Source organism: Arthrobacter sp. APC 3897 (assembly GCF_030407495.1).
GTDB lineage: Bacteria > Actinomycetota > Actinomycetes > Actinomycetales > Micrococcaceae > Arthrobacter_B.
Genome location: NZ_JASDDG010000002.1, coordinates 1 through 54,244 on the forward strand (window position 1 = coordinate 1; position 54,244 = coordinate 54,244).

Below are 54,244 nucleotides of genomic sequence, written 5' to 3' on the forward strand. Positions count from 1 at the left end.
CCGCTCCAAGCGGGTCCGAAACATACGCTCCATCCGCCGCGGAGACCATGTGGAAGTACGCAGCGGCGAACAGGTCTACTACCGCGGAGAAGTCCGTGAAACGGCCCCGGGGTTGGGCACCGTCTGGATCCGCGAGGACGACGGAGGAACCCGCACCGCAATCAGCGTTGAAGACTTCACCATTTGGAAGATCACCGCGAAGCACTAGCCGCCGCCCCGAATAGCACAGCCGGTTGTTAGGGTCAGGCATGGACCATCCGGCTGACATCCCCGAGTCTTCCTCCGACTACCGTCCGGGCGAGCCGCTGCGTCCATGGGAGGACACCCGCATTGCCGGATTTGACCTCGCCCTGAGAATCCAGGGAGCCCCTATCGTTCCTGCGGTTAGCGGTCCATGAGCGCCCCGGCGCTGAGATTCAGAGTTGCGGCGGTCATGCTTCCGGCTTTGTCTGAAGCAGCAAAGGCTGCAGCATTCCCGACATCTTCCAGTGTTGCCGCACGCCTCAGCAGAGTGGCGTCCACAATGCTGTTTGCAATGTCTTCTTTTCCGTCCATATCCGGTGGAAGGGACTCGGGAATGCCTCCGCTGCGCAGGGTCACCACGCGGATGCCGTGGGGCCCAAGCTCCACCGCCAGCTGGCGGCGCATGGCCTCCATGGCCTCAAAAGCGGTGATCAGGCCGCCCAGCCAGAGACCCGGCGAAGGGTTGCCCGAACCTCCAAAAGCCAGGATGACGCCGGAACGCTGCTGCATCATGTGCCGGGCAGCCGCACGCGAGGTCAGGAACATGGTTTGCACTGCGGTGGATACCGGCCGCAGATAGTCCTCCACGTACATATCAACCATCGGTTTGCCCTGCACATCACCGTGTTGAATCACGTTCATGGAGATGTCCAGGCTCCCTGCTGCGGCCGTGACATCGTTGGCGTGCTCATCCACAGCCTGTCCGTTGGTGGCGTCGAGCAGCGCAGTTTCCACCAGCCCTCCGCTTGCCCGGATATCCCGGGCCACCTGCTCAAGAGGTTCAGGATGCCGGCCGGCCAGGAAAACGCGTGCACCTTCCCTCGCGAAGGCCCGGGCCACCGCTCCCCCAATCGCTCCTCCTCCACCGTAGATGACGGCATTTTTCTCATTGAGCAGCATGGCGGGACCTCTTCGGGTAGCTGTGGCTGTGGCTGTGGCTGTGGCTGTCCATGATGGCACTGCCCCCACCGGCAAGGACAGGCCCACATGCATGAACAGCCCCACATGTATGAACAGGGGCCCGGAATTCCCCGGGCCCCTGTCCTGCAGTGTTTCTGTACTGCTGTTTCCTACACTGCTGTCTTCCGGTCCTGCTACCAGCGGACCTTCTTTTCCCTCCGCCCCTGTTTCCCGAAACTGTGCGTGGGCTTGTGGTCCTTGCCCAGGCTCTGCCACCCGGGGAGGGCGGACTCCGCGTCCGCACCCGGAACCGGCGGATCTCCGCCGTCGGCGCCGAGCTTTGCTGCTGCTGCCGGGGCGATGTTCACCGTTGCCGTTACCGGCAGCTCGGACGTGTTGGCAGAGACGGACGCAACGGGAGAGACGGGGATGCCAAGCCCGGAAAAGGGCGCGGACGGGTTCTTTTTGGATGATGCCATGGTTGATCTCCGGACTTTTCATAGTACCGGCCGGGAACTGCGCTGATGATGGCCGTCCTGCATAGACAGCATGGACCGCCTACCCGGGCGATACGGGTGAATGGGGGTCAGCGATAAGAGCGGGTGCTCGGAGCCGGCAATCCGGCCCGGAAGGCACCTACTCGTAAATCAGTTCCATGGGCACACCTTAACAAGAAAAGGCGGCACCGGGATAGACCCGTGCCGTCTTTTCTGTTGCCGAATGCGGTCTAGATCAGGGCATCCGAGAGGTGGTTCGGCGTCCCGAAGCGGTGCGCTGTGATGCTCACGGCCTGCTCATGCAGGAACGGCAGCAGCTCAACGCGCCCGGCCTCGGTGACCGGGTTGGCATAGACGGCTACGTCCGGCCGTCCGCCGAGGGCCGTGGCCAGATCCGAGGCGCCGGAGCCGATCAGGCGGATCCGGGTCCCCTGCACAGCCGGGTCAAACGCTGCAGCGGAAGCCAGCCATTCGGCGTCGTTCTCCTCCGTCACGGGGATTCCCTGTTCCGTCAGGACGGCCCGAAGCGCCAGCGGCAGTTCGACGCCGGTGGAGATCCGAAGCGTCGATCCGGCCAGCAGTCCGGCAGCGGCCACGCGAACAAGAGCATCCAGCGGCTCGTTCTCGGACAACCGGATGGTGACCGGCAGCGGCCGGTAGCGGAACACGTTGCGTTCCGCGCTCAGCGCTGACACGTCCTGAGTGGTGCCGAACTCCTCGGCCCACGCCGCGGCATCGCTGCCCAGTGCACGCTGCAGGAATCCGGTATCCGCGGTGAAGCTGTTTGAACCTGCGGCAGCCAGGAGCTTGGCAGCGCCCTGATGACGAACCCGGCTTCCGCTGCCGGTGGCCGTTGCCGGCTCCCATGTGCCCAGGCCCATGAGGTAGTTGGGACCGCCGGCCTTGGTTCCGGCGCCCACCGCTGATTTCTTCCAGCCGCCGAAGGGCTGGCGCTGGACAATGGCACCGGTGATGCCGCGGTTGATGTAGAGGTTGCCGGCCGAAATGTTCTCCAGCCACAGGTCCATCTCCGCCGGATCCAGCGAGTGCAGGCCGGAGGTCAGTCCGTAGTCGATCTGGTTCTGCAGTGCGATGGCTTCTTCCAAGGTGTCTGCGGTCATGACCCCGAGGATGGGACCAAAGTACTCGGTGAGGTGGTATTCGGAACCGGGACGAACCCCGGTGCGCACGCCCGGGCTCCAGAGACGGCCGGAATCATCGAGCTGCTTCGGCTCAATGAGCCAGGACTCGCCTTCGCCCAGCACGGTCAGTCCGCGGAGCAGCTTGCCTTCGGCGGGTTCAATGATCGGACCCATCTGCGTGACGGCGTCCACCGGATAGCCGACCTTGAGCGACTGCACGGCGTCCACCAGCTGGTTCCGGAAGCGGGGAGACTTGGCCACCGAACCCACAAGGATCACCAGGGAGGCTGCCGAGCACTTCTGGCCCGCGTGGCCGAAAGCGGAGGAAACGACGTCGCGCGCGGCCAGGTCAAAGTCGGCGCTGGGCGTGACGATGACGGCGTTCTTTCCCGAGGTTTCCGCCAGCAGGGGCAAATCAGGGCGGAAGGAACGGAACAGCTCTGCCGTTTCATAGCCTCCGGTGAGGATGACGCGGTCCACGGAAGGATCTGAAATGAGCTGGCGGCCGAGTTCACGCTCGCCCAGCTGGACCATCTGCAGGACATCGCGGGGAACGCCGGCTTCCCAGAGTGCTTCCACCATGACGGCTCCGCTGCGCGCGGACTGGCGGGCCGGCTTGATGATCACCGAGGAACCGGCCGCGAGGGCGGCCAGGGTGGAGCCGGCAGGAATGGCTACCGGGAAATTCCAGGGCGGGGTAACCACCGTGAGCCGGGCCGGGACGAAGCGGGCGCCGTCGATGTTTTCCAGGTCCTTGGCCCGCTCAGCGTAGTAATGCGCAAAGTCGACGGCTTCGGAAACCTCGGGATCCGACTGGTCCAGGGTCTTGCCGGTTTCATCGGCCATGACCTCCATCAGGTCTGCACGGTGGTCTTCGAGGATGCTGCCTGCTCGGTGCAGGATCTCGGCACGGTCGGCACCGCTGAGGGCGGCCCAGCCCCTGCTGGCGGAAACAGCTGTCTCGATGACCGCGGAGAGCGCCTCTTCGTCGGCCACCCGGGCATCGGCAACGGCTGCCTTGCCCAGCGGTGAGCCTTCGATCCGGCTCAGGATGGAGCGGCCCCAGGCCTGGTTGGCCGGAAGCGAAGGATCGGTGTCCGGAGTGTTGCTGAAGCCCTGGTTCACGGCGCCGCCGGATACGGCAGGACGCGGCTGGCTGCGGTCCTGGATGCGGTTCGGGGCGGGAACCCGGTCATCCAGGTCTTCCAGCGACGTGAGGAAACGCAGCTTCTCCCGCTCGAAGAGGGCTTCGTTTTCACTGAGCTCAAAGACGGCGGACATAAAGTTCTCGGAGCTGGCGCCCTCTTCGAGGCGGCGGATCAGGTAGGCGATGGCGACGTCGAACTCCGCCGGGTGCACCACGGGCGTGTACAGCAGAAGCGATCCGACGTCACGCTTGACCACCTCGGCCTGGCCGGTGGCCATGCCGAGCAGCATCTCGAATTCAATGCCCGCGGTCACGCCGCGCTGCTTGGCCAGCAGCCAGGCGAAGGCGATGTCGAAGAGGTTGTGGCCGGCAACACCGATCCGCACGTTGTCCACGTGCCCGGGCTGCAGCGCGTAGTTGATGACGCGCTTGTAGTTGGTGTCCGTTTCCGCCTTGGAGCCGCAGGTGGCCAGCGGCCAGTCGTGCAGCGAGGCTTCCACCTGTTCCATGGGCAGGTTGGCGCCCTTGACCACACGGACCTTGATGGAGGCACCGCCGCCGGCGCGGCGGGCGGCGGCAAATTCCTGCAGGCGCATCATGGCGGACAGCGCATCCGGGAGGTAGGCCTGGAGCACAATGCCGGCTTCCAGGTCCTTGAACTCGGGCATGGACAGGAGTTTGGTGAAGACCGCCATGGTCATCTCCAGGTCCTTGTACTCCTCCATGTCCAGGTTGATGAACTTCTTCTGCGCAGAGGAAGCAGCCCGGCGGTAGAGCGGAGTCAGGCTTTCCACCACGTGGTCCACTGCCTCGTCGAAGGCCCAGTGCGAGTGCGGCGAGACAGTGGAGGAAACCTTGATGGAGACGTAGTCGACGTCGTCGCGCGCGAGGAGCTCGTGGGTGCCCTGCAGGCGGCGGGCAGCTTCGTTCTCGCCAAGGACGGCCTCGCCCAGGAGGTTCATATTCAGCCGGATGCCGTCCTTGCGGATGCCGGCAATCGCTTTTCCGAGCCGGGCGTCGGTGGCGTCCACGATGAGGTGGCCAACCATGCGGCGCAGCACCTTGCGGGCCACCGGGATGACAACCTGAGGCAGCGCAGGAGCCATCACCCCGCCGAGGCGGACAGCCGAGCGCATGTACCAGGGCAGGAAGCCGGGAACCCGCGGCGCCAGGGCGGCAAGGTTTCGGCCCGCCACATGCAGGTCCTCGGGGCGGATAACGCCGTCAACGAATCCCACGGTGAAGTCCAGTCCGGCCGGGTCCTTGAGTACTCCGGCAAGCTGGGCAGCGGAGGCGTCCACCGGGACGGACGCTGCTTCGGCGAGCCAGCGGCGGACCAGGGCCACGGCTTCCTCGGCCAGCGCCTGGGGGGTGTCCGATCCCGCGGTGGTTTCGGTGATGGTGTTGCTCATGCGGGCAGCTCATTTCAACGTACAACTAATAGGTATTCCTCTAAGTATCCGCACTATTTCCCGTTAGGCAACGGTACCTTTTCTAAACGATATAGGTTAGATTTACTAATGAATCCAAAGGCAGGAAATTACAGTGCTCGATGTTCGCCGCATGATCCTTCTCCGTGAGGTCAAAGCCCGCGGGACCCTGGCCGCAGTGGCGGAAGCGCTGGACCTCAGCCCCTCTGCGGTGTCCCAGCAGCTCGGTCAGCTGGAGAAATCCGTAGGTGTGGAGCTGCTGCGGAAAACCGGACGCGGCGTGCAGCTGACTCCGCAGGCCGAGATCCTGGTGGCGCATGCCTCCGACATCCTGGAGTCACTGGAACGGGCCGAAGCGGACCTCGCCTCGTCCCTGACATCGGTGACCGGGACAATCCGGGTGGCAGTGTTCCAGTCGGCCGCGCTGGCGCTCCTGCCCGATGCCCTGCGGATCCTGCGGCGCGAGCACCCTGAGCTGCGGGTGCAAATGGTCCAGCGCGAACCCGAAACGGCGCTCTATGAAACATGGGCCCGGGACTTTGATCTGGTGATTGCCGAACAGTACCCCGGCCATGCCGCCGTCCGGCATGCCGAACTGGACCGGGTGCACCTGACATCGGACGCCATCCGCCTGGCCGTACCGCATGAGGGCCTCCCGCCGGTGCGCACCCTGGCGGACACCGCTGATGTGCCCTGGGTGATGGAACCGCGGGGCGCCGCGTCCCGGCACTGGGCAGAACAGATTTGCCGGAGAGCCGGATTCGAGCCGGATGTCCGCTTTGAAACGGCAGATCTGCAGGCCCAGATCCGGCTGATCGAGTCCGGCAACGCCGTGGCCCTGATGCCGGATCTGGTCTGGACCGGGCGTGAACCCAGCGTGCAGCTGCTGGAGCTGGAGGGTAAGCCGCACCGCAGCATTTTCACGTCGGTGCGGCGGGCCGGCGCCAACCGGCCGGCGGTCCTGGCGTGCCGTGAGGTGCTTGAGCGCACCGCGCGGCAGGTTGCTGCACCCTAATACGGGCGTTAAAGGCATGCGGGGTTCCGGCAGCTGCCGGAACCCCGCCCTCAAATGGTGCCTTTCAGTTACCTTCCGCTGCCCGAGCCGCTCTCTCCGGATGTGCCGCCCGACGCGCCGCCGGAGTGGCCGGACCCGCCATGTGAATCCGTGCCGGAGCTTCGACGGACGCTGTCGTCAATCTCCGTTTCAATCTGCTCCTTGCGGACTTCCTCGGACACGCTTTCCGAGTCCGTGACGGTTTCCGTATCCATCCGGACGCGCTCCACCGGCACCGTCTTCTTACTGACGACCGGCTCCTCAGCGTGGAGGGTCACTTCATGCTCCTCTTCGCTGAGCTCCGGCCCGGACATGGCCGAACCTGCAGTGGCATCCGTGACCGGCTCACGCTCAATGCGGACCTCTTCATGGCTGACCGGAACCTCGGTGGTGACGGTCTCCGTGACGACGTACTTCCGCAGGCGCGCCCTGCCTGTCTCGTGGGACCGGGTGCCCACATCCAGCTGCTCTTCCGAGCGGGTCATGGCGTCATCCGTGGTGGGGCCGGAGGTATCCCTGCCCACGGTCGAATCCGCTGACATGCCGGACCGCGTCAGGTCGCTGTCCTCCGTGAAGTCCGACCGTTCGCCGGACCGGGTTCCGACACCCGCCGAATCGGTCATGGTGGAGTCCGTCATGGTGCCTGCATCCATGGTGGCGACGTCATCGCTGCCGTCGTCGTACGTGAACCCGTAGTACCGGTAAAGGGTCACCTCTTCTTCGGGAGAGATGGATCCGTCGGCTTCGACCTGCGGGGAGTTCTTCACCTCGTCCTTGGAGTAGGGAACCAGGACGTCCACACCCTCCACCGTCGCTTCGCTGAGGGGCACGAAGGACTCGTTCGTTCCGAGAATTCCCGTGTTGACCGTAACCCAGGCGGGTTCGTTGGTCTGGTCATCCAGATAGAACGTTCCAACGGCGCCGATCTTGTCACCGTTGGGGCCCAGGACGTTGCCGGAGCCTGCCATGAGACCTTCAACTTGCTGGTTGCTGATCATGCTCTTCTCCTTCAGCTGTGAAAACATCGCCGTTGTGCGGCTTGGTTCACGTTGGCCGGAGCCTGAACAGGCATCGTGAAGATACAGGCAACCGATCAGTCGCCGATCAACCTTCGAGGTAGCGTGCCAAACTCCGGGATGAGCCCTGTGGGGGCTTTTGGTGGGCGGCTGTAGCATCAAGCAGGCCTGAAATCCCAAGCCTGCTTACTATTCCAACCCACCGCCTTCGGAGCGTCAATAGGCAAAGTGGAAGGGGCTTACTCCGCCTCGGTCAGCATTTCGCGCACCTGGCGGCGGAGCACCTTGCCCAGCAGGGATTTGGGCAGCTCATCGATCGCCACAATCCGGCGCGGAACCTTGTACGGCGTGAGCCGCTCGCGGCACCAGGCGCGCAGTCCGGCTTCATCCAGTTCCGCACCTTCGGTCAGGACAACAGCCGCGACAACCTGCTCGCCGCCGTCGGGCCGGGGCAGGCCCACCACGGCGACATCGGCAATAGCCTGGTTGCTGCGCAGCACTTCCTCCACTTCGGTGGGGGAAACGTTGAAGCCGCCGGTGATGATCAGTTCCTTGCGGCGGTCCACCACCTTCACAAAGCCGTCGTCATCCACCGTGACGATGTCGCCGGTGCGCAGCCAGCCGCCGTCGAGCAGCACCTGCTCGGTGTCCTCGGTGTTGTTCCAGTAGCCGGCGAAGACCTGCGGGCCGCGGATGAGCAGTTCACCCGGCACACCGTGCGGCACATCGGAGGAGGGCTGTTCCGGATCGACAACGCGCATTTCGGTGCTGGGGAAAGGAACACCGATGGTGCCGTTGCGGCGGCTCTCCGCGAACGGATTTCCCAGCGCGACCGGCGAAGATTCGGTGAGGCCGTAACCCTCCACCAGCAGGCCGCCGGAAACCTCTTCCCAGAGCTTCACGGTGGACGCCGGCAGGGTCATGGCTCCTGAAATGGCGTAGCGGATGGTGGACAGGTCAATGCCGCGCTTCTTGGATTCCAGCGCGGTCTTTTCATAGATCGGCGGGACGGCGCAGAACACGGTGGGCTTGGATTTCTTGGCAGCATCCATTACCAGGTCCACATCGAACTTGGGGAACAGCACCAGCCGCGACCCGGTCAGGATGGAGAAGGTCAGGTAAAGGGTCAGGCCGAAGGCATGGAACATCGGCAGTACGCCGTAAATGACTTCCTTGCCCTCCTGCGCTCCGTGCATCCAGGCCTGGCCCTGCAGGGCGTTGGAGCGCAGGTTGAAGTGTGTGAGCATGACACCCTTGGGAACTCCCGTGGTGCCGGAGGTGTACTGCAGCGCGGCCACGTCCCGCACCGACGGGCGGGGATGGGCGCTGTCGATCGGAGCCGAGCTGAGCAGCTTTTCCCAGGACATGGTGTTTTCGGTTTTTGTCGTGAGCCCCGCGCGGGTGCGGCGGATCGACGGCAGGGGCAGCCGCAGGCCAATACGCTTGAGCCGCGGCATGGCCTTGGTGATGTCCACGGCGATCACGGTTTTGACGGCAATATCATCGGGGAAGTCCTGGATTTTTTCCACGGCCTTGTCCCAGACGATCGCTACCTGCGCGCCATGGTTTTCAAACTGGTGGCGAAGTTCGCGTTCCGTGTACAGCGGGTTGTGGCCGACGACGACGGCGCCCAGACGGAGCACGGCGTAGAACGCGATGAGGTACTGGGGGCAGTTCGGCAGCACGATGGCAACGCGGTGGCCCCGGCGCACGCCCAGCTTCCGGAGCCCCTCGGCGGCACGGCTGATCTGGTCGCCCAGCTCGGTGTAGGTGGTTTCGGCACCGAAGAATTCCAGCGCCACATTGGACCCGTAGCGGGCAACGGCGTCTTCCACCATGTCCGTCAGTGACTCGGTGGGCAGCTCAATGGTTGCCGGAACGCCGGGCTGATAGTTCTTGACCCACAGTGGTTCCTGGGCAGCAGTCATTGAAGAAGCTCCTTCACTTTGAATAATCCTGACTATAGCGACGCGCCCGGCCCGGAGATAAATTTTTTGTCCTGCACCACGTCTGAGGAGGGCAGAAAAATGCGGGCCTTAGCCGGCAACCTCTTTAAGATACTGAGCCAGCGCCCGGGGTGCCGACCGCGGGGCGGCGGCCTCGACCACGGCGTTGTAGTTGGTGTTGGTGTTTACGTCGTAGGTGAGGATGCGGCCGTCGGCCGTTTCCATGAATTCGATGCCGCAGACCTCCAGTCCCGTCCGCTTGGCGAAGTCCAGGTACTTGCCGATGATCGGGTGGTCAAAATCCTCCCGCAGGCTGAAGAGCTGGGTGTCCTCATCCGGGGCGATCGTGGCGCCGGGCGGCATGATCGGCTTGCCGGTGGACGGGTCAATGGCGCACGCGTCCGCCGGGCAAAGCTGGAATCCGCCGCGGGCGGTGTCTGCGCGGATGGCATAGATGAACTCCCCGCCCACGATCTCCACGCGGGTGATGAAGGGCTCGGCGGCGTTGATGAACTCCTGAATGAGGGTGATGCCGTCAGCGGGTTCCTCAAAGTCGGGTCCCGCCACGTAGTCGGCAAGCTCGCCGTGGGACTCGAACTTCCGGACTCCCAGTCCCTTGCCTCCCTGGTTGTGCTTGGTGATGAAGGGGGCCTGGAATTCCTTGGCTGCGTCCAGAATGGAGTCCCGGCCGACGGCGGCCACTGTGCGCGGAGTATCGATGCCGGCAGCCCGCAGGGCGGTGAGCTGATCCACCTTGCTCATTTCCAGCTCCAGGATCCGCCGTCCGTTGACCGTCCGCCGCCCGTGGGCTTCCAGCCAGGACAGCACCGCCCGGGCATAATCCTTGGACAGGCCGTGGTCCCTGGTGTGGGATGAGGCGCTGATCCGGGACCAGAAGATTCCCTCCGGCGGCACGGAGTCCAGGTCCAGGACGCCGTCGGTCAGCAGCCATTCCTCCACTTCCAGTCCTTCGGCTTCGAAGGCGCGGGCAAACGGCGGAAACCATTCGGGGTTCTCATGCAGGGCGTAGATCTTAGGGCTGGTCGAACTCATGTCGCGTTGCCTTTCGATGTAGTGGTTATCCGGATCCAGCGTTTAGCCGTCGATGTATATTCCATTGCCCGGGCCCATAGGCAGGCCGAAAACAAAGAAGACGGTCAGCACGCCTACCCAGGCGAGCCAGAAAAGCACGGTGAAGGGCAGCATGCGGGCAATGACCGTACCCAGCCCGGCCTGCGGTTCATATTTGCGGAGCATGGTCAGCAGCACAATCATGTAGGGGTTCAGCGGGGTCAGGATCTGGGTGGCGGAGTCCCCCACCCGGAACGCACCCTGGATGAAGGCCGGTTCGAAGCCAAGCAGGGCGAACATCGGCACGAACACCGACGCCATCAGCGTCCACATGGCCGAACCGGAAATGATGAACAGGTTCAGCAGCGACGCCAGGAGGATGAACCCGATGATGGCGGGGTAGCCGGTCAGCCCGATGGACTCCAGGCCCGAAGCGCCGGCGACGGCCAGCCAGTTGCCGATTCCCGACCAGTTGAACAGCGCGATGAACTGGCCGAGGATGAACGCCAGCACCAGGAACCCGCTCATGTCCTTGATCGCGGCCCCCATGACCCGCGGAACATCTTTGCCGGAGGCGATCGTGCCGGTGATCTTTCCATAAATCAGGCCCGGCACGGTGAACATGATGAAGACAATGAAGACGATGGAGCTCAGCAGCGGTGATTTGGGCAGGTAGCCGCCGTCTTCATTCCGCCAGGGCGAGTCCGGCAGGAGGGCCCCCGTGAGGATGGCGGCGGCGACGACGGCACCGGCCGCCACTGCCCGGATAACGCCCCGGCGTTCCACGGCAGTGAGGGTGGACGACAGTGCTGCCGCGGGCAGGCCGGCAGGCTGCGTTCCCGGAACGGAGTCCTCATCGGCGGCAGTTTCCTCGGTGGGCACTTCCTGCCGGCGCAGCCGGGGCTCCAGGATCCTGTCGATGATGAACCCGGTCAGCATGATCAGCACGATCGAGGACGCCGCGTTGAAGAAGTAGTTGGACAGCGGGTTCACCGGGGAACCCGGATTCGGCAGCGTCTCGGTCACCGCCGTCGTAATGCCCGAGAAGAGGGCATCCAGGCTGGTGACGAGCAGGGAGGTGGAGTAGCCCGCGCCGGCGGCGGCAAAGCCGCCCAGGAGACCGGCCACAGGATGGCGGCCGGCGGCCTTGAAGACCAGTGCCGCCAGCGGCGGGATGACCACAAACGCGGCATCGGACATGATCGAGCCGGTGACTCCCACGAAGCCGACCGCGTACGGGAGCGCCCACCGAGGTGCCGACCCGAAGGCCTTGCGGATCAGCGCCGAGAGCAGGCCGGACTTCTCCGCCACCCCCACGGCCAGCAGGATCGGCAGCACCGTAGCCAGCGGGGGAAAGCCCAGATAGTTGGCTCCGAGGGTGGTGGTGAACCAGCTCAGGCCCTCCGCGGTAAAGAAGCCCTTGATGACCGTTTCCTCGGTCGCCCCGGGAACGGTCACCACCACATTGGCCCAGGCCATGGCCGTGGAGACCACCGCGACAATCAGGAAAAGGATCAGGAAGAGCATGAACGGGTCCGGCAGTTTATTGCCCACGCGTTCAATGCCGCCCAAAAGGCGGTCCGGGAAGTTGGAGCGGGTCCTGACGGATGCAGCGGGATTACTGGTCATGCCGGTCTCATTTCCTGTCAGTCGAAATAGCGGGCAACATCAACCGGTCCGCCGGCAGCGGCAAACTCATCGGCCACGGCACGGCGGAGTTCCGGATCACACAGATAATCAAGGGCGGTCAGCGCCAGGCCTGCGGCGCCGTCAATTGCCCCCGATTCTGCAGCGGGGGATGCGGCCGCCTCAGCGAAAGCCCGGGTGTGCAGAGCAACGTCCGCCGGTGCAATGCCGATCAGCGGGTGGATGCCCGGGATACGGTAGCTGACGTTGCCGAAATCCGTGGACGCGGCAATGGTTTCCGACACCACGCCGGCGGGCAGCGGGCTGCGGCCGCGGCGCTGCTGTGCGCTGACCCAGCGCCCGGTCAGGGCGGTGTTGGTGCGCACCGGAAGCGACGGCGGATGTTCGTCCCAGTCGATGCTGACGCCGGTGCCGGTCATCAGGGCGGCGCCGCGGGCAATGTCCTCCAGCCGGGAGCTGAGGTCCTTCAGCGTTTCCGGATATTTGGACCGCGCATAGAGTTTCATCACGGCCTTTTCGGGGATCACACTGGGACGCTGCCCGCCCTCCGTGATGATGGCGTGGACCCTGTCCACGGGCGGCAGCTGCTGCCGGAGCAGGCCGATGGCGCTGTAGGCCAGGGATGCGGCATCCAGGGCGTTGCGTCCCATGAACGGCTGGGCGGAGGCATGGGCGGCGACGCCGGAGAAGGTCACGGTCAGCAGCCGCCGGCCCAGCCAGACCTGCTCGGCCAGGTCCATGGCGTAGGGGTGGACCATAATGGCCGCATCCACGTCATCGAACGCGCCGTTGCGCGCCATGACTTCCTTGCCGGAATGCCCTTCCTCGGCCGGCGTGCCCAGGAAGACCACGCGGCCAGGGAAGGCCTGCGGGTTTTCCTCCAGCGTTTTGGCCAGCGCAATGAAGGCTCCCGCTCCGGTGGCCGCTATGACGTTGTGCCCGCACGCATGACCCACCTCCGGCAGGGCATCATATTCGCTGAGGATGGCGATGGCCGGTTCGCTGTCCGTCCCTGCGTCCAAAGGGGCGGATGCTGAGCCGATTTCGGCCCGGATGGCTGTGGGCAGTCCGTGAACCCCCAGTTCGGCCTTGATGCCGTGGCGCCGCAGCAGCTCCACGAGGAAAGCGGCGCTGCGGTGCTCTTCATAGGCGGTTTCCGGATCCCCGTGCAGCGTATGCACAACGTCGTTGAGATCCGCAGCCAGCGCATCCACCTGCGCTTCCACCGCCGCGGACAGCTTGGCGGCTGCCCCGGCATACGGAGATGCCGGGGCCTGCGCCGTTTCCATCCGGCGCCCGGTTTCGGCGTCGAGCTGGTTGAGGTAAGCGGGACTGGGGTTTGTGGCGCTTGTCATAGCCACCCAGACTAAGGGCCGGGCCCCGGAAGGAACGAGCTGGATTACGGCGTGTTCCGGACCGGCCGGCAGCTACCGGCCGCGGCCGGCGATGCGTGCTACGAGCGGCTGCGGGCCCCGGGCGCCGAACCAGGCCAGTGCCTTGTAGCGCTTGCTGGGAATGGAGATGCCCTTGCCGGCAAACGCATCCGCGAGGCCTTCCCGGACCACGCGTTCGGCATCGAGCCACATCCAGCCCGGGTACACGGTCTTGTCCATGTCCATGCGCTGGTGGAATTCCGTGTGTACAAAGCCGGGACACAGCGCTGTGACGTGCACACCGCGTCCGCCGTAGTTGATGTTCGCCCAGCGGCTGAACGTAATGACCCAGGACTTGGCCGCACTGTAGGTGCCGCGCGGAATGAATCCGGCCACGGAGGCCACGTTAATGATGTGGCCCCGGGGTTCCTCCATCCTGGAGAGCATCGTGTTCAGGGCGGTGTGGCTGAGCTGCAGCGGTGCGGCCACCAGGACGTTGAGGTGGTCCATTTCAGCCGTCAGCCCGTTGCGTTCAAAGCTGTTCTTCAGCCCGTAGCCCGCGTTGTTCACGAGCAGGGCAATATCCGGTTTCTCCAGCCGGCGGCTCACCCGTTCAACGCCTTCGGACTCGGCCAGGTCCGCCGCAATGTACTCCGTCCGGACGGAGTACTCCGCTGCCAGGCGCCCGGCGGATTCCTTCAACCGCTCCTCATTCCGGGCGGTGAGGACCAGGTTGTAGCCGCGGTTCGCGAGCTGGCGGGCAAATTCGGCACCGATGCCGGACGTGGCGCCGGTGATCAAAGCTGTGGGAGTCATGGGTCCACCTTTCCACGCCCACCCTGCTATGCCCGGCAGCCTTTCGCAATCCGCCGCACGGGATGACCGCCGCAGCCTTGCCAGCCGTGCCGGTGCCGCCCTACCGTTTCAAGAAACCGGCCCCGCTAGGAGGAGCCATGGCACCATTACGCCGGTATCGGGACAGGCAGGACTCCGGAGTCCAGCTGGGCGTAACGCTGGCTCCCTACCTCGGCGCGCCAAACCTGCTGGTACTGGGCCTGCCGCGCGGCGGCGTTCCCGTGGCCGCCGAAGTCGCCAAGCTGCTCCACGCGCCGCTCGATGTTGTCGCGGTGCAGAAAGTGGGATTCCCCGGGCAGCCCGAACTGGCCGCCGGAGCTATGGCATGGGTGGCCGGAACAATCACCACCGTGCAAAACGAGGCCGTGCTCGCAGATTGGCAGCACCCCCTGCGTCCCGGCAGCTCCGCCGCCACCGCGGAGCAGGCCTTTGACGCCGCCGCCACCATTGCGCAGCTGGAGCTGATTCGCCGCGACAAGCTTTACCGCATGCGCCGGGACCCGCTGAATGTTCACGGCCGCACGGTGGTGCTGGTGGATGACGGGCTGGCCACCGGCGCGTCCATGCGCGCGGCCCTGCAGGGACTCCGCCGGCAGGATCCCGCCAAGCTGGTGGCGGCGGCGCCAGTGAGCTGCGGTCCGGCGGCCGAAACCGCAGTGGCGCTGGCCGACGACGTCGTTATCCCGTGGCAGGGGATTGGGCTAACCGCCGTTGGGCAGGCCTACGAGAACTTTGATCAGACCACCGACGCCGAAATCCGGCGCCTCCTCAACCTCCCGTAAGGCACCCGTGAAGGGGAACACCCATGAACAGAGCAGCAGCAGACTGGACCGGAGCCAGGTACGTCGCCCTGGGCAGTTCATTCGCCTCAGCACCCGGGCTCGGCAGGCCGGTGCCGGGAAGCCCGCCCGAAGCCGGGCGCACCGACGTCAACTATCCCCACCTGCTGGCCCGGCAGCTGCAGCTTTCCCTCACTGATGTCACCAGTTCCGGAGCCACCACAGCGGACCTGCTGTGGCGCTCCCAATACGGGCAGGCACCGCAGGCGGACGCCCTTGCTGAGGACACGGACCTCGTGACCGTCACCATCGGCGGCAATGACATTGGCTTCGCGGCGTCCATGATGGCGGCAGGCCTGTCTCCGCTTGCCCGCATCAGGCACCTGCCCTCACTCGAAATGCTCAAGGCCCTTGCCCCGGCTGTCCTGAACCGGCGGCTGGCGCTGCTTCCTGCGGCCATGGCCTCCGTGGGACAGCTGATCCGCCGCCGGTCCCCCAACGCCGTCGTCCTGTTCGTGGAATACCTGACCGTGCTGCCGGTGGACCCGCACATCCGGGTGGCAGGCATGAAACCGGCGCAGGCCGCCGCCGGCCGCGAGCTGGCAGTGCACCTGGCCCTGGCAACCGAGGCCGGGGCCAATGCCACCGGATGCTCAGTGGTGCGCGTGGCCAAGGCCAGCGCGGACCACTATGCCGGCTCGGACGATCCGTGGACGGTGGGCGCCTTTGTCCCTGCCGAGGGCGGACCGCTGCCATACCACCCAAACCAGGCAGGGCATGAAGCTGTGGCCCGCATGATCCGGGACCATCTGGCCCGGTCCGCAGCTACGGGCTCCGGCCGGCCGGAGCGGATCGATGACGAACATATGGATTAGATTGGGCGGATGACTGCGCAGACGCCCCTGGATCCCCGGACCGAACCGCCCGAAGCCGCCGGCGAGCGCGAGACTCTGACCGGCTTTGTCGAGTACTTCCGGGGCACCGCGGTGATGAAGGCGGCCGGGCTCAGCGATGCCGACGCCGCCAAACGGCTGCTCCCCTCGCTCACTACGGTGTCCGGGCTCATCAAGCACCTGACCGATGTTGAGCGCTACTGGTTCCGCACCCGGATGGACGGGCAGCGTGACGTTCCCACAGGGTGGTCTGCCGATGATCCCGACGGTGAATTCCGGGTCAATGACACCGACAGCCTGGCGGACCTCGTCAAGGATTATGAGGCCGCCTGCCGGGAATCCCGGGAAGTCCTGGCCCGCTATGGCCTGGAGGACCGCTGCCGCGGCCGAAGCGGCGACGACGGTGCAGGTGACGGTGACGGTGCTGCCGGCGGTCCCACCGTGCGCTGGGTCCTGGTCCACATGATTGAAGAGACCGGCAGGCACTGCGGGCACTTGGATATCCTGCGCGAGCTCCTGGACGGGACCACCGGGGACTAGCAGCCCCACTGTCTGGCCGGTTGGACGGCTGCCCGGCCCGCCAACCCTAGAGATCCGGGCGGCCGGAGCGGGATAATTTCCGGGAGAACGGGGGCTGACCCGGTCCAACTCTGCGGGAGGTTCCAATGTCCATGTCAGGAAGCACTTTAGGGTTGGGCGGGTTCAACCTGGACGTCAGTGGACTGACCCGCAAGGTGGTCCGCAGCATCCGCAGCGGCATGATCATCACCGGGGTCCTGTCGGTGGTCCTGGGTGCACTGGTGCTCTTCTGGCCCGAGGCCACCCTGGACGTGGTTGCCGTCCTGTTTGGGCTCTATTTCCTTGTTTCCGGCGCCGTCCGTGTGGTGACCGGACTCGTCACTCCGCTGGGCGGCGGGCTGCGGGTCCTGAACATCCTCATCGGCCTCCTGCTCTTCATTGTCGGCGTGGCAGCGATCCGCAACCCGCTGGCATCCCTGACGGTCCTGGCCCTGTTCATTGGCATCGCCTGGATTGTGGAGGGCATCATGTCCCTCACCGAGGTGGAGAGCGGAGGATCCCGGTGGTATGCCATCACGTACGGGATCATCAGCATCATTGCAGGCGTGGTGGTGCTGTTCCTGCCGGTGAGTTCCCTCGCAGCCCTGGTGGTCTTCGGCGGCATTGCCCTGATCGTGCTGGGAATCGTTGAAGTGGTGCGGGCCCTGTCCTTCGGACGCGGCATGCCGCTTGCCTACTAGGGAACGTCCAGCAAGCATCCAGCAGCTGTTTACACAGCGATAACTTGCGCGGAAACGCGGTTGTAATACGGGGCACCCACTCTGGAGGGAGCACGGTTTCCACCCGCCGCTCCGGCCCGCCCGGCCGGCCACCCCCGAATGGAGAATCTCCATGGACTCTGGAAACACCGCCTGGCTGCTCGCCAGTGCCGCCCTGGTTTGCCTGATGATTCCCGGCATCGCGTTCTTCTACGGAGGAATGGTGGGATCACGCCGGATCCTGAACATGATGTTGATGTGCTTCGGCGGCGCAAGCCTCGTCGCAGTGCTCTGGGTGCTCTACGGCTACTCGGCAGCCTTCGGCAACTCGCTGACCGGCGCCGGCCTGCTCGGAAATCCGCTCGAGTTTTTCGGTTTGTCCGAGCTCCTCACCGAGGATCCGGACTCGTCGATTCCCGTGGCGCTTTTCGCTGCCTTCCAGTTGATGTTTGCCTGCGTGACCACGGCACTGGTGGCCGGCGCCGCGGCCGGCCGGATGAAGTTCGGGGCCTGGATGCTGTTCGCCGGACTGTGGGCCACCCTGGTTTACTTCCCCGTGGCCCACTGGGTCTTCGCGTTCAGCAGCGACGACGGATCGGTGACCGGCGGCTGGATCGCCAATCAGCTCGGCGCGATCGACTTTGCCGGCGGCACGGCCGTCCACATGAACGCCGGAGTCGCTGCCCTGGCGCTCGCCCTGGTCCTGGGCCGCAGCAAGGGCTGGCCGCACGCCGCGGGCAAGCCGCACAGCCGCCCGCTGGTACTGCTCGGCGCCGGCCTGCTGTGGGTGGGCTGGTACGGATTCAACGCCGGCTCGGCCCTGAGCGCAGGGCATTCCGCCGCCGTCGTCTTCCTGAACACTGCGGTGGCCGCCGCAGCCGGGCTCCTCGGCTGGATGCTCATGGACCGGCTGCGGCTGGGCACCTCATCCTCTCTCGGTGCCGCCTCCGGGCTGATTTCCGCCCTGGTGGCCATCACGCCCGCCTGCGGCGCCGTCAGCCCGCTGGGAGCCCTGGCGATCGGCCTGCTGGCCGGCCTCGTCTGCTCGCTGGCCATCGAATGGAAGTACCGGCTAGGCTATGACGATTCCCTCGACGTCGTTGGCGTGCACGCGGTTGGCGGGCTGCTGGGAACCCTGCTGATCGGCCTGTTCGCCACCGATGCAGCCCCCAACGGTGTCAGCGGCCTTTTCTACGGCGGCGGGCTCGAGCTGCTGGGCATCCAGGCCCTGGCTTCCGCCGCGGTGCTCGTCTACTCCTTCGCCGTCACCTGGGCGATCGCCAAGGTGCTGGCGATGACCATCGGACTGCGTATTCCGGAAGAATCCGAGCTTCAGGGCATTGATATCGCTGCCCATGCCGAATCCGCGTACCTGAACGAAGAGGAACCTGTGGAGCTGGGCGCCCGCCCGTAGCCCCGGGCGCCCAGCTGTAGTTTCGGCATCTGCCGGAATCAGCTCTCCAGTGCTTCTTCCTGGCGGAGGTAGGCGGACAACAGGTCCCTGGCGTGCTGCGTCTGCGGCCCTTCCTTTTCCATCGCCTGCATCATGGACACTGCCTGCGCTTTTCCTCCCGGGAACGGCGGAAGCAGCGGAATGTCAGGATCGGAGAGCACCTCAATAATGCACGGCCGGTCTGCTGCGAGCGCCTCATCCCAGGCAGCTCCCAGCAGTTGAGGATCCTCCACCCGGATGCCCTTGAAGCCCAGCAGCTCCGCGTAGCCGGCGTAGTTGAAGTCCGGAAGCGCCTGGCTGTCCGGGAAACGCGGTTCGGTTTCCATCTCCCGCTGTTCCCACGTCACTTCAGCCAATTCCCGGTTATTCAGGACACAGACAACAAAGCGCGGATCCTCCCACTTTCGCCAGAGCCTGCTGACCGTAATTAATTCGGTGATTCCGGCCATCTGCATGGCGCCGTCTCCGGACAGGGCGATGAGCGGACGGTCCGGCCGGGCAAGCTTGGCGGCCAGCCCGTAAGGCACGGCGCAACCCATGCTGGCGAGCGTGCTGGACAGATGCGCGGGAACGCCTGCCGGCAGCCGCAGCTGGCGGGCGTACCAGTAGACGCTGCTGCCCACATCCACGGCCACCTGGGCGTCCGCGGGCAGGCGGCTGCTCAGCTCATAAACGGCCCGCTCCGGATTGACCGGATCCGCCGGGGTGAAGGCCCGCTCGCGCGCCAGCTCATGCCAGGCACGCACCGCCTGTTCGACGTCGTTCCGCCAGTCGGACGGTCCGCGCTCCTCCAGCAGCGGCAGCAGCGCGTCCAGACTGGCGGCAGCTTCACCGGGAAGCGCCACTTCCACCGGGTACCGGTTGCCGATTGCCGCCGAGTCGATGTCGATCTGTACCGCCCTCGCTGCCCCGGGCGGCGGGTAAAACTCGGTCCACGGGTCATTGGAGCCAATGATCAGCAGCGTGTCGCAGTTGGCCAGCGCGTAACCGCTGGCGGAGGTACCCAGGTGGCCCATGACGCCGGCCGCCAGCGGCAGGGACTCGTCCACATACGGCTTGCCGAGCAGGCTGGTGGTGACGGCTGCGCCCAGCTTTTCGGCCACGGCAACCACCTGTTCCCGGGCCCCGCGGGCTCCCTGCCCCACGAGCAGGGCTACCTTTTGTCCGCTGTTCAGCAGGTTGGCGGCGGTCTGCACGTCTTCGTCCCGCGGGAGGATCCGGGCCGGCTGCCAGACCGCAGCGGTGGTGAGCACCCCGTGTTCCTGATCCAGTTCCGGAGCCGGTGCCTGCTGGACGTCATGAGGCAGGATCACCACGGAGGGAGTGCGGGTGGCGAGGGCCTCTTTGAAGGCCCGGTCAATGACGAGCGGTGCCTGCTCGGGACTGGACACCTGCTGGCGGAACCCGGAGGCAACGTCCCGGAACAGGTGCATGAGGTCCACTTCCTGCATGTAGCCGGAACCCAAAACGCTCAGGCTCTGCTGCCCGATGATGGCCACCACGGGCACCGAGTCCATCCGCGCGTCGTACAGGCCGTTAAGCAGATGGATGGCGCCCGGGCCCTGGGTGGAGACCACCACGCCCGCTTCCCCGGTGTACTTGGCGTGGCCCACCGCCATGAAGGCTGCGTTCTCCTCATGCCGGGCCTGGACAAACTCCGGTCCGCCGGCACGCCGGAGGGCGCCCATCAGCGGGTTGATGCCGTCTCCGCTGTATCCGAAGATCCGGCCCACTCCCCATGCCCCGAGCCGCTGGACCACCAGGTCCGCCACCAATTCCTGTTCATCCTGTGGTCCTGTGCCCATTGCATGCCTCCCTTGAAAGATCAGTGTGCTTGGTATCCCCCACTCTTCCATCCCGATGCCCCGAAATGCACGTCCGGCGGCATCCTCACCACGTGCCGGCGGCACCGGTTAGATGAGGAAGAGGCTGAGAACCCACACCGCGGCAAAGGCGGCACCGCCCTGGACTGCTGTCGCCGGGGTGAGTGTCCGGTAGGCGGTGGCGGTCGGGATACGGCTGAATTGGGACACCACCCAGAAGTATGAATCGTTGGCATGGGACACCACCATGGCGCCGGCACCAATGGCGAGGACCGCGAGAACCGGTCCCGCACCGGCGGCCAGGCCCAGAGGTTCCAGCAGCGGCAGCAGCATGGCTGATGTGGTCACCAGTGCCACGGTGGAGGATCCCTGAGCCGTCTTCAGCGCGGCGGAAATAACGAACGGTACGGCGATGCCCAGCCCCAGGGTCGACAGATTGTCGGAGAGGAAGGCGGTGATGGAACTCTTGCCGAGGACACCACCAAAGGCCGCTCCGGCGCTGGTGATCAGCAGGATTGGGGCCGCCAAAACTATGGAGTCTGAGATCTGAGTGTTAAAGGAGGCGAGCTTGCCCTTGCCTCGGAGCAGGAAAACGGCGGCCAGCAGGCCCAGTGCGAGCGCAATGACAGGGGTGCCGATGAACGTGACGGTCGAGGACAGGTTCCCTTCGCCCATCGGATTGCCGGGCAGCTTGGCAACCGAGGACAGGCAGATGAGCAGGATGGGCAGCAGGATCGGCAGAAAAGCCATGAACCCGCTGGGCAGTTTTCCGTACTGGGTCCGGAGATCCTCATAGCTGACATCCTCCTCTTCAGCGGGAACCGGCAGCAGCTCTATGTCCTTTTTCAGGAACCTGTTGGAGTACAACAGCCCGGCACCTGCGGAGATTGCAGCCACCGCGAGACCCAGTCCGATCAGCAGGCCCAGGCTGTCCACGACATTCAGGTTTGACGCCGCGGCCAGCGGGCCGGGAGTCGGCGGGACCATCGTGTGCGTGGCGTACAGCCCGGTCATCAGCGCAATGGACATCGCTACCAGGGAGACCTTGGCACGTTCCGCCATGGCTTTCCTGAGCGAGTTGAGAATGATGAAGCCTGAATCGCAGAACACTGGAATGGACACGATGTAGCCGATGATGCTCATGGTCAGGGTGGGGAAGCGCGTCCCCAGAACCTTGATCAGGGCGTCCGCCATGGCGATGGCACCGCCGGAACGTTCGAGGATGACACCGATCATTGTGCCGAAAAGGATCACCAGGCCGATGTTGCCCATGGTGTTGCCGAAGGCCGTCGTAATGGTGGGAATAATGTCCGCAACCGGGAGGCCGAACGCAAACGCTCCGACAAGGGCAGCCCCGAGCAATGCCAGGAACGGAGAAATCTTGAATTTTGCCGTAACGGCAACAATGCCAATCACCAGCGCCAGCAATATCAGCAAATCAATCATGGAATTCCTTTAAAAGGAAAAACTTCAATGTTTATCAACAGGGCAAACAATGGAAGCACGGTTTGAGTGTGATCCCCAACTCAGGTCCGGGCTGCAGACAGAATCGGCTCTCCGGAGCCGTTGACGCGGCCGGCACCTAAACGCCGCGCAAGCGCACCGCTATGCTCAAAAGCATGGGTAAGGTCATCTACTACGTCGCATCGTCACTGGATGGCTACATAGCCACCGAAGACAACAAGCTCGACTGGCTGCTGGACTTCGGCTTCGAGGCGTTCCAAACCCACTATGACCAGTTCTTGGCCGGGGTCGGGTCGCTGGTGATGGGTTCGGTAACCTACGACTTCATCCGTGCGGAGGACCCCGGCTCCTGGACGTACGGCACACTGCCCTGCCAGGTGCTGACGAGCAGGAAGCTGCAGGCGCCGCCAAACACCGGCGTGCGATTCGCTTCCGGCGACATCCGGGATATCTGTGCAGCGGCGGTGGCGGATGCCGGCCGCCGCAACGTCTGGGTAGTGGGCGGCGGCCACGTGGCGGCGCAGTTTGCCGACGCCGGCCTGCTGGACGAAGTGCGGGTCACCTATATGCCCGTGGCGCTCGGCAGCGGCCGCCCGCTGCTTCCCGTGGCAGCACCCACCGGCCGCATGCGGCTGACAGGGACGACGTCGTTCAACGGCGGGGCTGCGGAGCTGCGCTTTTCCGCGGAATAGGTGCCGGCCGCAACGAACACCTGTCCGTTTTCCGGTTCACTGTAGAGTGTGTTGCGTGCGCTCCCTCTGGTGGCCCGCCCCGTTTGCTGCGCACATTCTCCGCCAGTCTCGCTCTTAGTTCATTTCAAAGCCGAAGGTCATCTCATGGGGACAAACAGCCGTGTACGCAACAACGTTCGCATTCTGGGCAACACTGAAGGACCGGTTGTGATGTTTGCCCACGGCTTCGGCTGTGACCAGGGCATGTTCCAGCGCATCCTGGACCGTTTCACCCCGGATTACCGTGTGGTCCTGTTTGACCATGTGGGGGCGGGCAACTCGGACCCCGAAGCCTACGACCCGGCCAAATACTCCTCGTTGGACGGCTACACCGCCGACGTGCAGGACATCATGGCGGATCTGGACCTGCATGATGTGACCTTTGTGGGCCACAGCGTTGGGGGCATGATGGGCGTGGCCGCCGCAGCCGCCGATCCGGCACGGTTCAAGACCCTGGTGTTCCTCGCCTCTTCCCCCAGCTATATGGACTACCCGGAGGACGGGTATGACGGCGGAACCTCGCAGGAGGACATCCGCGAGCTGCTTGCCTCGCTGGACAGCAATTACATGGTCTGGGCTGCCGCCATGGCCCCGGTCATCATGGGCAATCCCGACTCACCGCAGCTGCACACCGAGCTGGAGGGAAGCTTCTGCCGGATCAATCCCACCGTGGCCCGTGAATTCGCCAAGGTGGCCTTCCTCTCGGACGTCCGGCACCTGCTGAAGGATGTCAGCGTCCCCACTCTCGTCATGCAGTGCACGGATGATCTGCTGGCCCCCGTACATGTTGGTGAATACACGCAGCAGCATCTGCCGAACGCAACGCTGGCCGTCCTGAAGGCCACCGGCCACCTCCCCCACGTCAGCGCTCCGGAGGAAACTGCGGACACGATCATCAGCTACCTCAACCGCGCCGCCTAGCCAGACCCGTGGACGACGTCCCTGCAACCAAGCCGCTGCTGGACTACGAAGCCCTCTTCCAGGATGCCCCGGCCGGCTACGTGGTCACGCTCGAAAACGGCACCATCGTGGATGCCAACCGCACCCTGCAGGCATGGCTGGGGAAAAGCCGCGGCGACCTGGTGGGAGCCAGCTTCCTGAAACTGCTGCCCGTCGGGGACCGCATCCTTTACGCCACCCACGCCTCTTTGCAGATGGGGGCGGCAGGCGCCCTGGCTGAACTGGCGGTGGACATGATCAGGGCTGACGGTTCCAGAATGCCGTCGCTGCTTTCCGCCCGGCGGGTGCGGGATGCCGGCGAGGACGGGGCGGCGCTGGACCGGATCATCATCTTCAACGCCTACGAGCGCCGTCTCTATGAGCAGGAGCTGGTGAATACACTGCGCAAAACTGAGGAAGCCGAGACGGCGCGGGCCAGCGCGGAAGCATCAGTGGCGGCCCAGCAGGAGGTGCTTCGGCAGAAGGACCTGGTCCTGCAGGAAAGCCTCGCCGAGAGCCAGCGGAAGGAATCCCTGCTGGAGACCATCCTTAACACGGTGGACGTGGGCGTGGTGGTGGTGGATGAGGCCGGAAACAACATCCTCACGAACAGCCGCCAGGAACACAACCGCAGGCATGCCGTCCGGCCCGGCACACAGGGCCGGGACGAGTGTGACCTGGTGATGTTTGGCCCCGACCGCGTCACTCCCCTGCCGGCGGACCTCCGTCCCATCCGCCGAGCCGTTCTCGGCGAGTCCTTTTCCGATCAGCTGGTGTGGTTCGGCGCAGATGAAAAGCAGCAGGGCCTCAGTGTTTCCGCCCGTTCCGTCCGCGGCGAAGGAGCTTTCCAGGGATCAGTCATTGCTTTCAGTGACGTCACCGGCCTCGTTGATGCGATGCGGGTCAAGGAAGACTTTGTAGCCAACGTTTCCCATGAACTGCGCACGCCGCTGACATCGATCATGGGGTACCTGGACCTGGCGCTGGAGGACGCCGACGATCTTCCGGGACACATCGCTGCTTCGCTCAAGGTGGCGCTGCGCAACTCGGAGAGACTGCTGGCCCTCGTGTCAGACCTTCTCACGGCCGCCACCGGCGGCAGCACCGTCTCGCCGGAACCGGCAGACCTGACCGAGCTGATCCGGAACGCGGTCAGCACCGCAACTCCCCGGGCCGAAATCAACGGGGTTCATTTCACCGCCGATCTGCCGCCCGCGCTGCCGGACGTCGTCGACCCCCGGCGCATCGGCCAGGTCCTGGATAATCTGCTGTCCAACGCCGTCAAGTATTCTCCCGACGGCGGCTGCGTCCTGATCCGTGCCCGGCGCACCCGGACCGAGACCCGCATTGAAGTGGCAGATTCCGGCATTGGCATGACCGAGGCGGAGCAGGCCGAGGTGTTCACGAAGTTTTTCCGGTCCGCCACCGCGCGCAAAGCTGCCATTCCCGGCGTCGGCCTTGGCCTGGTGATCAGCCGCCGGATTGTCGAAGAGCACGGGGGCACCATCACTCTGCGCAGTGAGGCCGGGCGGGGCACTGTCTTCACCGTCACGCTGCCGCACGGCACTCCCAGTCCCGATTTTGTGCGCGAAGGGCGGCTGTGAAAATATCCAAGAGTATCCGGCACCCTACCGGGCAGATTCAGCAGGGGAACAAGTCAATGGCCCAGCACGGCATCTCACCCGTCCGCAAGGTGCTGCGGCGCCTGGGATCCTTCTCCCTCGTCGGCGCAGTGGCCTTTGTTGTGGACGTTTCATTGTTCAACGTCCTGGCTTCAACCGTACTCAATGACAGCCCCATTACCGCCAAGGTCATTTCCGTTACCGTTGCCACGGCTGTTTCCTGGCTGGGCAGCCGGTACCTAACCTTCCGCAGCACCCGGGGACGGAGCGTCCGCAGCGAAACTCTGCTCTTTGCCCTGACCAACCTGGTGGGACTGCTCATCGCGACCGGCTGCCTGTTCGTGTCGCACTACCTGCTGGGTTTCACCAGCCAGTTTGCGGACAACATTTCCGGCAACGTCATCGGCGTCCTGGCCGGCAACATTTTCCGCTACTTCGCGTACCGCTATGTCGTTTTCACCACGGAAGAGGAACGGGCAGCCCGGACTGCGCTGAAGGAAAACGCATAGGGGCTGCCCGTCCGTGCGGCGACGTTACTTCCGCGGCTGCGGCGTGCGGATCAGCTTCTTGTTGACGAACTCATCCATGCCGTAGCGGCCCAGTTCGCGGCCCACGCCGGAGCGCTTCACGCCGCCGAAGGGCAGGTCCTCCTGGGTTCCGGCGACGCCGTTGATCCAGACCATGCCGGATTCCAGCCGGTCGGCAACCTCAAGCGCCTTGTCCTCGTCAGCGCTGAAGACGGCGCCGCCCAGGCCGTACGGCGAGCTGTTGGCCAGCTCTACGGCTTCATCGGCGCTGGATACCTTGTAGATCACAGCGGCCGGGCCAAAGAGCTCCTCCGAGAAGGCACGCATCTCTTCCGTGACACCCGTCAGCACCGTGGGCTGCACGTAGGCGCCGGGCCCGTCCACCAGGGCACCGCCGGTGTGGAGAGTGGCACCCTTGTCCACGGCATCCTGAATCTGCTCCACCAGGGAATCCGCAGCAGTCTGGGAGGACAGCGGCCCGAAGCGGGTGCCCTCGTCCAGGGGATCGCCGGGCTGGATCTTCTGCATCTTGGCGGTGAACTTCTCCACGAAGCCGTCGTAGAGATCCTCCATGACAATGAAGCGCTTGGCGGCGTTGCAGGCCTGTCCGGCGTTGCCCATGCGGCCGGCCACAGCGGACTTGACCGTGGCATCCAGGTCCTCGGAGTCCAGGACAATGAACGGATCGCTGCCGCCCAGTTCCAGCACGTACTTCTTCAGGTTGCGGCCGGCAACCTCGGCAACGGCGGAACCGGCACGCTCCGAACCCGTCAGGGAGACACCCTGGATCCGGCGGTCTGCAATGATGTCCGCCGCCTGGTCATTGGTGGCGAAAAGGTTGATGTATGCGTCCTTGGGCAGTCCGGCATCACGGAAAATCTGCTCCATGGCCAGGGCTGACTGCGGGCAGTTGTTGGCGTGCTTAAGCAGCACGGTGTTGCCCAGCATCAGGTTGGGACCGGCGAACCGGGCCACCTGGTAATACGGGTAGTTCCACGGCATGATGCCCAGGATTGCGCCGATCGGTTCGGTGCGCACGGTGGCTGAGCCGCCGCCCTTGACGCTCAGTTCCTCATCGGCCATGAAGCCGGGGCCCTCGGTTGCGTAGTAGTCATAGATGTCTGCGGAGAGGGCAACTTCGCCCTTGGCTTCCCGCAGCGGCTTGCCCATTTCGGTGGCGATCAGGGCGGCCAGCTCGCTGCTGCGTTCACGGTACAGTTCGGCCACCCGCGCGATGATCTTGCTCCGGGCCTCAACCGGCTGGCTGCGCCACGAGGCAAAGGCGCCGTGGGCTGCGTTGATTGCTTCGTTGATTTCGGCGTCGGTGGCTTCGGCGAATTCTTTCAGTGTCTCCCCGGTTGCGGGGTTCACGGTTTTGTAAGCAGTCATGGGCCTCACGTTACCGGCGGCCATGGCGGGAGCCACAGCGGTTCGCTCTTGGCTCAAACGTCACTCCTGCCACAATCGACACGTGGCATGCCACCTGTCGCAGCCGCCACAGTCCGGCGCGGCTAACGGTACGTCGGCCCATCACTTTGGTCAGGTTCCACCGGATTCCGGACGGTTACGGCGGGAGAATCGGGGCTTGGGAAGGCGCCGGAACCGGGGCCGCGGCCACCCCTGCTCCTTCTGGCGGGTGCCAGGTTTGCTGCGCGGCAGGCGCGGAAACCGGAGACTCAGCTCACCCGGTCCGGGCAGCCGCCAGCCCCGGCGGCGGGCCACCGTGCAGATGACCGCGGCGGAGACGATGGCGACGGCCATGCCCAGATTGCGCAGGCCCAGAGCATAAAGAACCGCCATTTCGATGGCGGCAATGAGGGCACCGGTGGCGTAGAGGGTGTTGCCTCCGAATATCGCCGGCACGCGTCCGACGGCGATGTCGCGGATCATGCCGCCGCCCACTGCTGTGGCGACGCCGATCAGGATCGCAGGCAGCCACTCCAGGCCAAAGCCCAGGGCCTTGGACGTGCCGGTGGCCGCCCAGCAGCCAAGGGCGAAGGAATCAATGACGATTAGGAACCTGTTGGCCCATTTCCCCTTGAGCTCAATCAGGTAAGCGATGAACGCACCGGCAATGGCGGCCAGGAGGTAGGCGGGATCAGTCAGCGCCACCGGGGTGCCGGCCTGCAGGAGGGTGTCGCGCAGGACGCCTCCGCCCAGGGCTGAGGTGAGCGCCAGGACAACGAAACCCACCGGGTCCATGCGCAGCTGGCGGGCAACGGCTCCGCCGAGCACCCCGTTTGCCAGTACTCCGGCCAGGTCCACGACCCTGAACACGGCCTCCGGATCCAGAATCTCCACGCCGCTCCCGCTGTTGGTTGATGCCGTGTTTCCCGGCGCCCAGTCTAGCCCGTCAGGCCTGCGGGATCCGGCAGCATCACCGCTTACTCAGTCACCGGAGCGCAAAATGGTCCGCCAGCTTTTCCAGCGTCTGTTCCAGGCTGGCAGGATGCCGGCGGGTGACTCCCATGACGCGGTACATGACCCGGTGACGGACGCCGCGGGCATCCCACTGCTCTGTGACGAGGGTACCGCCGTCTGCGGGCTCCAGGAGGTAGCGCCAGACGTGGCCGCCCATATGCCGCCAGGCAATCCGGCGCCCCTCCTCAAACTCCGTGACCGTGTTGCGGATCTGGTAGGGAACACCCATTTTCATGTCCATGCCGAAGGTGGCTCCGGGCGCCAGCCGGGCAGGACCGTTGGGCTGCGCGTCGCGGACGGTTCCGGACCCGTCGATAACACTGTGCATGGCCGGGCGGGCCAGCAGATCGAACACGGATTCCGGCGAGGCAGTAACAAAGCGCTCGCGGCTGATCAGATAGGGGCTGTTCATCGGGCCAGTCTAGTGCCAGCTACAGGATCTAGTGCCAGCTACGGGGTCCGCTCGTAGAGCCAGCCGTCACCGTCCATGACAAGCCGGTGCCGAGCCTCCGGTTCGCCGGGCGCCTGGGGGTACTCGGCATCCCCGTGCCACACCATCACCGGAGGCTCCTGTCCGGCTAGCTGGCGGGTCGTGTAGGTCAGCGGCTCCGCAGCTTCGGCGGCCGCGAGCGCGGCAGCAACGGTTTGGGCCCCGGCCAGTCCGTGCAGGGTGACCCAGGTGGGCGGGTACAGCTCCATGGTCCCCGCCTGCTGCCGGCGGAAGGCCTCGGCTGGGCTTAGCCACACCGCATCCACGTGCTCATCGGGGCTGAGGAGGATCTCCCCCTCGGGCGCCCGGGCCAGGAAGAACCACGTCCGGTAGCGGCGCGGGGCTTCGGGCGGCGGCTCCCAGCAGGAAAGCCGCACCAGGTCCGGCTCCTGCAGGTGCAGCCCGGTTTCCTCTCCGGTTTCCCGCACACCGGCCCGCAGCGCCGCAGCGAGTTCGCCGTCGTCGTTCGCCGCCGGCTCCGCCGAACCCGCGGGCAGTCCGTAGTCCTCAGGGTCCACCCGTCCTCCGGGAAACACCCAGGCGCCGGCAAAGGATCCCCGGTGCCGGGGACGCTCCAGCAGCAGCACCTGCAATCCGTCGGGCGCATCGCGCAGCAGCACCACTGTGGCGGCCGTGCCGTGAAGCATGGTGGAATCCGTTCGTGAGGGGACAGGACATACGGGACAACCCGGCTGGGAGTCCTCCTGAAGGATGCTAGCCGTTATCGGCGGCAGTAGCCGCAGCCGGACGCGGGCTCTATCCTAAAAGCCCCTGGGAAAGCGGTGCCCGCCGTGGAAAAGCCGGTACGTGAAAAGTTCGACTTCAAGAAGAACTACCCGGAACTCTACGCTCCGCGGTCCGGCGACTTTGTGCTGGTTGACGTTCCCGCCCTGCAGTATCTCGCTTATGAAGGCCACGGCGATCCGAACACGTCGCAGGAGTATCAGGGCGCCCTGGAATGCCTCTATCCCATGGCGTATACCGTGAAGTTTGCATCCAAAAAGAGCCTTGGCCGTGATTTCACCGTCGGTCCGCTCGAAGGGCTGTGGCGCGCCGCTGACATGGACGCCTTTATCCGCGGCGACAAGGATTCCTGGGACTGGACCATGCTGGTGGCCCAGCCCCCGTGGATTACGCCCGACCTGGTTTCGGATTCTCTCGCTGCGGTTGCCCGGAAGAAAGACCCGCCGGGGCTGGACCGGGTGCGCCTGGTAACGCTTAAGGAAGGCACCTCGGCGCAGATCCTGTACATCGGAGCCTACGACGCCGAGGGCCCGGTCCTTGAGCGCCTGCATCACCAGTGGATGCCGGCGCACGCGCTCACCTTCAACGGCGACCATCATGAGATCTACCTCAGCGATCCGCGCCGGACCGCGGTGCACAAGCTCCGGACGGTGCTGCGGCAGCCGGTCCGCCCGCTCGGCCCGTCTGCTTAGCCGGCCCGCCTGTATAAGCGGTCCGTCTGCTTAAGCGGCTTTGCCGGATCCCTGCGGTTTGACGACCGGTGAACACAGCATTGCTTCCAGCCGGTCATCGCTCACCCGCGTCAGGGCGGTGAGCAGTTTCACGATGCGGGCACGCTGCCGGGGGTCGAAGCGGGTGGCGTCGAGGATGTCGCTGACCCACAGCCCGTCCATGGCCAGCCGGACAATGACGCCGATGACTCCGGTGGGCTGTCCGGGATCCAGGTTGTCCCGGTCCAGCCTGCGGTTGAGGTAGACCAGGGACTCGGCAAGGTTGGGGCGCCCGACGGCGGTGGCCAGCAGCGCCCCCTGGTCAGTGTCACTGTTGGACTCGGCATCGGAGAATGCCTTGATGTAGGCACGGTCCGAGGCTCCCACCCGTTCCCTATCCGAGTCAGCGAGCTCGCCCAGCTTGTGGACCAGCTCAATAATCATTGCTTCAACGTCCTGTTCGATTTCCTCGACAGGGGCGCCTGGCCTGAACATTATTCCTCCAGCTCAACGGTCAACCGCCGTTCGGTTGACCGACCAGCTTAGCCCGGTTCCGTTATATTCTCAGCTCTTGACTTTCTTGTCCTGGACACTTTCCGCCGCTGCTCCGTCACCGGGCGGGCTCCGGTTTGAAGTCGGGCAGACAACAGGCTTGTCTTAGTCCATGACATGGATCACCGTACGCCGTGCCGTCCAGCTGCTGGTCGGCCTGTTTTGCTATGGCTTTGCCATCGGCATGATGATCCAGGCCCATCTGGGCGTTTCCCCCTGGGATGTGCTGGGACAGGGCGCAGCCCGCTCATCAGGCATCCCGTTCGGCGTGGTGACCGTCCTGATCGGGGCACTGGTGCTGCTGCTGTGGATTCCGCTGCGGCAGAAGCCGGGAATCGGCACCGTCCTGAACGTCCTGATGATTGGCCCCAGCGCGGAAGTCTGCATTGCCCTGGTATCCGTCCCGGAGCAGCTGTGGGCAAAGGTCCTGCTGTTCACCGGCGGTTTGGTGCTGCTGGCTGCCGCCACCGGCATCTACCTCGGTGCGCGGTTGGGACCGGGACCGCGGGACGGTCTGATGACCGGAATGCACCGCCGGTTCGGCTGGCCCGTGTGGGCGGCACGCACCGGCATCGAGGTGGGTGTGCTCAGCGCAGGGTGGGCGCTCGGAGGCACCGTGGGGCTGGGAACCGTGGCCTTTGCCCTGCTGGTGGGACCGATGGTCAGCCGGACAATGCCGTTCTTTGATATCCGGGCGCTCGGTCCGCTCCCGGACGTGTCACGTCCGCGGTCCGTAGGTCAGGATGGCATTGCCTGACGCGGTTATCTGAGACTCCAGCAGTTTCAACCGGGTCCGCGGGTCCCCGGGCTGGAACAACCGCTCCCCCGAGCCTGCCACCACCGGATGCACCATGAGCGTCAGTGAATCCAGCAATCCCGCAAAGAGCAGCTGGCGCACCAGGGAAATGCTTCCGTTCACGGCGATGTCCCCGCCGTCGCGCTCCTTGAGCCTGCGGACAAAGGGTTCCAGCTCTTCGTCCATCAGGTGCGAGTTGTTCCAGCTCAGGTCCTCGCCGGTGAGCGTGCGGGAGGCCACGTACTTTCGAACCGGGTTGATGAAGTCCCCGAAGCCGTCCCCCGTGTTGCCCGGCCAGTAGCCGGCCCATTCCTGATAGGTGTTCCGGCCCAGCAGCACCGTGTCCTGGCCCGCCAGGACAGATTCCATCAGGGGCCCCATATCCTCGTCAAAATGGTCGAATTGCCACTCTCCCGGGTTCTCCACCACGCCGTCGATGGAGCTAAAGAGTGCCGCCGTCACCTTGCGCATCGGATCCTCCTGCAGCTGCCGGTTTGTTGTACGGGTCCGCCGAATCGGGCTTACCCCGTGAAGGTACCGCAAGACTCTTCCGGGCGGGAAGGAGCGGACCTAAGATGGCCGTGCCGGTTCACCCTTCCGCAGGAGGAAACATCATGGTTGACGGCCCGTCTTCAAGCCCCGGAACGCAGGGACAACCTGCCGGCTACGGCAATGTTCCGGTGATTTTCGCTGCGGTGCTGGCCGCCGTGGCCGGCGTGGCGGTGGCTGTCTTTTCCACCGGCGGAACGGAACGGGAATTCCGGTGGGAGCTGGGACTCGCCGCTGCCTGCGCAACATTCATCGTGTCCCTGCTGATTTTTCTGCTGCTGATCCTTACGTCCCGCCCCAACCCCGAAGAGCTGGGCAGGGGCACCGGCGTCAGGAGGAGCTTCGGTTCCCTTCCGGACGCGGCCGACGGCGATGACGGGTACCGCCCGGACGGCACCAACCCGCGCTAGGAGCTAAAGATCCGGCCCAGAAGTACCCCCGCGCGCCGCATGATTCCGGCGTCCGGCCACACGTCGTCGTGCTCCAGATGGTTCTGCTGCAGCACCACCCGGACCACCCCCAGCGCCAGTCCCACCACCATGCCGGCCTCCGCGCCCAGATCCGGTTCGGACCGGCGGAGACCCGCAGCGGTGTAACGTTCCACCACTAGGTCCGTCAGCTGTTTCTCATGGTCCGCCATCCATTCGTTCTGCTTCGAAAAGAGTTCGGGCGAGGCCATGATGGCCTTCATTCTGCGGCCGGCCAGCTCCGGATCGGGCTGGCCGGCCACCAGGGCGGAAACCACGGCCGCAGCAAGGCTCAGGACCACCGGGGTGCCGTGGTCCGGCAGGAACTTCCGGGCAACGGCATCCCGCATTTCGGCCGGCGGCAGGCCCAGGAACACACCCTCCTTCGAACCGAAATAGTTGAAGAACGTCCGCTGGGACACCATGCATGCTGCGCAGATCATGTCCACCGTGACGTTGTCATAACCCCGTTCCAGGACCATCGCCACGGCCGTTCGTTCGATCTCGGACCGGGCAGCCGCGCGCTTGCGGGCACGCAGTCCGCCGGATGCTTGAGCAGCGGAATCCATCACTGTGCCTTCCTCCCCCATCCGGCCTTCCATGTCCGCCGCTACTCGTACCGCAGGGCGTCGATGGGGTTCTGCCGGGCTGCCCGCCGGGCCGGCAGCGTGCCGGCCAGGAAAGCAATCAACATGACAACGCCAATAATGGTGGCCACGGCGGCCGGCGTAAACAGCATGATATTCAGCCCGGGCAGGGCCGACAGTACGGTGTTGGACAGGACGGAGCTGATGGCCGTGCCGAGCCCCATCGCGACACCAGCCCCAAGAGCGGAACCGAGGAAGCCAATGAAGATCGCTTCGAAGCTGAACAGGGCGAAGATCTTGCCGCCGCCCATGCCCATGGCCTTCATCAGGCCGATCTCCCGGGTGCGTTCCTGCACGCTCATCAGCAGGGTGTTGACGATGCCGAAGCCGGCGGCAATCAGGGCAATGACGGCGAAGGCGTTCAGGACACCGATGATGCCGTTGATGACGGTCTGGATGGCGCCAATCTGGTCCGCCACGGTCAGACCGGTAAAGCCCTGGTCGGCGAGGTCTGACTTGATGCCGTCCAGCTCCTCCGCGCTGATGTCGGTGGACAGGTAGGCCACGGAGGTAATGTAGCCGCTGGGAACACCGGCCGGCATGCCGGTCTTCTGCAGGGCATCCATTTCGGTGCGCAGATCTTCGTTGAAACCGACGCCGTCGCCGAACAACGAGTCATTCTGCACGCCGGCCACCACGGCATCCACGGTGTGCCGGGTTCCGGCGTAATCCGTCACGGCGATGGAGACGGTCTTTTCCAGTGCTGCCTCGGCGTCGGTGAAGCCCATCGGTTCCAGGTACGAGGACGGAAGCAGCAGCTCAGGCGATCCGCTGCCGTCTTCGAGCTGCCGCCCGGCGGCCAGGTCCGCGTCTGCCAGCCCGATCATCGGGTTGACGCTCAGCTCAAACCGGGTCCCGCCGTCGTATTGGATGTAATCCGGTGCCAGCATGGCGGCCGGTTCCACCTTGTCGATGCCGTCAGTGGCGCGGATGGCCTCGATGTCCGCGTCGGAGAGCAGCGTGAAGTTGCCCTGGGTGGCGGCGCCGTCGGGATCGTATTCCCGGGGTCCGTCGTCGGACGCTCCGGCTTCCGCAGCGGGTGAAACAGTGAGCAGGTCATCGCCGCCAATGGCCCCAATCTGCTTGTCGATATAGTCCGAGACGCCAGCGCCGATTGCGCTGGTGAGGGTCAGCGTGAACGCGCCGATGAAGATGGCGACGACGGTCAGCGCGGTGCGGACCTTGCTGCGGAAGGTGTTGGAGATGGCAGAACGGAGAATGTCGCCGAAGGTCATGCGGAGGCCCCTGTGGTGATGGTGGTTGAAGTGAGTTCATCGGCGGACACTTCCCGGCCGTCCCTGATGTAGAACTGGCGGCTGCAGCGTGCGGCAAGGTCGGTGTCGTGGGTGACCGTGATCAGGGTGATGCCCTGCTCCCGGTTCAGGTCAAAGAGGATGTCTTCCACGACGGCGCCGGTGGCCGTGTCCAGGTTGCCGGTGGGCTCGTCGGCAAAGATGACCGAGGGGTTGTTCACCAGGGCCCGGGCGATGACCACGCGCTGCTTTTGTCCGCCGGACAAATCCGTGGCCTTGTTCCTGGCCTTGTCCGCCATTTCCAGGCGCTCCAGGGCTTCCATGCCGCGCTTTCTGCGTTCGGCAGGCTTCACCCCGGCAATCATCAGCGGCAGCACGACGTTGTCCAGCACGGAGGAGTTGGGGGTGAGGAAGAACTGCTGGAACACGAACCCGAAGTCCCGGTTGCGCAGTTCGTTCAGCTCGTTCCTGCCCAGCGAGCGGGCGTCCTGTCCTTTAACCGAGATGGTGCCTGCATCGGGGGTGTCCAGCAGGGCGAGCAAATGCATGAGCGTGGACTTGCCCGAGCCGGACTTGCCGACAATGGCCAGGGATTCGCCGGCCCCAACAGCAAGGCTGACCCCTTTGAGGGCGTCAAAGCGGTTCTCCCCCTGCCCGTACGACTTGGTCAGGTCCTGTGCGCTGAGTACGTGTGGTGTCATGCCGTCCAGCCTATGTGCAGTTCCTGCAAGTTTGCCGGGACTGCAAGTTTGTTCTCAGGTACAGCAGTTTCCGTTCTTTACACCGCACGGATGCAGCGGTTAACTCGAACCCAAGCCACAAGGAGAGGGAACCCGGATGTCTGCGCTCTCATTAGTCCCGGCACTGATCCTGCTGGCTGCCGGCGCCTTCATTCCGGGATGCCGCCCCGTGCGTCCCACTGACGGCGGACCCCTGGCAACCCGCCTGCCTGCCCGCCCGGGAACAGCTCCGGAACTCTCGGTCCCCGGCCGGTCCGTCGGCACTGGGAACGCCGGACAACCGGACCTGCACACGGTAGGCGGCGGCGACGCACTGCTCCGGCTTCCGGCGGTTCCTTCCGGTTCGCCGGGGCCGACGGAGGATCCCCTGCCGCTGCTGGTCATCCTGCACGGTGCCGGGTCGGATGCGGCCAGGGGGATGTCGCAGCTGGCGGTGCTGGCCGATGAACTCGGCGTCGTGCTGCTGGCACCGATTTCCCGGTCCAGCACCTGGGATGCGGTGCGGGGAAGGTACGGCGACGACGTGCGCCGGATCAACAGTGCATTGGAGGACACGTTCGCCAGGGTGCGCATCGATCCCCGGCGGATCGGTGTTGCCGGTTTTTCCGACGGCGCCTCCTATGCTCTGGGCCTCGGGCTGGCCAACGGAGATTTATTTTCCCGTGTCCTGGCCTTTTCTCCGGGTTTCATCCCCGGCGGGCCGAGCCGCGGGGGTCCGCGGTTCTTCGTCTCCCACGGCATCGGCGACGACATCCTGCCCATCCATGTGACCGCCCGCAAAATTGTGCCGGCGCTGGAGAGCGACGGGTACCCGGTCACCTACCGGGAGTTCGACGGCGGCCACGCCGTTCCGCCGCAGATCGCCCGGGAGGCGCTGGACTGGCTGGGCTGGTAGCAGCGGAACCGGCGAAGGTCAGGCAGCACCCCACCCGCACGCAGGTCCGGTGAGCTAACTGATCAGCGAAGCGCCCTGCTCGGCGAGCAGCACCAGTGACAGGCAGACCATCAGGACGCCGCTGGCCGCAGTGACGGCGCGGGCACCGGCCGGGCGTGAGCGCAGCAGCCGCCGGGCAGCGAGAGCCACAGAGGTGTAGACCAGCACTGAGACACCAAAGTGGGACAACCCCAGGATGAGGGTCTGCAGCGGTACGGCCATGCCTGCATCGGCGTCGACAAACTGCGGAATGAGCGCCAGATAAAGCAGCAGCGCCTTGGGGTTGGTGCCGCTGGTGCCCAGTCCCTTAAAGAAGTCCCGCCGCGCTTCGCTCCGGGCAGGAACAGGGTGAGCTGGCTCGGAGCGGACCCGAAGCGGCCGGGACAGCGTAGCCAGGGTGCTGGGCGCGGCCGGCTGCCGGGCTGCATCGCCGGGCATACTTGAATCTCGGGAAGCACTTGAATCTCCGGGCACACCTGGGGCGCCGGGAGCCGCCGTCGTCGTAAATCCCGCCGAACGCCAAGTACGCAGCGTGGAAATCCCCAGCCAGAGCAGGTAAGCCGCCCCGAGCAGTGTCAGGCCGGCCAGAAGTTGCGGAGTGGCGGCGATCAGCGCTGCGAGACCTGCGACGATCAGTGCGGTGTGGAAAAGATAGCCGGCGGACAGCCCGGCCACGGCCGGTGCAATTCTTTGGGCGCGCAGGCCGGAGGAGATGCAATAGGCCCAGTCGGCCCCCGGAGTCATGGCCAGGGTGACGGAGACGATCGCGAAGCCTGCGAATTGCTGAAATTCCATCCCTCAACCCTAGGGATTCCATGGCAGGAAGTGCTGACCCGGTTAGGCCCTCGCACAGGCCCCAACGATACGATTCTTGCGTGATTGACGCTATTGACCATGAAATTTTGCGCCTGCTTCAACAAGACGGGCGGATGAGTGCCACGGCGCTCGCTGCCGAGGTGGGGCTGACGGTTGCCCCGTGCCACCGCCGCATCAAGGAGCTTGAACGCAAGGGAGTGGTGTCGGGTTATCGTGCCGTAGTTGACCCGGCGGCCGTCGGCCTGAGTTTCCAGGCCCTGGTGTTTGTGACCCTGCGCGACCGCGCGCAGATGCTGGCATTCGAGGAGGCAGTGGGCCGCCACGGGCAGATTGTGAAGGCGGACCGGCTCTTCGGTGATCCGGATTTTCTGCTCAAGGTTGTTGCTGCGGATCTCCCCGGCTACCAGAAGTTCTACGACGAGGTGCTCGTGGGCCTGCCGGGAATCGAGAAGCTCACCAGCACCATCGTGATGAAAACCGTGAAGGAAGAAGCCGGTCTGCCGCTGAAGGGCGAGAGGCGCGGCCTGGTCCCGTAAATTGGAAGCCATGCCAGTCCAGTCCGAACATCTCACCGTGGCGGCCGGTGAGGCAGAAGTCAGCGCCGTCTACGCACGCCCCGAAGATCCCTGGGCATTCCTGGTGGTGGCGCACGGCGCCGGCGCCGGCATGGAGCACCCGTTCCTCACCGGGTTTACCGATGCCATGAACAACGGCGGCGTGGCCACGTTGCGGTTCAACTTTCCATACCGGGAGGCGGGGAAGAAGTTCCCGGACCGGCCTCCCGCCGCCATCGGGACCTGGCGCGCGGTGATGGACGCGGCTGAGGTCCGTGCCGGCGGCTTACCGGTGTGGGCGTGTGGAAAGTCCTTTGGCGGCCGGATGGCGTCGATGGCTGTGGCCGAGGGGATGCCCGCAGCTGGACTGGTATTCCTGGGCTACCCGCTGCATCCCCCGGGCAAACCGGAAAAGCTGCGCGACGAGCATCTGTACGGCCTGACCCTGCCCATGCTGTTCCTGCAGGGCACCCGGGATCCGTTTGCCCTGCCGGGCGAGCTGGAACCGGTGGCGGAACGGATCGGGCCCGGCGCCGCCGTCGAACGCGTTGACGGCGCAAACCACATGTTTGAAGTGCGAGGGAACAAGCGGCCGCAGGACCAGATTGGTGCGTCCCTGGCGGCGCCGGTGCTGGAGTTCATGCGCGGCCGTTCCAGCTCCAGCTAAGCTCACGCGTATGAGAACGGACTTTGATCCGGCCGCCCTGGGCGGCCGCAGTTTCTACCGGCTGCTCACCTCCGTGGTGGTGCCGCGCCCCATCGCCTGGGTTTCCACGGTCTCGGCCGGCGGCGTGGACAACCTGGCGCCGCATTCCTTCTTCACCGTCGCGTCGGTCAACCCGCCGGTGGTGTCCTTCACCTCGGTGGGTGAGAAGGATTCGCTGCGCAACATCCGCGAGACGGGCGAGTTTGTCATCAGCCTCGCCCCGGAGAACCTCTTTGAGGCGGTCAACGCCACCGGCACCGGTTTCACCCCGGGTGTCAGCGAGTTCGACGCCGCAGGCATTGCCCGTGAGCCCAGCGCCACGGTCCGCCCTCCCCGCGTTGCCGGCTCCCCGGCTGTCCTCGAATGCCGGCTGCATGAAATCCATCCGGTGGGCGACTGTTTTGTGGTGTACGGCGAAGTGACCCTGGCGGCTGTCCAAACGGACATGCTCGACAGCGATTCCCACCCGCGCATCGACAAGCTGCGGCCGCTCTCCCGGCTGGGTTTGAACGAGTGGGGCACTATCGGCGAGGTCCGGGAAATTACCCGGATTCCCGCCGAGGAATGGCCGGGCCATTACCGGGGCGGGCAGGTCCGGTAGGACGCACGCGATTTCCCGCGCAGCCGATCCGCTACGGCGTTTTCCGGCGTTGGAGCCAGGGCTGAAGCAGCCCGGTAACCCAGGGCAGCACCCAGTACGCCATGATCGGCGTCAGGATAGCGGTGGTAATGAACACGCGCAGCGGCATCAGCAGCGAATCCCACCACTCGGGCAGCAGCAGGCCCACCAGGGCCGTGAACGCCAGGTTCACGGGGAAGAAGCCCAGCCAAATGGCAATGGCCTGCTTCCAGCGAGGCGGCTTGACCGGTGTCTCGAGATCCGTGGAAACGGACGGTGCGTCAAACCAGCCCTCGATCCCGGTACGGCGCAGGACGTGGCGGTCCTCCACCATGTCACGGCCCCGTTCCAGCCAGGCGAGGCGGGGTTCGGAATGCTCCCAGGCGTCCAGCGCCTCCTCGTCGGCGAAGCGGTAGAGCATGTGCCATTCATCGGACTCGGCGGAGGTGCGGACCCAGCCCGAGCCCAGGAAACCGGGCCAGCTGTTGGCGAGGTTGACGCCTTCCTGGACCCAGTGGGTGGCCTCGGGCACACGGAGGGGATCGACCCGCCGGGTGATGGAGACCGTTACCGCCCCCGGCCCGCGCAGCGGGAGGGCATCAGCGTGCGTTGAAGTCATGCTTCCCAGTATCCGGGGAGCATGACGCCGACGGCGAATCGGGTGCGGGATCCCACAGGCAGCCCGTGCATCAGTAGGGTGTGTGCTGGTGCAGGGCTAGTTTCCATTCCCCGCCTTCCCTGACATACACGCTGCTGAGCAGGGCCGTGTACGGGGTTCTTTCGCGGTCTGCGCGCACCTTGTAGGTGAGGAATCCGGCGTCGGAGCCCAGAAGGGATTCCTTCGGATCGATGATCTCGAAGGCAGACCACGGCGGGCCTCCCATCGATTCGATGATCTGGTCCCGGCTGGTGATCCGCAGGCCGCCGGTCAACATGATTACCGGCTCCCGCGCCAGAACCTTTGAATAGAACGCGGTGGCTTCCGCGGGCCCCGCGCAGAGGGCGTGCCACCCCTCGGTTTCCAGCGCCACAAGTTCGTTTTCCATGGCTCAGTAGCTTAGACCTGCCGCTCGGCTCAGCAACAGGGCATCCCGGTTGCCGCATCCCTCTCTACCGCTCCGTGGTTCCGAAGTGTTTACTGAAGCTTCGCGACTCAGGATTTGGTGTTCCCCAAACCCGCCACAAAGGAGTGGAGATGGCTGACAGTTCACAGGCCCGGCTGGACGAATCGGTTCGCAGCTGGCTGGGCAACCTCGACACCGCACTCGCAGACCGGAACTCCGCAGCGGCGGCCGGCTTGTTCGAGGAGGACGGACTGTGGCGGGATTTCGTCTCCTTTACCTGGAACCTCAAGACACTGGAGGGCAGGCAGCAGATCGCCAACATGCTCGATTCCGTCCTCGAGGACGTGCAGCCCTCCGCCTGGACTCTGGCGGAGCCTGCCGCCGGTGACGCCGGAACCACCGAAGCCTGGATCACGTTCGAGACCGCTGCCTCCCGCGGCTGGGGCCACCTGCGGCTGCGCAACGGCAAAGCCTGGACCCTGCTGACCACCATGCAGGAACTCAAGGGGCATGAAGAACAAAAGGGAACCACCCGGCGCAAGGGAGTGGAGCACACCATTGAACGCGGCCGGAAATCCTGGCTCGAGGAAAGGCAGGAGCATCAGGCACGGCTGGGCTATGAGGAGCAGCCGTACTGTGTCATCGTGGGCGGCGGCCAGGGCGGAATTGGGCTCGCCGCACGGCTTCGCCGGCTCAACGTTCCCACCATTGTGATCGAACGGAACAAACGGGCCGGTGACTCCTGGCGCAAGCGCTACAAGTCCCTGGCCCTGCATGACCCGGTCTGGTATGACCATCTCCCCTACCTCAAGTTCCCGGACGACTGGCCGGTCTTCGCGCCCAAGGACAAGATTGGCGACTGGCTGGAGCATTACACCGCCCTGATGGAGCTGGATTACTGGTCCGACACGGAATGTCTCGGTGCGCAGTACGACGACGGCGCGGGCACTTGGGAGCTAAAGGTCCGGCGCGGGGGCAAGGACGTCACGCTGCAACCGCAGCAGCTGGTGTTCGCCTTGGGAGTCTCCGGATATCCCAACGTTCCGGAGTTCGAAGGCTCCGGCGCATTCCTCGGCGAGCAGTACCACTCCTCGCAGTACCCGGGCGGCGGAGACCAGACCGGCAAGAAGGCACTGGTCATCGGCTCGAACAACTCGGCCCATGACATTGCCGCGGACCTTTGGGAGCACGGTGCGGACGTCACGATGCTGCAGCGCTCCTCCACCCACATTGTCCGCAGCGAATCGTTGATGGAGTATGCCCTCGGCGACCTCTACTCGGAGCGCGCCGTGGAAGCCGGAACCACCACGGAAAAAGCTGACATGCTCTTCGCGTCCCTCCCCTACCGGATCCTGCCGGAGGCACAGATCCCCATCTATGAGCAGATAGCCGAGCACGACGCCGGGTTCTATGACCAGCTGCGCGCCGCCGGGTTTAATCTCGACTTCGGCGAAGACGGGTCCGGATTGTTCCTGAAATACCTGCGGCGCGGTTCCGGCTACTACATTGACGTAGGTGCTTCCCAGCTGATCATCGATGGGCGGGTGAAGCTGAAGCAGGGGCAGGTCACCAAGTTCACGGGCAACGGAGCGGTGCTCGACGACGGCACCGAACTGGACGCGGACATCGTCATTTACGCCACCGGATACGGATCCATGAACAACTGGCTGGCGGACCTGATCTCCCCGCAGACAGCCGATCAGGTGGGCAAATGCTGGGGCTTCGGTTCCGGGACCACCAAGGATCCCGGGCCCTGGGAAGGGGAGCTGCGCAATATGTGGAAACCCACCAATGTGGAGAATCTGTGGATTCACGGCGGGAACCTGCATCAGAGCCGGCACTACTCACTGTTCCTGGCACTGCAGCTCAAGGCCCGGATGGAGGAGCTGCCCACCCCGGTCTACGGACTGCAGCCGTCCCACCATTCCCGGTAGCCCGGTCCGCAGCCCTGGTATCCGCCGTTTCCGCACGTTCGTGATGCAGGCCGCACCCCCTGTAAATCCCGGCAGCGCTTTCGGTAAGCTGACGCCATGCTGAAGAGAGTGGCAAAGAAAGTCGCGGTGGCAGCACTCATTTTTACGGCCGTTGCTGCAGGCTTGGTGACCGTGGTGGGTTACGGTGCACTTCAGCTTGTCCAGGCTGCGGTGTTCGGTGACGACAGCGTTCCCTCCGTGTGGTCCTTTATTGCCGCCTTCATGGCGCCGTCGCTTTTTATCGGAGCTCTGGTGCTGCTGACGGTGGGCGTGCGTTCCTCGAGGCGCCGCGCCCGGGCGGCGCAGAGCCGGCGCAGCGATGCCGCTGCGCAGGCCGAGTCCTGGCGGCGGCTGTACCTGAGAAGGGACGAGTTGCTGGTGCGGTGGTCCCGTTACGAGACTGACGTTGCCCTGATGATCGACTATCCCGTCATGACGGACTACACGGACCCGGTGGTCCGGGATGTCATTGTTGCCATGCAGGGCATCCGTGCCGCCGAAGCCGAGGCACTGGATCTGGACCGCGGTCCGGCCGAAACGTCCAAGCTGTTCCGCGCGGTCAACAGGTTTGAGGTCGCCTTCCTGACAGCCGAAAAACACGCCCGCCGCTGCGGGCAGTCCAAGCTCAATCCCGCCGAACGCAGTAAGCTCGCCGGCGCCCGGCAGGCACTGAACATCATCCTTGACGGAGCAGCGACGCCGTCTGAGGTGGACGCCGCTTATCGAAGCCTGCGGGGTTCGCTGCGCGGGATCATCGATCTGCCGGACCGGGCTGTCGCTGATCTGGAGGCACACACCCGGCAAAGCCTCGGTGTGAAACACCACGGTTCGTCACCGGCACCCGCCGCTGCAAACCGGGCCGCCTAACCCTAACCGGCTACCGGCCATTCCCGCGGGGATACTCATCCTCGTCGGCATCTCCGCTTTCCGCACTCTGTTCCAAGCGGTCCGCTTCCGAACCATCAGCACGCAGCGGATCCCCGTGCGCCTGCACCGGGTCTTTGACTCCGGCATCCTCCTGCGCATCGGGAACGGCAGGCGTTTGCTGCTCCTGGACGTCGGCCTCATTTTCGGTCGGGACAGCTGGGCGGTCATCTTTTGCTGCGGACATCTGCCTTCTCCTTTGCCGGAAACGTCTTCCTGATGCGAGAGCTAGAGGCTTTCCGTGAAGTGTGGTCCGCTGTTCACGAAGAACTCGGACAGGTCCCCGTAAGGGTTCACGGCCGGGTCGGCGTCGAATCCGTTGTACTGCTTCCGCAGACCAATGACGGCGCGGGCGGGCTCATCTGTGATGTCCGTGTCGCGGGCTAGACCCCACGGACCGAGTTCCGCCTCAAGCACCCGCTGTGCATCCGGCGCGTGCAGGTCACGGGCATCGGCAATGAGGTCAGCTGCCTCTTCCCGGTTGGCTGGCTCCAGCACCCAGGCCAGCGCAGCCTCATACGCCTCCCGGAAGCGGCGCGCAGTATTCCGGTTTTCGGCGTACCACTGCCCGTTCCAGGCAGCCACACTCCCGATGTAGGGCATGTTGAGCACTGACTCGTCGGCCAAATGATTCATGCCCTGTTGCCCTGCCAGCGCTTCAAGACCGTCGCTCAGAAGGGTGGCGGCGGCGTAGCCGTCTGTCATCTTTCGATAGCGTTCGGCGACATTGCCCTGGCTCACCACGGTGTAGTCGACGCCGCGGCGGAGCCCTGCTTTGTCGAGGATGGAGTAGAGAACATACGCGTAACCGCTGTTGGCTGCGTCCACCGCCACCTCGCCTCCGCGCACCGCTTCCAGGGACGTAATTTCCGGCGGACTCATGACGCTCAGGCCCATCCCCAGGTCCAGGGCGAAATCAGCAAGGACGTTGAGTGTGCGTCCCAGGTCATTGGAGGCGTTGCACCGGTAGTTCAGCACGGTGTCGAAGGACGCCTGCAGGACGTCGTAGGCCCCGGCGTCGAAATCTCTGAACTGCTGCTCGGAGGACTCCACCTGTTCCAGGGATACCTGCACGTCGTTGGCGGCGAAAAATCCCTTCTTTTCCCCTGCCGCCAACGCGGGCGAAATGGAGAAAACACCCATTCGCAGGGGATTCGCGCTGCTGCCTGGCTGTGCCATAGAAGGTCCTTGATCTCTTGAAGGAAACCCCCGGTCCATGTTCCAGCGTAGGGAGGCGCCCCGGGTAGGAAAAGAACCCACGGCAATAAGGACCATCGGCACCCTGATGCGGCACACTGAACCCATGGGGATGTGCGGACGGATCAGGACCGCGGAGCTGGAGCTTCTGGCGCCGTCCACGCGGTCAAATGCAACACGCCTGCGGCAGTTGCTGCACCCTGAGTTCCTGGAAATCGGACGTTCGGGACAGCGGTGGACACGGGAGGACATGATTGAGTCCTTCAGCGCCCGGGATCGGCAGCCTGCCCCGGAGACTGATGAATGGGACTTCACGGCCCTGGCCGCGCACCTGGTCCTGGTGACCTACCGGATCCGCGTCCGGGCCACGCCGAATTCCCGGTACCGGCACAGCCGGCACACCTCCGTATGGGACACCTCCTCAGGCCAGCCGCGCCTCCGCTTCCACCAGGGAACTCCCGTCCTGCCGAGCAGCATCTGAAACAGGAGACCGAACACAAGAGGCCCGCCCCGCGGGGCAGGCCTCTCATGTTGGCTTTGTGGAGATGGGGGGAATCGAACCCCCGTCCGATGTTGTATTGCCAGGGCTTCTCCGGGCGCAGCATGCGTCGGATTTTCTTGGCCCCAGCCATCTTGCAAGCGAGTGGCTGATCCGGGCCCAGCCGTCCAAAAGTCCCGAACACCCAGACGGCGAAGGTGTTCAGCAGTGGCCCTCTAAACGACGCCAGGATCCGGAGCGAGAGCGACTCCGGGCTGACGGACTACTCCGGCTGGTTAGGCAGCGAGAGCGAAGTCAGTGCGCATAGGTTTGGCACTTATTTTTTTGCAGAGAACGTTAACGAGATAACTCTGCGTTCTCGGCCCGCTTCCCCTGACTCAACAGACATCGTCGAAACCGATCATCCCCGTATTCAGTTGCCAACCCACAGGTCCGCCGTCGCCGGCGTCCACACATAATAACGACACGGACCCGCAGATGATTCCCGGGGCGGGGCCCTGCACGGGTTCGGCGCTCAGTGGCTGGTGGTTCCCTGCCGCGATTCCAGGCTAGGCGCAATCCACGCGTCTGACACCGTTCCGGTGACCCATGCGTAGACGACTTTATGCAGGACGTCGACCGCCCTTTCCTTCGGCGGCCAGGTGGCCGGCGGAGCGCCGACGCCGGTGGCGTTCTCCAGGGTTTGGTCCGTTGCCAGCCGCACCATGGTGAACCCGGTATTGGCCTCGGCCCCGCGGATACCGGTCACGGACCAGAGACCCCGCAGCGCACCAAGCACCGCACCCGTTCCCCAGTGCATGGCATGGTTCCAGACCGGCGGCTGCGCATCCGGAGCAGGGTGCCTGCCCAAGAGACTCAGCAGAGTCCGGGCGGGGACATAGGAGTTGGGGCGGTTGGTGATTGCCTGTTCGAGTTTCTCGCCCGCCGTCATCACGGCAACGCCGGCCAAACCTGCGGCAGCGCCCTGCCCGGCGGCCTTCAAGAGCATACGTCCACGGGATTCTGTCATGTCTGCCTCCTGTCTCTGCCGAGCTAGCGGCGGCGCCCGAAAACCAGCGAAGCAGCCGCCGTGGCAGCGGTGACCGTGTAGACGGAGGGCCAGGCACCGAGTTTCTTTGCCAGCGGGTGGGACAGTCCGAAAGCTGCCACATAGCCGGCGGTCAGGGCAGCGGCCGTGCCGGTGCCGGCGTCGCGCTTCCACATCATGAAGGCCGCAGTGCCCGCTGCAGCCAAAACCGCCCCGCCGAGCTGGCGGTTTCCGGTATCCCGGGCAGTCTTATAGCCGCCGATCAGGCCGGCGCTGGAAACGAGGGAGGTCAGAAGTGCACTCACAGGGTTTTCTCCTCTTGGCTGCTGATTACTGCTCCCAGCCTATCCCTCCGCAGCGGTGCCGGGGTGTGTCTAGACTGTGAGCAAACCGCCCCCAACACCGAAGGACCGCGCATGCCGACAACGCCCCAGACTCTGCTCGCCCAGGACGCCGCGGTGGAGAAGGTGGCGACCGGAGCACGGTGGGCCGAGGGCCCGCTGTGGGTTCCGGCCCGTTCCGCCGTACGCTTCAGCGACATCCCGGGCAACCGGATCCTGGAGTACCGCGAGACCACGGGTGCCCTGGAGGTTTATGCTGCGGATGCCGAGTTTGCCAACGGCCGCGCCCTGGACCGCGACGGCGCGGTGATCCAGTGCTCGCACGGCCGGCGCGCTGTTGAGCGGGACACCGGGACCGCGGCTGATGCCGTTCCCGCCGTTTCCACGCTGGTGAACTCCTGGAACGGCCGGCGGCTGAACTCGCCCAACGACGTCGTGGTGAAGTCCGACGGCACCATCTGGTTTTCCGATCCTTCCTACGGCATCCAGAAGGAAGAGGAGGGCCACCTGGGCCGGGAGGAATACGGCGACCGCTGGGTGTTCCGCTTCGATCCGTCCAGCGGGGAACTGACTCCGGCCGTCATAGACGTAGAGGTCCCCAACGGGCTGGCCTTCTCGCCCGATGAATCCATCCTCTATGTCTCCGACACCTCGCTGGGAACCCCTGCCCTGGACGGCGGGCAGCGGCTGCATGGCCATGCCATCCACGCGTACGACGTCGTCTCCGGCCGGTTTGCGCGAAACGGCCGGACTTTTGTGGAGGTTGGGCCGGGAGTTCCCGACGGTTTCCGGGTGGATGTGCACGGGAATATCTGGTCTTCCTCGAAGGGGGGCGTGCAGGTCTTTTCGCCCGAGGGTAAACGCATCCTGCAGATAGCGGTCCCGGAAACAGTCAGCAATGTCTGCTTTGGCGGCGACGACGGCCGCACCCTCTACATGACCGCGTCCACCAGCCTGTACCGGATCCGGACCACCGTCACCGACGCTGCGGCTGCGCTGCGCACCGCCGGAGCGTAACGGCGGGCGCAGGGAAGCCTGCTGAGTCTGCGGCTTCTGTTTAGTCTGCGGCTCTTTGGCTTCCGGCCGGTTCGCTTCCTCCGGCAGGGCGGTAACTCCACAGCTCGGCACTGATCCCGACCGGCCGGGCCCTGCGGGAATCTGCGGAGGTGCCGCCGTCGGCCGTCTCCTGTCCGTGTCCCCGGCCAAAATTCTTCGATGACACCCAGTCCTGGAAGGACTTCTCATCCCGCCACCGGGTCACCACCAGCCAGGTGGTGCGCTCGTCAGTGGGCTGCAGGAGTTCAAACCCTTCAAACCCCTCCTGTCCGTCTACGGCACCGGCGCGTGCGGCGAACCGCCGGGCCAGCTCGTCTCCGGAGTCAGCGGGAACAGTGATGGCGTTGATCTTCACGATGCTCATGGCCCATTATCCCCACATCCGCGGGTGTGCAGGTGTGCCGGTGCGGGGTTTGCTACCCTAGGTAGCCAAGACCGGATCCCGGTCTCCGGACGACGGTTCAGTACCCGGACAGCGACAAGACTGGCCAAAGGATTTAGTCATGGCATGGGTCGTCCTTGTTCTTTCCGGCATGCTGGAGGCCGTCTGGGCCACCGCTCTGGGCAGATCACAAAACTTTCGAAAAGTCTGGCCTACGGTGATCTTTGCCGCCGGCCTCATCCTAAGCATGGCTGGCCTCTCCTTCGCCATGCAGAGCATCCCCGTGGGCACTGCCTACGCCGTGTGGGTTGGCATCGGCGCTGTCCTCACAGCGGGCTACGCGATGGCCTTCGGCGGCGAACGAGCCACCGTAATGAAAGTCTTCCTCCTGCTGGGCGTTGTGGGCTGTGTTGTGGGCCTGAAAGTGGTGAGCTGAACATGCCGTGGATTGTTCTTCTCCTGAGCGCCGTCCTGGAAGCCGTGTGGGCGACAGCTCTGGACGCATCGGCCGGATTCACAGTCCTTGGCCCCACTCTCCTCTTCCTCGCGGCGGGCATCGCGTCGATGGTTGGCCTGTCCTACGCCATGAACTCCATTCCGCTTTCCACCGCCTACGCGGTGTGGACCGGGCTCGGTGCGGTCCTGACGGTCGCGTATGCCATGGTGTTCGGCAACGAACAGCCCGGACTGCTGAAGATTCTTTTCCTGGCCGGAATCATTGGCTGTGTGGTCGGCCTGAAGTTTGTGGAGTCCGCTCCAGAAGACAAGAGCCCAGATACTGTTCAGGCGGACCCGGCGGGTTGATACTTCTCTGAGCGCGGCAGTGCTTCGGCGTACCGCGGCATCGGCAGCGATGATCGGAGTCTTCCATGTCCACAGCGGAAAGTGCGTCTTCTTCCCTCTTCCGGCGCAAGCCGATCGACGAGGTCGAAGACGAAAAGAGCGGCAGCAAACTCTTCAAAAGCCTGGGGCTCTGGCAGCTCACAGCCATCGGCGTCGGCGGCATCATTGGCATCGGCATCTTCACCCTTGCAGGGTTGGTGGCCAACGGCGGGCCTGACGCCGCCGGCGTCGGTCCGGGCGTACTCATTTCGTTCCTTGTCGCGGGGCTGGCAAGTGCCGCAGCAGCCTTGTCCTACGCGGAATTTGCCGGAATGGTCCCGCGCGCCGGTTCCGCCTACACCTACGGCTACGTGGCCCTGGGCGAGGTCATCGGCTGGTTTATCGGCTGGGACCTGCTCCTGGAATACACCGCCATTGTGGCCGTAGTCGCCATCGGCATTTCAGGTTATTTCACCGAATTCATGAGCGGAATCGGCATTGATGTTCCGGCTTGGATGCAGGGCACCGGCGACACTGTGGAGGGCGGGGTAGTGAATGTGCCGGCCCTGGTGGTCTGCCTCTTCATTACCTGGATCCTCAGCCGGGGCACCAAGACTTTTGGACGCTTCGAGCTGGTGGCGGTTGGCCTGAAAGTACTGCTGATTCTCTTCATCGTGGGACTGGGATTTTTCTTCGTAAATACAGACAACTACACGCCGTTCCTGCCCAACGGTTTCGGTGCTGTCTTCACCGGTGCGGCTACGGTGTTCTTCGCGGTGTTTGGATATGACGCGATGAGCACGGCTGCTGAAGAAGCCACGGACGGCAAGAAACACATGCCCAAGGCCATCCTGCTTTCGCTGGCCGTGGCCATGGTCCTGTACGTCCTGGCAACACTGGTTCTGACGGGCATGCAGAATTACACCGAGATCAGCCCGACCGCCGGATTCGCCTCCGCTTTCCAGGCCGTGGGGCTGCCGGTCATTGCCACCGTCATCTCCGCCTTCGCCGTGCTGTCCATCCTCACCGTGATGCTCACCTTCCTGCTCGGCGTCACCCGGGTCTGGTTCTCGATGAGCCGCGACGGGCTGCTTCCGGCCTGGTTTTCAGGAACGGACCGGCACGGTACGCCGCAGCGGGTCACCTGGATTGCCGGGATTGTCTCGGCTCTGCTCGCCGGAGTGTTTCCGATCCGTGCCGTGGCCGATCTAACCAACATCGGCATCCTGGCAGCATTTGTGGTGGTTTCGGTGGCCGTGATTGTCCTCCGGCGGCGCCAGCCGGACACTCCTCGGGAGTTCCGCCTTCCGTTGATGCCCTGGATTCCGGCCTTCGGTGTGCTGTCTTCGGGGTTCCTGATGCTGCAGCTGCACTGGGAGACCTGGCTGCGTTTTGCCGTCTGGCTCGTCATCGGCATTGTCATCTACTGGTTCTACGGCCGCCGCCACTCACTGCTGAATCCGAACAGTCCGCGTCTGGCCAAGCCGCCGCCGGCTCCGGAAACCGCTTGAGCCGGGGACCAGGTGCTCCTCAGGTCTCCGCAACTGCAGCGGTGCGTGCGGTCATCCTGCGAAGGACCAGGCCCAGAACCACGCATAGAAGATAACCGGATGCCACGAACAACCAGCCGGCGAGGAATCCTCCCGAATACTGCAGCAGCAGTCCCATGGCCAGCGGACCCGAGGCGAATCCGACGTACATTCCCAGCGAGACCACACCGGACGCCGCTCCCACCCGGGCGGGCTCCACCTCCCGCATGGCTCCGGCCATAACCACCACATTCACCCCAAGCACCGTGGCGCCGTGAAGGGCTACTCCGGCCCACATAAGCACGGGCATGCCTGTTTGCCCGGCGAGCAGCAGAAGCGCCGTTCCTCCAATGGCTCCCAGCGCCAAGATGAGCAGCAGCGATGCCACCCCGGTTCCGCCTGCAATCCGCCGTCCCCACATCACCCGGGCAGCCACGCCCACCACTCCGGCCGCGGCGGCGGCTGCTCCGGCCATCAGCAGTGAAAAGTCCAGCTCCCGCTGGGCAAACATCGGCAGGTAAACGTTGGTGGCCTGCATACCGGCACCCGAAAACAGCGCAAACCCGGCCAGCAGCCAGACCGTGGGCGGAAACGGGTCCCGCGGACCGGAAGCCGCGCCCGTCGTCGGCGGTGCCGGCGCCGACGACGGCAGTTTGTTCCACGAATACATCAGGAGCCCCGCCATGACGACGGCGGCTCCCGCGGCCGCGCCGCGCCATCCGACCAGCAGCGCTGCAGCCGGGAAGAAGAGGCTGGAAAACAGCTGGCTTGCCTGCACTCCGGACTGCTTGATCCCCAACCAGCCGGGACGCCGGACGGGGTCCACCTGATGCGCTATCACCCTGTTGGTCGTGGGATTGGAAATCGCCTGTGCCGGTCCCGCCAACCCCACGGCAATCAGAAGCCAGAGATAACTTCCGGACACCGCCATCAGCGTGAGTGCGACAGCTGTGCCTCCGAAAATCAGGCTGAGCTGGGCGCGGCCGGAAATCCTGTCACTAAGCCTGCCCAGAGACACTGATGACAGTGCCGCGCTGAGGAAACAAACAGTGGCCAGCAACCCAAACTGCGCTTCACTGATACCCAAATCGCCGATGATGAGCGTGCTGGTGGCGCTGATGCCGTAATTCATGACAGGTCCGGCAGCCATTGCGCACACCAGCACAAACAAGAGTCCGGGACCCGCTTTGTTGTTCACTTTCTGCCCTTCTCGCAACGACACAGTACATTCTGACTCACCGGTGAACATTGCACTGACAAATAAGGGCTATCATCTGCTTAGGGCCGGTATAACAGGCCTGTTAGCTGGGGGAGTAGAAATGGGCGGGGAGTCTCAAACAGTGCCTTCTGTGCGGAAAAAATCCGCCATGCTTTTTCGTCGCGGGCGAACCATGCTGGTGGTTGTGGGTGTCTTCTGGCTCTGGCTGCTGCTGGGCAGTGCGAACTTTATTGCCGGCCTTTTTGATTCCCCCTTCTACGCAATGCTGGCCCTTTACGGCCTGGCCGTGGTGACCCTCATTTCACTGGGCGTTGCAGGAACGGCAACTTACTACGTGGTGGTTAATAAGCCTGCACGCACGGAACCCTCCGCCGGCAGCTCCGCCCGTCCCGGTCTTTCAGAACTTGCGCCCGTTATCCGCCTCGTCCCGCGCCGGGTTGCCGACCACAGTGCAGCGCTCGCCGATAAAGCTGCTGCCAAGTGGCGGGATCTGGCCTCCTAACCTCCGGGTCTTTTAACTCCGGGCGTCGGTCCGGAATCTGCGGCCTGCCAAAGTGTCAGTGCCCCACGGCAGGCTGGTGCCATGACAGTCACTCACGCTCCTTACCGCCGCGAGCCGTACATCCGCTTGCGCACGACGTCATCCGTCATAGACGGCAAGGCAGCCGCCTGGACCCGGGCCTCGGTGCTCCTGCACTGGGTTGACGGCCTCGGGCGCGCCCACAACCGCTGGGTGCCGGCCGAAAACGTCCTCCGCCTCGGCCGGGACGAGTCATCGTGGCAGGACCCCTATGACGACTGGGCCTTCTACTATCCTGCCGCTGCCGCTTCCGCGGGTTCTTCTCCGGAACGAGCCGTAGGTCTTCTGTCCACGGCTGCCTGACTTCCTTCCGTGCCCGTTCCCTTGACACCGGCCGGAGTCCGCATGCTTATGGAGGTACGGGCGGTTCGGCCCACGGGAGCAACCACTGGAGCCGATGAGCGGAGCAGAGCATGGAATTCAAGGGCATCATTGAAGCAGCCGGTGAGCTGGTGGACCTTGCCGGGGTAGCCGTCATCATTGTGGGCGCTGTCCTCGCAACGGTGTCCGTGGTTCGAACCCTTCTGCGGCGGACGGGCCGCCCCGTCTACGAGACATACCGGCAGCAGTTGGGCCGGTCCATCCTGCTGGGGCTGGAGCTTCTGGTTGCAGCCGATATCATCCGGACCGTGGCGGTAACTCCCACTTTTGAATCGCTCGGGGTGTTGGCGCTCATCGTCCTGATACGGACTTTCCTCAGCTACACCCTGCAACTGGAAGTCACCGGGCGGCTGCCCTGGCAACAGGTTCGCCCGGCCGAAGCCGCACGCCCGCCAGGATAGGCGACTGCCTATCAGGCGCGGCGGTCATCCCGCACCGAGACCACGAGCAGAGCCACGGTCAGCCCCAGCGTCAGTATCCCTACGGGGTTGGCCAGTGCCGCTGAGAACCCTACCGCTTCCGTTCCGACCAGCGCCGACATTACTGAGCCGTCACGCCCGGGGCCTCCGCCGACGTCGGGCACCAGGAAGCCAAAGGCGCCACCTGCCAGCCACAGCCCGAGCAGAAGAAAGGACGTACGCAAGGGTGCTCCGAAGCGTGGCCGCCGGGCGGCGGCCACGGTGATGCGTGCTGCCGACACCAGCATCAGAATGGCCAGCAGCGGCCCAACAGTTGCCGCAAAGATCACCACCAGGTTCCCTCCGACACCAAACAGCATCCGTCCTGCGGTGACCCACAAAGGAATCAGCAAAGCCATGGGCAGGCTTAACGCTGCTGCAACAGCAGAAAAAACGGTTGCGGGACGGACCGTGGACTGTGCCGGGGATGTCGTGCTCATGGTTTAAGGCTAGGCGAGGTTCATGGCTCATCATGTCTCCAAGCAGGCACCAGGACGTACCGCGTCCGTACTACTTGGGGCGGGTACGGATCCCCCCGCATGTCATCACAGGGGATGAGGCTATTTGTCCTGACGAAACCCTATTCTGGAAGGGCGTCCACCCCCCAATAAACGGCGCGACCCCGTTCATTGTTTGTTCTGACTCCGTTCATGATGAAAGAGCATGGTTTTCGTTATGCCTATCGAATACCTGATGTGGGCTCCGCTGGTGGTGCTGTCATTGGTTCTGTACCTCACTCTGGCTGTGGCAGCGCTCTTCAGCCTGGCCGGTTCCTCGTGGGTCTCCAGCTCTGCGCGGCGTGGGTGGACGCTTGCTGTTGTGCTGCTTCCGGTGGCGGGGTCGGTGCTGTGGCTGGCAGCTTCTCATCGTCAGACAGCGGCCTTCCCCACCGACGACGGCGATCAGCCCCCGACGTTCGAGGGGCCGGACGTTCTCTTCGAGATTCGCGATCCGTAAGGGCCGTCCAGCGAAGCAACGACGGCCCAGGCCCGTCGTTGGAACGAGCTTCAATTCGGAACGAGCTGTCGGGACGAGTGTTAAAAGGGTGGTGGGTGATCGCCGTCGTCAGGGAGCTCGTCGGCAGGGATCCAGCCCGACATCGGGATTGGTGCGCACTTCGCGGCGTCTTTATCCGGTTCCCGGCATGGTCCGGCATTTGATCCGGTGGTCGTTCCGGCGGCGGCCAGGGTGAGGTGCGGATCGGTCCGGTAGGTCCGCCCGCCGGGCGACGTCCACTCAATGATCCCCGGGACTCGCTGCCGGGCTTTCCAGAAACCCCGGGACTTGAACATGTGATGCCGCCGGCACAGATGTTCCAAATTGTCGTGGTCCGTGGCCCCGCCGTGGGACCACGGTGTGGTGTGGTCAATCTCGGAGATCACGGCATTGGTCCGGCATCCCGGGAACCGGCACGTCCCGTCCCGGGCCCGGAGCCAGCGCTGCAGCCCGGGAGGAACTTTCCGCCGCCGTCCGACCCGCAGAACCTCGTCCGTGTCCGGGTGCCGTTCCACCGGTGTCCAGCGGGCTGCCTCCCGGGCCAGCCGGCGGGCGGCTTCCGGACCGATCGGCCCGTACCCGTGCAGCTCCGCAGGCTGCTCATCAGCCCCGAACAGAGTTTCAGCGGTGATCAGCACCAGAATCTCAGCCCGCGCCCGCGTACGGTCTTTAGCGGCGCGGTTGCCCGTGCTGGGGCTGTCGTGGGTGTCCCGGTCGTCGCGGCATCCCTTCCGGTCACTTCTGTCGAAGCCGCCGCTGTCGGTCACGTCGTCCCCAGGGTCACCCTCGAGCAGGTCAGCCAAAATATCCGCCCGTAACTGGTCCACACCCCGCGGGTCCCCGGATGCCTGCTCACCCCGCGCCGCAGTACTCAACTGCGTGTAAATCAACTGCGCCCGGGCTGCCGGCAACAACGCCGACAACCACGACATCCCGTCCTCATCCGGCACCAAACACACCCGCCGCGCC

The 54,244-nt window shown here is 64.8% G+C and carries 60 protein-coding genes, 1 other RNA gene and 1 riboswitch (1 of these 62 cut by a window edge); of the genes, 29 read left to right on the forward strand and 32 right to left on the reverse strand.

The features are described from left to right. On the forward strand, window positions 1–208 hold a 208-nt coding region (locus QMA10_RS01065), incomplete at its 5' end, for a hypothetical protein (RefSeq protein ID WP_290165318.1). 176 nt (window positions 209–384) lie between these two features. Here the strand turns inward: QMA10_RS01065 and QMA10_RS01070 are convergent. The 3 genes from QMA10_RS01070 to QMA10_RS01080 all read right to left on the reverse strand — a co-directional run bounded on the left by QMA10_RS01070 (window position 385) and on the right by QMA10_RS01080 (window position 5,341). After that, window positions 385–1,143, reverse strand: coding sequence for an SDR family oxidoreductase (locus QMA10_RS01070; RefSeq protein WP_290165320.1), 759 nt, complete (start codon window positions 1,141–1,143; stop codon window positions 385–387). 194 nt (window positions 1,144–1,337) lie between these two features. Continuing rightward, window positions 1,338–1,622, reverse strand: a complete 285-nt coding sequence (locus tag QMA10_RS01075) for a hypothetical protein (RefSeq protein WP_290165322.1) — start codon at window positions 1,620–1,622, stop codon at window positions 1,338–1,340. A gap of 248 nt (window positions 1,623–1,870) precedes the next feature. Beyond that, window positions 1,871–5,341: a bifunctional proline dehydrogenase/L-glutamate gamma-semialdehyde dehydrogenase gene (locus QMA10_RS01080; protein ID WP_290165324.1), complete on the reverse strand. Its 3,471-nt coding sequence runs from the start codon at window positions 5,339–5,341 to the stop codon at window positions 1,871–1,873. Between the two features lie 133 nt (window positions 5,342–5,474). Here QMA10_RS01080 and QMA10_RS01085 point away from each other — a divergent pair, with 133 nt between their 5' ends. After that, window positions 5,475–6,374: a LysR family transcriptional regulator gene (locus QMA10_RS01085; RefSeq protein WP_290165326.1), complete on the forward strand. Its 900-nt coding sequence runs from the start codon at window positions 5,475–5,477 to the stop codon at window positions 6,372–6,374. Between the two features lie 68 nt (window positions 6,375–6,442). Here the strand turns inward: QMA10_RS01085 and QMA10_RS01090 are convergent, their stop codons facing one another. From QMA10_RS01090 to QMA10_RS01115, 6 genes are all read right to left on the reverse strand, one after another. Continuing rightward, complete coding sequence (locus tag QMA10_RS01090) at window positions 6,443–7,411, reverse strand: YsnF/AvaK domain-containing protein (RefSeq protein WP_290165327.1); 969 nt, start codon at window positions 7,409–7,411, stop codon at window positions 6,443–6,445. A gap of 257 nt (window positions 7,412–7,668) precedes the next feature. Next, the gene (locus tag QMA10_RS01095) at window positions 7,669–9,357 is read right to left on the reverse strand and encodes a long-chain-fatty-acid--CoA ligase (protein ID WP_290165329.1); all 1,689 of its coding nucleotides are present in this window, start codon (window positions 9,355–9,357) and stop codon (window positions 7,669–7,671) included. Between the two features lie 108 nt (window positions 9,358–9,465). After that, entirely contained in the window at window positions 9,466–10,428 is a 963-nt protein-coding gene (locus QMA10_RS01100) for an alpha-L-glutamate ligase (protein ID WP_290165331.1), read from the reverse strand. A gap of 42 nt (window positions 10,429–10,470) precedes the next feature. After that, a complete protein-coding gene (locus QMA10_RS01105; RefSeq protein WP_290165333.1) occupies window positions 10,471–12,075 on the reverse strand; it encodes an AbgT family transporter in 1,605 nt (534 codons plus the stop codon). Window positions 12,076–12,092: 17 nt separating this feature from the next. Continuing rightward, entirely contained in the window at window positions 12,093–13,448 is a 1,356-nt protein-coding gene (locus QMA10_RS01110; protein ID WP_290165334.1) for a M20 family metallopeptidase, read from the reverse strand. A 72-nt stretch (window positions 13,449–13,520) separates the two neighbouring features. Then, window positions 13,521–14,282, reverse strand: coding sequence for an SDR family NAD(P)-dependent oxidoreductase (locus QMA10_RS01115; RefSeq protein WP_290165336.1), 762 nt, complete (start codon window positions 14,280–14,282; stop codon window positions 13,521–13,523). 137 nt (window positions 14,283–14,419) lie between these two features. On the opposite strand from QMA10_RS01115, the gene QMA10_RS01120 reads away from it, so the two are divergent. The 5 genes from QMA10_RS01120 to QMA10_RS01140 all read left to right on the forward strand — a co-directional run bounded on the left by QMA10_RS01120 (window position 14,420) and on the right by QMA10_RS01140 (window position 18,684). Continuing rightward, entirely contained in the window at window positions 14,420–15,103 is a 684-nt protein-coding gene (locus QMA10_RS01120; protein ID WP_290165338.1) for a phosphoribosyltransferase family protein, read from the forward strand. Between the two features lie 23 nt (window positions 15,104–15,126). After that, window positions 15,127–15,975 carry an SGNH/GDSL hydrolase family protein gene (locus tag QMA10_RS01125; protein ID WP_290165340.1) on the forward strand — a complete coding sequence of 283 codons (849 nt, stop codon included), beginning with the start codon at window positions 15,127–15,129 and terminating at the stop codon, window positions 15,973–15,975. Window positions 15,976–15,984: 9 nt separating this feature from the next. Next, on the forward strand, window positions 15,985–16,533 hold the full coding sequence (locus QMA10_RS01130; RefSeq protein WP_290165342.1) for a DinB family protein: 549 nt from the start codon (window positions 15,985–15,987) through the stop codon (window positions 16,531–16,533). A gap of 131 nt (window positions 16,534–16,664) precedes the next feature. Then, entirely contained in the window at window positions 16,665–17,252 is a 588-nt protein-coding gene (locus tag QMA10_RS01135; protein WP_290165344.1) for a DUF308 domain-containing protein, read from the forward strand. A gap of 151 nt (window positions 17,253–17,403) precedes the next feature. Beyond that, entirely contained in the window at window positions 17,404–18,684 is a 1,281-nt protein-coding gene (locus QMA10_RS01140) for an ammonium transporter (RefSeq protein ID WP_290165346.1), read from the forward strand. Between the two features lie 38 nt (window positions 18,685–18,722). Here the strand turns inward: QMA10_RS01140 and QMA10_RS01145 are convergent, their stop codons facing one another. Together QMA10_RS01145 and QMA10_RS01150 are read right to left on the reverse strand one after the other, a co-directional pair. Then, complete coding sequence (locus QMA10_RS01145; RefSeq protein ID WP_290165348.1) at window positions 18,723–20,528, reverse strand: thiamine pyrophosphate-requiring protein; 1,806 nt, start codon at window positions 20,526–20,528, stop codon at window positions 18,723–18,725. Between the two features lie 108 nt (window positions 20,529–20,636). Further along, window positions 20,637–21,992 (reverse strand): GntP family permease, encoded by a 1,356-nt coding sequence (locus QMA10_RS01150; RefSeq protein WP_290165350.1) that lies wholly within the window; start codon window positions 21,990–21,992, stop codon window positions 20,637–20,639. 173 nt (window positions 21,993–22,165) lie between these two features. Here QMA10_RS01150 and QMA10_RS01155 point away from each other — a divergent pair, with 173 nt between their 5' ends. From QMA10_RS01155 to QMA10_RS01170, 4 genes are all read left to right on the forward strand, one after another. Further along, window positions 22,166–22,702, forward strand: coding sequence for a dihydrofolate reductase family protein (locus tag QMA10_RS01155; protein ID WP_290165352.1), 537 nt, complete (start codon window positions 22,166–22,168; stop codon window positions 22,700–22,702). A gap of 144 nt (window positions 22,703–22,846) precedes the next feature. Beyond that, a complete protein-coding gene (locus QMA10_RS01160) occupies window positions 22,847–23,662 on the forward strand; it encodes an alpha/beta hydrolase (RefSeq protein ID WP_290165354.1) in 816 nt (271 codons plus the stop codon). An 8-nt stretch (window positions 23,663–23,670) separates the two neighbouring features. Beyond that, window positions 23,671–25,284: a PAS domain-containing sensor histidine kinase gene (locus QMA10_RS01165; protein WP_290165356.1), complete on the forward strand. Its 1,614-nt coding sequence runs from the start codon at window positions 23,671–23,673 to the stop codon at window positions 25,282–25,284. Window positions 25,285–25,340: 56 nt separating this feature from the next. Continuing rightward, window positions 25,341–25,811, forward strand: a complete 471-nt coding sequence (locus QMA10_RS01170; protein WP_290165358.1) for a GtrA family protein — start codon at window positions 25,341–25,343, stop codon at window positions 25,809–25,811. Window positions 25,812–25,835: 24 nt separating this feature from the next. Here the strand turns inward: QMA10_RS01170 and QMA10_RS01175 are convergent, their stop codons facing one another. From QMA10_RS01175 to QMA10_RS01190, 4 genes are all read right to left on the reverse strand, one after another. Next, complete coding sequence (locus QMA10_RS01175) at window positions 25,836–27,218, reverse strand: NAD-dependent succinate-semialdehyde dehydrogenase (protein WP_290165359.1); 1,383 nt, start codon at window positions 27,216–27,218, stop codon at window positions 25,836–25,838. Window positions 27,219–27,368: 150 nt separating this feature from the next. After that, window positions 27,369–28,130, reverse strand: coding sequence for a trimeric intracellular cation channel family protein (locus QMA10_RS01180; protein WP_290165361.1), 762 nt, complete (start codon window positions 28,128–28,130; stop codon window positions 27,369–27,371). 91 nt (window positions 28,131–28,221) lie between these two features. Next, window positions 28,222–28,662, reverse strand: coding sequence for an SRPBCC family protein (locus QMA10_RS01185; RefSeq protein ID WP_290165365.1), 441 nt, complete (start codon window positions 28,660–28,662; stop codon window positions 28,222–28,224). 38 nt (window positions 28,663–28,700) lie between these two features. Further along, window positions 28,701–29,387, reverse strand: a complete 687-nt coding sequence (locus QMA10_RS01190) for an NUDIX domain-containing protein (RefSeq protein ID WP_290165367.1) — start codon at window positions 29,385–29,387, stop codon at window positions 28,701–28,703. Window positions 29,388–29,531: 144 nt separating this feature from the next. Between QMA10_RS01190 and QMA10_RS01195 the strand changes: the two genes are divergently transcribed. Next, window positions 29,532–30,176, forward strand: a complete 645-nt coding sequence (locus QMA10_RS01195) for a GyrI-like domain-containing protein (protein WP_290165369.1) — start codon at window positions 29,532–29,534, stop codon at window positions 30,174–30,176. Between the two features lie 30 nt (window positions 30,177–30,206). Here the strand turns inward: QMA10_RS01195 and QMA10_RS01200 are convergent, their stop codons facing one another. Continuing rightward, a complete protein-coding gene (locus tag QMA10_RS01200) occupies window positions 30,207–30,689 on the reverse strand; it encodes a TetR family transcriptional regulator (protein ID WP_290165371.1) in 483 nt (160 codons plus the stop codon). Window positions 30,690–30,858: 169 nt separating this feature from the next. Between QMA10_RS01200 and QMA10_RS01205 the strand changes: the two genes are divergently transcribed. Continuing rightward, a complete protein-coding gene (locus QMA10_RS01205; protein ID WP_290165373.1) occupies window positions 30,859–31,503 on the forward strand; it encodes a hypothetical protein in 645 nt (214 codons plus the stop codon). Here the strand turns inward: QMA10_RS01205 and QMA10_RS01210 are convergent. Beyond that, on the reverse strand, window positions 31,465–32,013 hold the full coding sequence (locus tag QMA10_RS01210; RefSeq protein ID WP_290165375.1) for a dihydrofolate reductase family protein: 549 nt from the start codon (window positions 32,011–32,013) through the stop codon (window positions 31,465–31,467). The genes QMA10_RS01205 and QMA10_RS01210 overlap by 39 nt on opposite strands. A gap of 143 nt (window positions 32,014–32,156) precedes the next feature. Here QMA10_RS01210 and QMA10_RS01215 point away from each other — a divergent pair, with 143 nt between their 5' ends. Next, window positions 32,157–32,501 carry a hypothetical protein gene (locus tag QMA10_RS01215; protein ID WP_290165377.1) on the forward strand — a complete coding sequence of 115 codons (345 nt, stop codon included), beginning with the start codon at window positions 32,157–32,159 and terminating at the stop codon, window positions 32,499–32,501. Here the strand turns inward: QMA10_RS01215 and QMA10_RS01220 are convergent. Genes QMA10_RS01220 through QMA10_RS01230 form a run of 3 tightly spaced genes read right to left on the reverse strand, consistent with a single transcriptional unit; the run spans window position 32,498 to window position 35,159 of the window. Then, window positions 32,498–33,127, reverse strand: coding sequence for a TetR/AcrR family transcriptional regulator (locus QMA10_RS01220; RefSeq protein WP_290165379.1), 630 nt, complete (start codon window positions 33,125–33,127; stop codon window positions 32,498–32,500). The genes QMA10_RS01215 and QMA10_RS01220 overlap by 4 nt on opposite strands. Window positions 33,128–33,168: 41 nt before the next feature. Next, complete coding sequence (locus QMA10_RS01225; protein ID WP_290165381.1) at window positions 33,169–34,440, reverse strand: ABC transporter permease; 1,272 nt, start codon at window positions 34,438–34,440, stop codon at window positions 33,169–33,171. Further along, window positions 34,437–35,159: an ABC transporter ATP-binding protein gene (locus tag QMA10_RS01230; protein ID WP_290165383.1), complete on the reverse strand. Its 723-nt coding sequence runs from the start codon at window positions 35,157–35,159 to the stop codon at window positions 34,437–34,439. The genes QMA10_RS01225 and QMA10_RS01230 overlap by 4 nt, the downstream gene beginning before the upstream one ends. Window positions 35,160–35,295: 136 nt before the next feature. On the opposite strand from QMA10_RS01230, the gene QMA10_RS01235 reads away from it, so the two are divergent. Beyond that, window positions 35,296–36,093 carry a PHB depolymerase family esterase gene (locus QMA10_RS01235; RefSeq protein WP_290165385.1) on the forward strand — a complete coding sequence of 266 codons (798 nt, stop codon included), beginning with the start codon at window positions 35,296–35,298 and terminating at the stop codon, window positions 36,091–36,093. 54 nt (window positions 36,094–36,147) lie between these two features. Here QMA10_RS01235 and QMA10_RS01240 read toward each other — a convergent pair whose 3' ends face one another. Beyond that, on the reverse strand, window positions 36,148–36,927 hold the full coding sequence (locus tag QMA10_RS01240; protein ID WP_290165387.1) for a LysE family translocator: 780 nt from the start codon (window positions 36,925–36,927) through the stop codon (window positions 36,148–36,150). Window positions 36,928–37,007: 80 nt separating this feature from the next. On the opposite strand from QMA10_RS01240, the gene QMA10_RS01245 reads away from it, so the two are divergent. From QMA10_RS01245 to QMA10_RS01255, 3 genes are read left to right on the forward strand one after another with little or no spacing between them, the layout of a single operon-like run. Beyond that, window positions 37,008–37,484 carry an Lrp/AsnC family transcriptional regulator gene (locus QMA10_RS01245; protein WP_290165389.1) on the forward strand — a complete coding sequence of 159 codons (477 nt, stop codon included), beginning with the start codon at window positions 37,008–37,010 and terminating at the stop codon, window positions 37,482–37,484. 10 nt (window positions 37,485–37,494) lie between these two features. Continuing rightward, complete coding sequence (locus QMA10_RS01250; RefSeq protein ID WP_290165391.1) at window positions 37,495–38,169, forward strand: alpha/beta family hydrolase; 675 nt, start codon at window positions 37,495–37,497, stop codon at window positions 38,167–38,169. Between the two features lie 10 nt (window positions 38,170–38,179). After that, window positions 38,180–38,809: a flavin reductase family protein gene (locus QMA10_RS01255; RefSeq protein WP_290165393.1), complete on the forward strand. Its 630-nt coding sequence runs from the start codon at window positions 38,180–38,182 to the stop codon at window positions 38,807–38,809. Window positions 38,810–38,840: 31 nt separating this feature from the next. Here QMA10_RS01255 and QMA10_RS01260 read toward each other — a convergent pair whose 3' ends face one another. Both QMA10_RS01260 and QMA10_RS01265 read right to left on the reverse strand, forming a co-directional pair. Beyond that, complete coding sequence (locus QMA10_RS01260; RefSeq protein ID WP_290165395.1) at window positions 38,841–39,446, reverse strand: antibiotic biosynthesis monooxygenase; 606 nt, start codon at window positions 39,444–39,446, stop codon at window positions 38,841–38,843. A gap of 70 nt (window positions 39,447–39,516) precedes the next feature. After that, the gene (locus QMA10_RS01265) at window positions 39,517–39,873 is read right to left on the reverse strand and encodes a nuclear transport factor 2 family protein (RefSeq protein ID WP_290165398.1); all 357 of its coding nucleotides are present in this window, start codon (window positions 39,871–39,873) and stop codon (window positions 39,517–39,519) included. Between the two features lie 149 nt (window positions 39,874–40,022). Here QMA10_RS01265 and QMA10_RS01270 point away from each other — a divergent pair, with 149 nt between their 5' ends. Together QMA10_RS01270 and QMA10_RS01275 are read left to right on the forward strand one after the other, a co-directional pair. Then, window positions 40,023–41,825 (forward strand): NAD(P)/FAD-dependent oxidoreductase, encoded by a 1,803-nt coding sequence (locus QMA10_RS01270; protein ID WP_290165400.1) that lies wholly within the window; start codon window positions 40,023–40,025, stop codon window positions 41,823–41,825. A 108-nt stretch (window positions 41,826–41,933) separates the two neighbouring features. Further along, window positions 41,934–42,731: a hypothetical protein gene (locus QMA10_RS01275; RefSeq protein ID WP_290165402.1), complete on the forward strand. Its 798-nt coding sequence runs from the start codon at window positions 41,934–41,936 to the stop codon at window positions 42,729–42,731. A 10-nt stretch (window positions 42,732–42,741) separates the two neighbouring features. Here the strand turns inward: QMA10_RS01275 and QMA10_RS01280 are convergent, their stop codons facing one another. Next, window positions 42,742–42,975, reverse strand: coding sequence for a hypothetical protein (locus QMA10_RS01280; RefSeq protein WP_290165404.1), 234 nt, complete (start codon window positions 42,973–42,975; stop codon window positions 42,742–42,744). Window positions 42,976–43,016: 41 nt separating this feature from the next. Beyond that, complete coding sequence (locus QMA10_RS01285; protein WP_290165406.1) at window positions 43,017–43,967, reverse strand: ABC transporter substrate-binding protein; 951 nt, start codon at window positions 43,965–43,967, stop codon at window positions 43,017–43,019. A gap of 37 nt (window positions 43,968–44,004) precedes the next feature. On the opposite strand from QMA10_RS01285, the gene QMA10_RS01290 reads away from it, so the two are divergent. Next, window positions 44,005–44,466: a nuclear transport factor 2 family protein gene (locus QMA10_RS01290; protein WP_290165407.1), complete on the forward strand. Its 462-nt coding sequence runs from the start codon at window positions 44,005–44,007 to the stop codon at window positions 44,464–44,466. Window positions 44,467–44,522: 56 nt separating this feature from the next. On the opposite strand, the gene ssrA is transcribed toward QMA10_RS01290, so the two are convergent. From ssrA to QMA10_RS01305, 3 genes are all read right to left on the reverse strand, one after another. Further along, window positions 44,523–44,892: a transfer-messenger RNA gene (ssrA, locus tag QMA10_RS01295) on the reverse strand. Between the two features lie 106 nt (window positions 44,893–44,998). Continuing rightward, a complete protein-coding gene (locus QMA10_RS01300) occupies window positions 44,999–45,493 on the reverse strand; it encodes a hypothetical protein (protein WP_290165409.1) in 495 nt (164 codons plus the stop codon). A gap of 23 nt (window positions 45,494–45,516) precedes the next feature. Then, a complete protein-coding gene (locus QMA10_RS01305) occupies window positions 45,517–45,816 on the reverse strand; it encodes a hypothetical protein (protein WP_290165411.1) in 300 nt (99 codons plus the stop codon). A 111-nt stretch (window positions 45,817–45,927) separates the two neighbouring features. Between QMA10_RS01305 and QMA10_RS01310 the strand changes: the two genes are divergently transcribed. Further along, entirely contained in the window at window positions 45,928–46,869 is a 942-nt protein-coding gene (locus QMA10_RS01310) for an SMP-30/gluconolactonase/LRE family protein (RefSeq protein WP_290165412.1), read from the forward strand. Between the two features lie 40 nt (window positions 46,870–46,909). On the opposite strand, the gene QMA10_RS01315 is transcribed toward QMA10_RS01310, so the two are convergent. Continuing rightward, a complete protein-coding gene (locus tag QMA10_RS01315; RefSeq protein WP_290165413.1) occupies window positions 46,910–47,272 on the reverse strand; it encodes an antibiotic biosynthesis monooxygenase family protein in 363 nt (120 codons plus the stop codon). Between the two features lie 64 nt (window positions 47,273–47,336). Next, a riboswitch (guanidine-III (ykkC-III) riboswitch) is annotated at window positions 47,337–47,401 on the forward strand. 10 nt (window positions 47,402–47,411) lie between these two features. On the opposite strand from QMA10_RS01315, the gene QMA10_RS01320 reads away from it, so the two are divergent. The 3 genes from QMA10_RS01320 (at window position 47,412) to QMA10_RS01330 (ending at window position 49,623) form a co-directional block, all read left to right on the forward strand. Next, window positions 47,412–47,726 carry a multidrug efflux SMR transporter gene (locus QMA10_RS01320; protein WP_290165415.1) on the forward strand — a complete coding sequence of 105 codons (315 nt, stop codon included), beginning with the start codon at window positions 47,412–47,414 and terminating at the stop codon, window positions 47,724–47,726. Between the two features lie 2 nt (window positions 47,727–47,728). Continuing rightward, on the forward strand, window positions 47,729–48,094 hold the full coding sequence (locus tag QMA10_RS01325; protein ID WP_290165417.1) for a multidrug efflux SMR transporter: 366 nt from the start codon (window positions 47,729–47,731) through the stop codon (window positions 48,092–48,094). 65 nt (window positions 48,095–48,159) lie between these two features. After that, window positions 48,160–49,623 (forward strand): amino acid permease, encoded by a 1,464-nt coding sequence (locus QMA10_RS01330; protein ID WP_290165418.1) that lies wholly within the window; start codon window positions 48,160–48,162, stop codon window positions 49,621–49,623. Window positions 49,624–49,642: 19 nt separating this feature from the next. Here QMA10_RS01330 and QMA10_RS01335 read toward each other — a convergent pair whose 3' ends face one another. Further along, entirely contained in the window at window positions 49,643–50,839 is a 1,197-nt protein-coding gene (locus QMA10_RS01335) for an MFS transporter (protein ID WP_290165420.1), read from the reverse strand. A gap of 169 nt (window positions 50,840–51,008) precedes the next feature. On the opposite strand from QMA10_RS01335, the gene QMA10_RS01340 reads away from it, so the two are divergent. From QMA10_RS01340 to QMA10_RS01350, 3 genes are all read left to right on the forward strand, one after another. Continuing rightward, window positions 51,009–51,362, forward strand: a complete 354-nt coding sequence (locus tag QMA10_RS01340; RefSeq protein WP_290165422.1) for a hypothetical protein — start codon at window positions 51,009–51,011, stop codon at window positions 51,360–51,362. Window positions 51,363–51,443: 81 nt separating this feature from the next. After that, entirely contained in the window at window positions 51,444–51,743 is a 300-nt protein-coding gene (locus tag QMA10_RS01345; RefSeq protein WP_290165424.1) for a hypothetical protein, read from the forward strand. A 110-nt stretch (window positions 51,744–51,853) separates the two neighbouring features. After that, entirely contained in the window at window positions 51,854–52,222 is a 369-nt protein-coding gene (locus tag QMA10_RS01350; protein ID WP_290165426.1) for a DUF1622 domain-containing protein, read from the forward strand. 11 nt (window positions 52,223–52,233) lie between these two features. Here the strand turns inward: QMA10_RS01350 and QMA10_RS01355 are convergent, their stop codons facing one another. Continuing rightward, entirely contained in the window at window positions 52,234–52,719 is a 486-nt protein-coding gene (locus QMA10_RS01355; protein WP_290165428.1) for a hypothetical protein, read from the reverse strand. 235 nt (window positions 52,720–52,954) lie between these two features. Between QMA10_RS01355 and QMA10_RS01360 the strand changes: the two genes are divergently transcribed. Then, window positions 52,955–53,236, forward strand: coding sequence for a PLDc N-terminal domain-containing protein (locus QMA10_RS01360; protein ID WP_290165431.1), 282 nt, complete (start codon window positions 52,955–52,957; stop codon window positions 53,234–53,236). A gap of 80 nt (window positions 53,237–53,316) precedes the next feature. Here the strand turns inward: QMA10_RS01360 and QMA10_RS01365 are convergent, their stop codons facing one another. Next, window positions 53,317–54,244, reverse strand: the 3' portion of a protein-coding gene (locus QMA10_RS01365) for an HNH endonuclease signature motif containing protein (RefSeq protein WP_290165433.1). Its footprint extends 641 nt past the window's final position; the window shows 928 of its 1,569 coding nt (coding positions 642–1,569); its start codon lies off the right edge, out of view; its stop codon occupies window positions 53,317–53,319.

Bases quoted from the DNA above. Each gene is read 5' to 3' on its own strand.
- QMA10_RS01140 (WP_290165346.1), top strand. From the start codon at position 17,404: ATGGACTCTGGAAACACCGCCTGGCTGCTCGCCAGTGCCGCCCTGGTT.
- QMA10_RS01320 (WP_290165415.1), top strand. From the start codon at position 47,412: ATGGCATGGGTCGTCCTTGTTCTTTCCGGCATGCTGGAGGCCGTCTGG.
- QMA10_RS01230 (WP_290165383.1), bottom strand. From the start codon at position 35,159: ATGACACCACACGTACTCAGCGCACAGGACCTGACCAAGTCGTACGGG.
- QMA10_RS01220 (WP_290165379.1), bottom strand. From the start codon at position 33,127: ATGGATTCCGCTGCTCAAGCATCCGGCGGACTGCGTGCCCGCAAGCGC.
- QMA10_RS01340 (WP_290165422.1), top strand. From the start codon at position 51,009: ATGCTTTTTCGTCGCGGGCGAACCATGCTGGTGGTTGTGGGTGTCTTC.
- QMA10_RS01170 (WP_290165358.1), top strand. From the start codon at position 25,341: ATGGCCCAGCACGGCATCTCACCCGTCCGCAAGGTGCTGCGGCGCCTG.
- QMA10_RS01280 (WP_290165404.1), bottom strand. From the start codon at position 42,975: ATGTCCGCAGCAAAAGATGACCGCCCAGCTGTCCCGACCGAAAATGAG.
- QMA10_RS01110 (WP_290165334.1), bottom strand. From the start codon at position 13,448: ATGACAAGCGCCACAAACCCCAGTCCCGCTTACCTCAACCAGCTCGAC.
- QMA10_RS01155 (WP_290165352.1), top strand. From the start codon at position 22,166: ATGGGTAAGGTCATCTACTACGTCGCATCGTCACTGGATGGCTACATA.
- QMA10_RS01185 (WP_290165365.1), bottom strand. From the start codon at position 28,662: ATGAACAGCCCCTATCTGATCAGCCGCGAGCGCTTTGTTACTGCCTCG.
- QMA10_RS01095 (WP_290165329.1), bottom strand. From the start codon at position 9,357: ATGACTGCTGCCCAGGAACCACTGTGGGTCAAGAACTATCAGCCCGGC.
- QMA10_RS01205 (WP_290165373.1), top strand. From the start codon at position 30,859: ATGACATGGATCACCGTACGCCGTGCCGTCCAGCTGCTGGTCGGCCTG.
- QMA10_RS01250 (WP_290165391.1), top strand. From the start codon at position 37,495: ATGCCAGTCCAGTCCGAACATCTCACCGTGGCGGCCGGTGAGGCAGAA.
- QMA10_RS01300 (WP_290165409.1), bottom strand. From the start codon at position 45,493: ATGACAGAATCCCGTGGACGTATGCTCTTGAAGGCCGCCGGGCAGGGC.
- QMA10_RS01100 (WP_290165331.1), bottom strand. From the start codon at position 10,428: ATGAGTTCGACCAGCCCTAAGATCTACGCCCTGCATGAGAACCCCGAA.
- QMA10_RS01215 (WP_290165377.1), top strand. From the start codon at position 32,157: ATGGTTGACGGCCCGTCTTCAAGCCCCGGAACGCAGGGACAACCTGCC.
- QMA10_RS01290 (WP_290165407.1), top strand. From the start codon at position 44,005: ATGTTCCAGCGTAGGGAGGCGCCCCGGGTAGGAAAAGAACCCACGGCA.
- QMA10_RS01355 (WP_290165428.1), bottom strand. From the start codon at position 52,719: ATGAGCACGACATCCCCGGCACAGTCCACGGTCCGTCCCGCAACCGTT.
- QMA10_RS01190 (WP_290165367.1), bottom strand. From the start codon at position 29,387: ATGCTTCACGGCACGGCCGCCACAGTGGTGCTGCTGCGCGATGCGCCC.
- QMA10_RS01360 (WP_290165431.1), top strand. From the start codon at position 52,955: ATGCCTATCGAATACCTGATGTGGGCTCCGCTGGTGGTGCTGTCATTG.
- QMA10_RS01070 (WP_290165320.1), bottom strand. From the start codon at position 1,143: ATGCTGCTCAATGAGAAAAATGCCGTCATCTACGGTGGAGGAGGAGCG.
- QMA10_RS01080 (WP_290165324.1), bottom strand. From the start codon at position 5,341: ATGAGCAACACCATCACCGAAACCACCGCGGGATCGGACACCCCCCAG.
- QMA10_RS01350 (WP_290165426.1), top strand. From the start codon at position 51,854: ATGGAATTCAAGGGCATCATTGAAGCAGCCGGTGAGCTGGTGGACCTT.
- QMA10_RS01255 (WP_290165393.1), top strand. From the start codon at position 38,180: ATGAGAACGGACTTTGATCCGGCCGCCCTGGGCGGCCGCAGTTTCTAC.
- QMA10_RS01235 (WP_290165385.1), top strand. From the start codon at position 35,296: ATGTCTGCGCTCTCATTAGTCCCGGCACTGATCCTGCTGGCTGCCGGC.
- QMA10_RS01285 (WP_290165406.1), bottom strand. From the start codon at position 43,967: ATGGCACAGCCAGGCAGCAGCGCGAATCCCCTGCGAATGGGTGTTTTC.
- QMA10_RS01225 (WP_290165381.1), bottom strand. From the start codon at position 34,440: ATGACCTTCGGCGACATTCTCCGTTCTGCCATCTCCAACACCTTCCGC.
- QMA10_RS01270 (WP_290165400.1), top strand. From the start codon at position 40,023: ATGGCTGACAGTTCACAGGCCCGGCTGGACGAATCGGTTCGCAGCTGG.
- QMA10_RS01345 (WP_290165424.1), top strand. From the start codon at position 51,444: ATGACAGTCACTCACGCTCCTTACCGCCGCGAGCCGTACATCCGCTTG.
- QMA10_RS01075 (WP_290165322.1), bottom strand. From the start codon at position 1,622: ATGGCATCATCCAAAAAGAACCCGTCCGCGCCCTTTTCCGGGCTTGGC.
- QMA10_RS01115 (WP_290165336.1), bottom strand. From the start codon at position 14,282: ATGACTCCCACAGCTTTGATCACCGGCGCCACGTCCGGCATCGGTGCC.
- QMA10_RS01130 (WP_290165342.1), top strand. From the start codon at position 15,985: ATGACTGCGCAGACGCCCCTGGATCCCCGGACCGAACCGCCCGAAGCC.
- QMA10_RS01135 (WP_290165344.1), top strand. From the start codon at position 16,665: ATGTCAGGAAGCACTTTAGGGTTGGGCGGGTTCAACCTGGACGTCAGT.
- QMA10_RS01175 (WP_290165359.1), bottom strand. From the start codon at position 27,218: ATGACTGCTTACAAAACCGTGAACCCCGCAACCGGGGAGACACTGAAA.
- QMA10_RS01120 (WP_290165338.1), top strand. From the start codon at position 14,420: ATGGCACCATTACGCCGGTATCGGGACAGGCAGGACTCCGGAGTCCAG.
- QMA10_RS01240 (WP_290165387.1), bottom strand. From the start codon at position 36,927: ATGGAATTTCAGCAATTCGCAGGCTTCGCGATCGTCTCCGTCACCCTG.
- QMA10_RS01210 (WP_290165375.1), bottom strand. From the start codon at position 32,013: ATGCGCAAGGTGACGGCGGCACTCTTTAGCTCCATCGACGGCGTGGTG.
- QMA10_RS01125 (WP_290165340.1), top strand. From the start codon at position 15,127: ATGAACAGAGCAGCAGCAGACTGGACCGGAGCCAGGTACGTCGCCCTG.
- QMA10_RS01090 (WP_290165327.1), bottom strand. From the start codon at position 7,411: ATGATCAGCAACCAGCAAGTTGAAGGTCTCATGGCAGGCTCCGGCAAC.
- QMA10_RS01160 (WP_290165354.1), top strand. From the start codon at position 22,847: ATGGGGACAAACAGCCGTGTACGCAACAACGTTCGCATTCTGGGCAAC.
- QMA10_RS01145 (WP_290165348.1), bottom strand. From the start codon at position 20,528: ATGGGCACAGGACCACAGGATGAACAGGAATTGGTGGCGGACCTGGTG.
- QMA10_RS01330 (WP_290165418.1), top strand. From the start codon at position 48,160: ATGTCCACAGCGGAAAGTGCGTCTTCTTCCCTCTTCCGGCGCAAGCCG.
- QMA10_RS01265 (WP_290165398.1), bottom strand. From the start codon at position 39,873: ATGGAAAACGAACTTGTGGCGCTGGAAACCGAGGGGTGGCACGCCCTC.
- QMA10_RS01310 (WP_290165412.1), top strand. From the start codon at position 45,928: ATGCCGACAACGCCCCAGACTCTGCTCGCCCAGGACGCCGCGGTGGAG.
- QMA10_RS01315 (WP_290165413.1), bottom strand. From the start codon at position 47,272: ATGAGCATCGTGAAGATCAACGCCATCACTGTTCCCGCTGACTCCGGA.
- QMA10_RS01150 (WP_290165350.1), bottom strand. From the start codon at position 21,992: ATGATTGATTTGCTGATATTGCTGGCGCTGGTGATTGGCATTGTTGCC.
- QMA10_RS01260 (WP_290165395.1), bottom strand. From the start codon at position 39,446: ATGACTTCAACGCACGCTGATGCCCTCCCGCTGCGCGGGCCGGGGGCG.
- QMA10_RS01105 (WP_290165333.1), bottom strand. From the start codon at position 12,075: ATGACCAGTAATCCCGCTGCATCCGTCAGGACCCGCTCCAACTTCCCG.
- QMA10_RS01200 (WP_290165371.1), bottom strand. From the start codon at position 30,689: ATGTTCAGGCCAGGCGCCCCTGTCGAGGAAATCGAACAGGACGTTGAA.
- QMA10_RS01325 (WP_290165417.1), top strand. From the start codon at position 47,729: ATGCCGTGGATTGTTCTTCTCCTGAGCGCCGTCCTGGAAGCCGTGTGG.